The sequence below is a fragment of the Pseudomonas sp. J380 genome, assembly GCF_009827115.1.
In the GTDB taxonomy this organism is placed as follows: domain Bacteria; phylum Pseudomonadota; class Gammaproteobacteria; order Pseudomonadales; family Pseudomonadaceae; genus Aquipseudomonas; species Aquipseudomonas paracarnis.
Genome location: NZ_CP043060.1, coordinates 5,292,310 through 5,349,980 on the forward strand (window position 1 = coordinate 5,292,310; position 57,671 = coordinate 5,349,980).

The window sequence follows — 57,671 nt, forward strand, 5'->3', positions numbered from 1 at the left end:
CTTCGCTGCAGGTCAATCAGGCTGATCTGGACCGTGCGAGCAAAGCGCTCAACGACGCGGGCATCCAGGTTAAAGCGGCAACCTTGGCGGCTGGTTCCAAAGGCGGCTTGTTGCGCCTGACCAAGCAAGAAGACCAATTGCCGGCCAAGGATGTCGTACGCAAGGCCATGGGTGACGACTACGTTGTCGCGCTCAACCTGGCCCAGACCACGCCACAATGGCTGCGCAGCATTGGCGCGCACCCGATGAAGCTGGGTCTGGACTTGTCCGGTGGTGTGCACTTCCTGCTGGAAGTCGACATGGACAAGGCCCTGGACGCACGTCTGAAGGTCTACGAAGGCGACGTGAAGAGCCTGCTGCGCAAAGAGAAGCTGCGTTATCGCAGCCTGCCGCAGCTCAACGGCGCTATCCAGCTGGGCTTTGCTGACGAAGCATCCCGCGAACAGGCCCGTGCGCTGATCCGCAAGAACTTCAATGACTTCGACATCGTACCGGCCGACCTCAATGGTCAAGCGGTGCTGCGTCTGGCGATGAGCCCGGCCAAGATCGCTGAAATCCGCGAATACTCCATCAAGCAGAACCTGACCACGGTCCGTAACCGCGTCAACGAGCTGGGTGTCGCCGAGCCGATCGTGCAGCGCCAGGGCGCCAACCGCATCGTGGTTGAGCTGCCAGGCGTACAGGACACCGCTGAAGCCAAGCGTATCCTCGGCAAGACCGCCAACCTGGAGTTCCGTCTCGCGGCAGACCCAGGCGCTACGCGTGCCACTTCCGAAGAATTCGAATTCCGCGAAGGCAACCGCCCTCCAGCGCTGATCGAGCGTGGCTTGATCATCACCGGTGACCAGGTGACCGACGCCAAGGCCGGTTTCGGCGAGCACGGCACGCCTGAAGTGAACATCCGTCTGGATGGCCACGGTGGCGAACTGATGAGCCGCGCCACGCGCAGCAACGTCGGTCGCAGCATGGCGGTGATCTTCATCGAGCAACGCCCGGTGACCACCTACACCAAGCAGATGGTCAATGGCGTCGAGAAAGACGTGCCAGTGCAGACCTTCAAGGAAGAGAAGAAGATCATCAGCCTGGCGACCATCCAGTCGCCGCTGGGTGCTCAGTTCCGTATCACTGGCCTGAACGGCCAGGGCGAGTCTTCCGAGCTGGCGTTGCTGCTGCGTGCCGGTGGCCTGGCGGCACCGATGTACTTCGCTGAAGAACGTACCATCGGCCCGAGCCTGGGTGCCGACAACATCACCAAGGGTGTCGATGCGGCGCTGTGGGGTATGTTGTTCGTGTCGCTGTTCATCATCGCCATCTACCGCTTCTTTGGTGTGATCGCCACTGTCGCCCTCGCGGGCAACATGGTGATGCTGCTGGCCTTGATGTCGTTGCTGGGCGCCACACTGACCCTGCCAGGTATCGCCGGTATCGTACTCACCATGGGTATGGCGGTGGACGCCAACGTGCTGATCTTCTCGCGGATTCGTGAAGAGATCGCCGCCGGCATGACCGTACAGCGTGCAATCAACGAAGGCTTCGGCCGGGCATTTACCGCGATCCTCGACTCCAACCTGACCACCTTGTTGGTCGGCGGGATTCTCTTCGCCATGGGCACGGGCCCGGTGAAAGGCTTTGCGGTGACCATGTCCCTCGGGATCTTTACCTCGATGTTCACGGCCATCATGGTGACCCGCGCAATGGTCAACCTGATCTTTGGCGGGCGTGACTTCAAGAAGTTGTGGATTTAAGGGGCTGCCATGTTACGTACAATCAACTTCATGGGCGTTCGCAACGTTGCGTTCGGCGTCACCGTGCTCCTTACCGTTCTGGCGTTGTTCAGCTGGTTCCATAAGGGCCTGAACTACGGCCTGGACTTCACCGGCGGTACGCTCATCGAGCTGACCTACGAGAAGCCGGCCGACGTTACCCTGGTGCGCAGCGAGCTGGTCAAGGCCGGCTATCACGAAGCCGTTGTGCAGAGCTTCGGCGCCACCACAGACCTGCTGGTGCGCATGCCTGGCGAAGACCCGCAACTGGGTCACCAGGTAGCCGAGGCCTTGCAAAAGGTGGGTGGCGACAACCCGGCATCGGTCAAGCGCGTCGAGTTCGTCGGCCCGCAAGTGGGTGAAGAGCTGCGCGACCAGGGCGGCCTCGGCATGCTGATGGCGCTGGTCGGCATCATGATCTACCTGGCTTTCCGCTTTCAGTGGAAGTTCGGTGTCGGCGCCATTGTGTCGCTGATCCACGACGTGGTCGTGACCGTGGGTATCCTGGCCTACTTCCAGATCACCTTCGACCTGACCGTACTGGCGGCTGTGCTGGCGATCATTGGTTACTCGCTCAACGACACCATTGTGGTCTTCGACCGGGTTCGTGAGAACTTCCGCGTGCTGCGCAAGGCGACGTTGATCGAGAACATCAACATCTCCACCACGCAGACCCTGCTGCGGACCATGGCGACGTCGATCTCCACCTTGCTGGCGATTGCTGCGTTGATGATCTTCGGTGGCGACAACCTGTGGGGCTTCTCCCTGGCGCTGTTTATCGGCGTTCTGGCGGGTACCTACTCGTCGATCTACATCGCCAACGTGGTGCTGATCTGGCTGAACCTCAACAGCGAAGACTTGATCCCTCCTGCCGCTACCGACAAGGAGGTCGACGACCGTCCTTGATGGGCGTTTGTTGATCCGCTGTTACAAGAAAGGCGCGAGTATTGAACTCGCGCCTTTTTTTTTGCTCCAAGGCTGGGTATAGCGCGGATCTTTCGGTCCGCTTGTGATGGTCAGGAGGTTCATGTGAACAAGTCGTTGCTGGTTGGTGCGGTATTGGGTGCTGTCGGTGTGACTGCCGGAGGCGCTGTTGCCACCTACAGCCTGGTAAAAAGCGGCCCTGAGTATGCGCAAGTACTGGCGGTGCAGCCGGTTAAAACCCAGATCAAAACCCCGCGTGAGGTCTGCAAGGACGTCACCGTGACCCGGCAGCGTCCGGTGCAGGACCAACATCAAATCGCCGGTACCGTGGTGGGTGCCCTTGCGGGTGGCCTGCTGGGCAACCAGATTGGTGGCGGTAACGGTAAGAAGCTGGCCACCGTGGCCGGTGCGGTCGGTGGTGGCTACGCCGGTAACAAGGTTCAGGAAGGTATGCAGAACCGCGATACCTACACCACTACGCAAACTCGCTGTAACACCGTTAACGACATCAGTGACAAGGTGGTCGGTTATGACGTGCGTTACAACCTGGACGGCAAGGAAGGTACCGTGCGTATGGAGCGCGACCCTGGTAGCCAGATCCCGGTGGATAAGGAAGGTCGTCTGATCTTGGGTCAGAACCAGCAGTAATCCCCAGGTCTGGTTTCGATCCAAATGTGGGTGCTGGCTTGTCTGCGATAGCGGTGGGTCAGTAACTAATCAGTTGGCTGGCAGCCCGCCATCGCAGGCAAGCCAGCTCCCAGATTGGATTGTATTGAATCAGTTGGAATTGGTTTTTTGCTAAATCCCACGCATAAAAAAAGCACCCCGCGGGGTGCTTTTTTGTGCTCGCTCGCTTAGCGCTTCAGCGAAGCCGGCAGGTGCGGCTGGATCGCCGTCAGTACTGCCTTGAAGCATTTGGTGTTGCCAGCCACGACGTGGCCTTTCTCCAGGAAGTCATGACCACCGGTGAAGTCGCTCACCAGGCCGCCTGCTTCCTGAATCAGCAGGGCGCCTGCTGCCATGTCCCACTCGGACAGGCCCGACTCCCAGAACGCATCAAAGCGACCGGCGGCGACATACGCCAGGTCCAGGCTGGCTGCACCGGCACGGCGGATGCCGGCGGTCTGGCCAACCAGGGCGCGGAACATGCCCAGGTAATTCTCCAGGTTGTCCATCTGGTCGTCACGGAACGGGAAGCCGGTACCCAGCAGGGCGCCTTCCAGGCTGGTGCGGCCGCTGACACGCAGGCGGCGGCCGTTCAGTTGGGCGCCACGGCCACGGCTGGCGGTGAATTCTTCCTGGCGAACCGGGTCCAGCACAACGGCGTGTTCCAGGCGGCCACGGTATTTGCAGGCGATGCTCACGGCAAAGTGCGGGATGCCGCGCAGGAAGTTGGTGGTGCCATCCAGTGGGTCGATGATCCACAGGTAGTCTTCGCCTTCGCCACTGCCTTTGTGCAGGCCGGTTTCTTCACCGAGGATGCCGTGGGTAGGGTAGGCCTTGCGCAGGGCGTCGATGATTTTCTGTTCGGCGGCGCGATCCACCTCGGATACATAATCCTTGGCGTCTTTTTCGTCGACCTTGATGGTATCCAGGCGCTCGATGGAGCGGAAGATCAATTCACTGGCGCTGCGGGCGGCGCGCAGCGCGATATTCAGCATGGGCTGCATGGATAGGTCACCTAAGGTTGTTAAAGAAAGCCGAGCATTCTAGCAGAAACTTTCCTCAGGTGAAGGACGACGTTCGCTTTCATGGCATAACCTTAGGCGGTTCTGTAAGATTTGCTCCCCTTTCCTGTGTCCGCGAGCGCCTCCCTTGCTGCAAAACATTCGTGTCGTCTTGGTCAATACCAGTCATCCCGGCAACATCGGCGGGGTGGCGCGAGCCATGAAAAACATGGGGCTGACGCGCCTGGTGCTGGTCGAACCGCGGGTGTTCCCGCACCACGAGGCTGATGCCCGTGCGTCCGGCGCCAATGACTTGCTTGAAAATGCCCAAGTGGTCGCCACCTTGGAGGATGCCTTGGTCGGCTGCAATCTGGTGCTCGGCACCAGCGCCCGTGATCGTCGTATCCCTTGGCCGCTGCTGGATCCGCGTGAATGCGGCACCAAAGTGGTGGAAGAGGCTGCTGGCGGTGCTGAAATCGCCTTGGTATTCGGCCGTGAAGACTCCGGCCTTACCAACGAAGAGCTGCAGCGATGTCATTACCACGTGCATATTCCCTCAGACCCTGAGTTCAGCTCGCTGAACCTCGGGGCTGCGGTGCAGGTGCTGACTTATGAAGTGCGCATGGCCTGGCTGGCCGCTGCTGGCCAACCGAGCAAAATGGAAAAGGAAGAGGTTGCATCGACCAAAAGTGGCGAGTTGGCCACCATGGACGAGCTGGAACGGTTCTATGAGCACCTGGAGCAAACCCTGGTCGCCATCGAATTCCTCGACCCTGAAAAGCCACGGCACTTGATGGCGCGCCTGCGTCGCTTATACGGCCGCAGCTCGGTGAGCCGGGCTGAAATGAACATATTGCGTGGCATCCTCACGGAAACCCAGAAAGCGGCCCGTGGTGAGCTTCTTGAGCGGAAGGATTAAAAATGTTCGAGCGTTTGCGAGAAGATATCCAAAGTGTTTTCCACCGTGACCCGGCGGCGCGCAATGCCTTTGAAGTGCTGACCTGCTACCCGGGCATGCACGCGATCTGGATCCACCGCTTGTCCGGCGCCCTGTGGGGCATGGGCTGGAAGTGGCTGGCGCGGCTGGTATCGAACTTTGGGCGTTGGTTGACCGGTATCGAGATCCATCCGGGTGCCAAGGTAGGTCGTCGGTTCTTTATCGACCACGGCATGGGTATCGTGATTGGCGAGACGGCCGAGATCGGCGATGACGTCACCCTCTATCAAGGTGTGACGCTCGGCGGCACCACCTGGAATAAGGGTAAGCGCCACCCAACGCTGGGCGATGGCGTGGTAGTAGGGGCGGGCGCCAAGGTGCTCGGGCCGTTTACCGTGGGTGCCGGCGCCAAGGTTGGCTCCAACGCGGTAGTGACCAAGGCTGTGCCGCCGGGTGCTACGGTTGTGGGCATTCCAGGCCGCATCATCGTCAAGCCGCAAGTCGGTGATGAGCAAGAGGCCAAGCGCAAGGCGATGGCCGAGAAGATTGGTTTCGATGCCTATGGCGTCAGTGAAGATATGCCCGACCCGGTGGCTCGTGCGATTGGTCAATTGCTTGATCATTTGCAGGCGGTGGACGGCAAGCTGGAGGGTATGTGCGGGGCGCTGAAGGAGTTGGGCAGCCCGTACTGTGCCAAAGACTTGCCTGAACTGCGTGAGGAAGATTTTGCTGAAATCAAGGACGAAGCCGCTACCACCAAGGCAGGCTGAACGCGGCCTCTTGTGGGAGCTGGCTTGCCTGCGATTGCGGTGGGCCAGCAACCTATAAGCAAGCTGATAGACAGCTATCGCAAGTAAGCCAGCCCCCACATTTGATCTCCATTGGCTCGGTGGTCTTGCAGCAGGCCTGGTTGCGCTGTTCGATCCCACCCCATCCTGCTATGATTCGCGCGCCCTTTTTACGGGTAATCCTGACTAAAGTACTAGGTCTTATAGTTGACTTAAATACTCGGGAATCGCATACTTGCTCCCATTCTGAAACACCTTGGTACTTGTCCATGAGACTGACTACAAAAGGCCGATACGCGGTGACCGCCATGCTCGACTTGGCCTTGCACGCGCAAACTGGGCCGGTGTCCCTGGCCGATATCTCCGAGCGCCAAGGCATTTCCCTGTCCTATCTCGAGCAGTTGTTCGCCAAATTGCGCCGTAGCAATCTGGTTTCCAGCGTTCGCGGTCCGGGTGGCGGCTATCAACTGTCCCGCGACATGCAGGGTATTCAGGTGGCCCAGGTGATCGACGCGGTCAACGAATCCGTCGATGCCACCAAATGCCAGGGTTTGGGTGACTGCCATGCCGGCGACACCTGCCTGACACACCACTTGTGGTGTGACTTGAGCCTGCAGATCCATGAGTTTTTGAGTGGTATCAGCTTGGCTGATCTTGTGACTCGCCGTGAGGTGCAAGAAGTAGCCCAGCGTCAGGACCAGCGCCGTTGCAACACCAAGGCGCCGCGTCTGGACAAGATCGAAGCGTCCGCCGTCGAGTGACAGCCGAAGAGCTAACGGCACGCCAGCCAGCCTGATTTAGGAGAAAGTCCATGAAATTGCCGATTTACCTTGATTACTCAGCGACCACCCCGGTTGATCCGCGTGTCGCGCAAAAAATGAGCGAATGCCTGCTGGTCGACGGAAACTTCGGCAACCCGGCCTCCCGTTCCCACGTATTCGGCTGGAAAGCCGAGGAAGCGGTCGAGAACGCTCGTCGCCAGGTCGCTGACCTGGTCAATGCCGACCCGCGCGAAATCGTCTGGACCTCCGGTGCCACCGAGTCCGACAACCTGGCTATCAAGGGCGCGGCGCATTTCTACGCGACCAAAGGCAAACACCTGATCACCACCAAGATTGAGCATAAGGCTGTCCTGGACACCATGCGCCAACTGGAGCGTGAAGGTTTCGAGGTCACCTACCTTGAGCCAACCACCGACGGTATCGTCACCCCGGCCATGATCGAAGCTGCGATGCGTGAAGACACCATCCTGGTTTCGGTGATCCACGTGAACAACGAAATCGGCACGATCAACGACATCGCCGCCATCGGCGAGCTGACCCGCTCCAAGGGTGTGTTGCTGCACGTCGACGCTGCTCAGTCCACCGGCAAGGTCGATATCGACCTGTCCAAGCTGAAAGTCGACCTGATGTCGTTCTCGGCCCACAAGACTTACGGCCCCAAAGGCATCGGCGCGCTGTACGTGAGCCGCAAGCCTCGCGTGCGCATCGAAGCCACCATGCACGGCGGCGGTCACGAGCGCGGCATGCGTTCGGGCACCCTGGCGACCCACCAGATCGTCGGTATGGGCGAAGCTTTCCGTGTAGCCAAGGAAGACATGGCTGCCGAAAACGTGCGCATCAAGGCCCTGAGCGATCGCTTCTACAAGCAGGTCGAAAACCTTGAAGAGTTGTACATCAACGGCAGCATGACCGCCCGTGTACCGCACAACCTGAATTTGAGCTTCAACTACGTTGAAGGCGAGTCGCTGATCATGGCGCTCAAGGACCTGGCGGTATCGTCCGGTTCGGCCTGCACCTCGGCGTCCCTTGAGCCTTCGTACGTACTGCGCGCCCTGGGCCGCAACGACGAACTGGCTCACAGCTCTATCCGCTTTACGTTCGGCCGCTTCACCACTGAAGAGCAAGTCGACTACGCCGCGCAGAAGGTCTGCGAAGCCGTCAACAAGCTACGCGTTCTGTCGCCACTGTGGGACATGTACAAAGACGGTGTCGATATTTCCAAGATCGAGTGGGCGGCACACTAACTATAGAAGCCGCCACCCAAGCTCTGTAGGAACGTGGCGGAAAACGCAGGCGTTTCTACAGGGTTCCAGAGCGGCCCTGATGAGTGAGGATTCAGTACCATGGCTTACAGCGAAAAGGTCATCGACCACTACGAAAACCCGCGCAACGTCGGCAAGATGAACGCGGAAGATCCAGATGTCGGCACCGGCATGGTCGGCGCCCCGGCGTGCGGCGATGTGATGCGCCTGCAGATCAAGGTCAACGATGCTGGCGTTATTGAAGACGCCAAATTCAAGACTTACGGCTGCGGTTCGGCCATCGCATCCAGCTCCCTGGCGACCGAATGGATGAAAGGCAAGACCCTGGATGAGGCTGTCACTATCAGCAACACCCAGCTGGCCGAAGAACTGGCGTTGCCGCCGGTGAAAATCCACTGCTCCGTACTCGCTGAAGATGCCATCAAGGCAGCCGTTCGCGACTACAAGCAGAAGAAAGGCTTGATCTAAGCATTTGGCGACGAGTAAGGAGTCAACGATGGCTATCAGCATGACAGAAGCGGCTGCGCAGCACATTCGCCGCTCCCTGAATGGGCGCGGTAAAGGTGAGGGGATTCGTCTGGGTGTACGCACCACGGGCTGTTCCGGCCTTGCCTACGTGCTGGAGTTTGTCGACGAGGTGGTTGAAGAGGATCAGGTGTTCGAAAGTCACGGCGAGAAAGTGATCATCGACCCCAAGAGCCTGACCTACCTGGACGGCACCGAACTCGATTTCGTCAAGGAAGGGTTGAACGAAGGCTTCAAGTTCAACAACCCTAACGTGCGCGGTGAATGTGGCTGCGGCGAAAGCTTCAACATCTGAGGCTACTCGTGGGTACTCCTTGTCATTTCGCTTTATTCGAGCTGCAGCCGAGCTTTCGGCTGGACCTTGAGCAGCTCGCCACGCGCTACCGTGAATTGGCGCGTGGGGTGCATCCAGACCGCTTCGCTGACGCTTCCGAGCGTGAGCAGCGCTTGGCCCTTGAGCAATCGGCCAGCCTCAACGAAGCCTATCAGACGCTCAAAAGCCCCGCGAAACGCGCGCGTTACCTGCTCGCCCTGAACGGTGGCGAGTTGCCGTTGGAAGTTACGGTGCACGATCCGGACTTCCTCATGCAGCAGATGCAGTGGCGCGAAGAGCTCGAAGACTTGCAGGACGAAGCCGATATAGCCGGTGTTGCGGTCTTCAAGCGTCGTCTGAAAACCGCCCAGGATGAGCTCAACGAAAGCTTCGCAGCCTGTTGGGATGATGCGGCGCAACGCGAACAGGCCGAACGCCTGATGCGGCGCATGCAGTTTCTCGACAAGCTCACCTACGAAGTGCGCCAGCTAGAAGAGCGCCTCGACGATTAACCCAGTGCTGCCCGTGATGCACGCCTGATAGACAGATAAGACCTGATTACCATGGCTCTACTGCAAATCGCCGAACCCGGCCAAAGCCCTCAACCGCACCAGCGTCGCCTGGCGGTCGGGATTGACCTGGGCACCACCAATTCCCTGGTTGCTGCCTTGCGCAGCGGCCTGTCCGAACCGCTGCCCGACGCCGATGGGCAGGTGATCCTGCCGTCTGCCGTGCGTTATCACGCCGACCGCACTGAAGTGGGCGAATCGGCCAAGCTCGCCGCGTCCGCAGACCCCTTGAACACGGTGTTGTCGGTCAAGCGCTTGATGGGTCGTGGGTTGTCCGACGTCAAGCAATTGGGTGACCAATTGCCGTACCGCTTTGTCGGCGGCGAGTCCCATATGCCGTTCATCGACACTGTCCAAGGGCCCAAGAGCCCGGTGGAAGTGTCGGCCGATATCCTCAAGGTGCTGCGCCAGCGTGCGGAAAACACCTTGGGTGGTGAGCTGGTAGGGGCGGTTATCACCGTGCCGGCGTATTTCGATGACGCCCAGCGTCAAGCCACCAAGGACGCGGCGAAGCTGGCCGGCCTGAATGTGCTGCGCTTGCTCAACGAGCCGACTGCGGCGGCTGTGGCCTACGGCCTCGATCAGCACGCTGAAGGCCTGGTCGCTATTTATGATCTGGGCGGCGGCACCTTCGATATTTCGATCTTGCGCCTGACCGGCGGTGTGTTTGAAGTGCTCGCGACCGGCGGCGACAGCGCTCTGGGTGGCGATGATTTCGATCACGCCATCGCTGGCTGGATCATCAGCAGCGCCGGCTTGTCGGCCGACCTGGACCCAGGCGCGCAGCGCAACCTGCTACAAACTGCCTGCGCGGCCAAAGAGGCGCTGACTGACGCGGCTTCTGTTGACGTTTGCTACGGTAATTGGTCGGCGCCACTGACTCGCGAAGCCTTTGATGCGCTGATCGAGCCGATGGTTGCCCGCAGCCTCAAAGCCTGCCGTCGTGCTGTGCGTGATTCCGGTATCGAGTTGGAAGACGTTGGCGCAGTGGTCATGGTAGGTGGTTCCACCCGCGTGCCGCGCGTGCGTGAAGCGGTAGCCGAAGCCTTTGGGCGCCAACCATTGACCGAAATCGACCCGGATCAAGTCGTCGCCATCGGCGCTGCCATCCAGGCCGATACCCTGGCTGGTAACAAACGTGATGGCGGCGAATTGCTTTTGCTCGACGTGATCCCGTTGTCCCTGGGCCTGGAAACCATGGGCGGCCTGATGGAGAAGGTGATTCCGCGCAACACCACCATCCCCGTCGCACGTGCCCAAGATTTCACCACCTACAAAGACGGCCAGACAGCCATGATGATTCATGTGCTGCAAGGCGAGCGCGAGCTGATCAGCGACTGCCGTTCCCTGGCGCGTTTTGAGTTGCGTGGCATTCCGGCGATGGTGGCGGGCGCAGCGAAAATTCGCGTGACCTTCCAGGTCGATGCCGATGGCCTGCTCAGTGTCGCTGCGCGCGAACTGGCGTCTGGCGTTGAAGCCAGCATCCAGGTCAAGCCGTCCTACGGCCTCACCGATGGCGAAATCGCCAAGATGCTCAAGGACTCGTTCCAGTATGCCGGTGACGACAAGGTCGCCCGCGTATTGCGCGAGCAACAAGTGGATGCCCAGCGCCTGCTCGAAGCGGTGCAGGGCGCCCTTGAAGCCGACGGCGAGCGCCTGCTGGATGCCGAAGAACGCATGGTCATTGACCTGCAGATGCAGGAACTGGCCGAACTGATGAAAGGCAACGATGGTTACGCCATCGAGCAACAGACCAAGCGCCTGTCGCAAGTGACTGATGCCTTTGCCGCCCGCCGTATGGATCAGACGGTTAAAGCCGCGCTGGCGGGCCGCAACCTGAATGAAATTGAGGAATAACTGATGCCGCAGGTCACTTTTCTACCGCACGCCGAACATTGCCCTGAGGGCATGGTCGTGGAGGCTGAGACCGGCAAGTCCCTGCTCGACGTCGCCCATGACAACCACATCGAGATCGAAAGTGCCTGTGGCGGCGTCAATGCCTGCACCACCTGTCACTGCATCATTCGTAAAGGTTTCGACAGCCTAAATGAGGCTGACGACCTGGAAGAAGACTATCTTGATCGGGCGTGGGGCCTGGAGCCGACGTCGCGCCTGAGTTGTCAGGCGAAAGTGGGGACTGAAGACCTCACCGTCGAAATCCCGAAATATTCGCTCAACCATGCAGCCGAAGCGCCGCATTGATTCAAGGAAATGTCATGAGCCTGAAATGGGTTGATGTACAAGAAATCGCTATACAACTTGCTGAAGCTCATCCTGAGGTCAATCCTCTTACCGTGAACTTCGTCAAGCTGCGCGACCTCGTAATGGCACTGCCGGATTTTGACGACATCCCTGACCGGGGTGGCGAAAAGGTCCTTGAGGCGATTCAAGGCCTGTGGATCGAAGAAGCAGACTGAGCCGCCTTTTTACGCAGTTAGGCAATACCCAATAACCCGCGTATAATTCGCGGGTTTAATTTTTCGTAAATTACCGTTTCTGGAGTTACACCATGGCTGTTCAACGTACTTTCTCCATCATCAAGCCTGACGCTGTTGCAAAAAACGTCATCGGCGAGATCACCACTCGTTTCGAAAAAGCCGGCCTGAAGGTTGTAGCTTCGAAACTCAAGCAACTGTCCAAGGCTGAAGCTGAAGGCTTCTACGCTGAGCACAGCGCTCGTGGCTTCTTCGGCGACCTGGTTGCCTTCATGATCTCCGGTCCTGTTGTTGTCCAGGTTCTGGAAGGCGAAAACGCTATCGCTCTGAACCGTGAGCTGATGGGCGCTACCAACCCTAAAGAAGCTGCTGCTGGCACCATCCGTGCTGACTTCGCTGAATCCATCGACGCCAACGCTGTTCACGGCTCGGACTCCGAAGCTGCTGCTGCTCGCGAAATCTCGTACTTTTTCGCTGCTACTGAAGTAACCGCTCGCTAAGCATCGGCTTAAAGAGTGAGGGTGAATCCATGACTACATCGACTGTTAAAACCAACCTGCTGGGTCTGACTCAGCCGGAAATGGAGAAATTCTTCGACTCAATCGGGGAGAAGCGTTTCCGTGCCGGTCAGGTAATGAAGTGGATTCACCACTTTGGCGTCGACGATTTCGACGCCATGACGAACGTCAGCAAGGCCCTGCGCGACAAGCTCAAGGCCATTGCCGAGGTGCGGGGTCCCGAGGTTGTCAGCGAGGACATTTCCAGCGACGGCACCCGTAAATGGGTGGTGCGCGTGGCGTCCGGTAGCTGCGTCGAGACCGTGTACATTCCCCAGGGCAAACGTGGCACTTTGTGCGTTTCGTCCCAGGCAGGCTGTGCCCTGGACTGCAGTTTCTGCTCCACCGGCAAGCAAGGCTTCAATAGCAACCTCACCGCCGCCGAAGTCATCGGCCAGGTGTGGATTGCCAACAAATCCTTTGGCAGCGTCCCGGCGACCGTCGACCGTGCCATCACCAACGTGGTGATGATGGGCATGGGGGAGCCGCTGCTGAACTTCGACAACGTGATTGCGGCCATGCACCTTATGATGGACGACCTGGGCTACGGCATCTCCAAGCGCCGTGTGACCCTGTCGACCTCCGGCGTGGTACCGATGATCGATGAGCTGGCCAAGCACATCGACGTCTCCCTCGCGTTGTCGCTGCACGCACCTAATGACGCATTGCGTAACCAATTGGTGCCGATCAACAAGAAATATCCGCTTAAGATGCTGCTCGAATCGTGCCAGCGTTATATGGCGACCCTGGGTGAGAAGCGTGTGCTGACCATTGAGTACACCATGCTCAAGGACGTCAACGACAAGCTGGAGCACGCGGTCGAGATGATCGAATTGCTCAAGGACACCCCGTGCAAGATCAACTTGATCCCGTTCAACCCGTTTCCTCATTCTGGCTACGAGCGGCCGAGCAACAACGCCATCCGTCGTTTTCAGGATCAACTGCACCAGGCCGGCTATAACGTCACTGTGCGAACCACTCGTGGTGAAGACATCGATGCCGCGTGTGGCCAATTGGTAGGGCAGGTGATGGACCGCACCCGCCGCAGTGAACGTTATATCGCCGTGCGCGAACTTAACGCCGCTGAAGATTTGCCGCAAATCGCTGTGAATCGAATCTGAGAGAGGATCTCTATGCCCTTGCGCCTTGCGCTGCTTTTACTGTTTACCGGCCTCGTGGCCGGTTGCGTTTCATCGGGTCATGACAGCCCGTTGCGCACTGATAAAGGCCGTGATGAGGCGCGAGTTGCCTATGTGCAACTGGGTTTGGGGTATCTGCGCCAAGGCATGAGCGAGCAGGCCAAGGTGCCGTTGAAAAAGGCCCTTGAGCTGGACGCCGATGATGCCGATGCCAACGCCGCGCTGGCTTTGGTGTTTCAGGCTCAGGCCGAGCCCGAGCTGGCCGACCGCTATTTCCACAAGGCCCTGGCCTCCCGCCCTGCCGATCCGCGGCTGCTGAACAACTACGGCAGTTTCCTGTTCGAGCAGCAACGGTACGACCTGGCGTCACGTTATTTTCAGCAAGCCGCCGCCGATACCCTCTACCCGCAGCGTTCGCGGGTGTTCGAGAACCTCGGTGTGACCTCGATGCGCCTCGGTCAGCGCGACAGCGCTCGCCAGCAGTTGGAAAAAGCCCTGCACCTGAACAGTCGCCAGCCACGGGCATTGCTCGAAATGGCTGAGTTGTCTTACGAAGACAGGCATTATGTGCCAGCACGTGACTATTACGAGCGTTTTAGCCTGCTCAGCGGGCAAAATGCACGTAGTCTATTGCTCGGTGTGCGCCTGGCGACGGTTCATGAAGAACACGACACGGCCGCACGTTTTGGCCAGCAACTCGAACGACTCTATCCCGGTACGCCGGAATATCAGCAATACCTGTCGGAGCAATGATGAAAGCCGCGCACCCGGAAGATGTAGCAGCTAATCGCGTCAACCCAGGCGAAACCTTGCGCCAGGCCCGCGAAAGCAATGGTTGGTCGCTGGCTGAAGTGGCCCTCAAGCTCAATTTGACCAGTACCTCGTTGGCCAATCTGGAAGCCGGCGCGTTCGACAAGCTGCCTGGGCACACTTTTGCCCGCGGCTATATCCGCGCTTATGCAAAATTGCTGGGTATCGACCAGGCCGTGCTGGTCCAGGAGTTCGACCAGTTCACCGGCACCGATGCCCAGGGCAGTAATGTCCATGGGTTGGGGCGCATCGAAGAGCCTACGCGCGTTTCCCATACCATTTTGCGGATTGTCAGCCTGTTGTTGCTGATTGCCGTGGTCGGCGGCGGTTTTGTCTGGTGGCAAGACCAGACCTCCCAGCGCAACAAAGACCTGACCAGCAACGCCATGGAACATGTCGAAGTCGAAAGCGCCGACGGCACCACCCAGATTCACCCCCTGGACGAGCCGGAAGACCAGGCCGTGGTAGAGGGGCAAGCTGCGCCGCAAGCGCCGGCCACTGCCGAACAACCCGCGCCAGACGCCGGCACGGCCCCTGCTGCGGTACCGGCTCCGGCTGTTCCGACCGCTCCGGCCGCACCCGTGGCCCAGGCTCCGGCGGTTCCGACGCCTGCACCTGCGACCCCTGCGCCAGCCGCACCCGCAGCGCCGGCGATGTCGCCTCCCACCACCCCGGCATTGATCGCCGGTGATGGGCGCGTACAAATTACCTTCATCGCTGACTGCTGGACGCAGGTCACCGATGGCAACGGCAAAGTGCTGTTTAGCGGTTTGAAGCGTAAGGGAGATACGCTTGACCAGGGCGGCAAGCCTCCTTTGACGCTGCGTCTGGGCTTCGCCCGTGGCGCGCAAGTGGCCTACAACGGCCAGCCTGTAGACGTGGCGCCGTTCACCAGTGGCGAGACCGCTCGCCTCAAGTTGGGACAATAGTCATGCACGGCGAATCTCCAATCAAACGTCGCGTATCGCGCAAAATCTGGGTCGGCTCGGTGCCGGTGGGTGGCGATGCCCCTATCGCAGTGCAGAGCATGACCAACAGCGACACCAACGATGTGGCGGCCACCGTGGCTCAGATCAACCGTCTGGAAGCGGCCGGTGTGGACATCGTGCGGGTTTCCGTACCAGACATGGATGCAGCCGAGGCCTTTGGTCGTATCAAGCAGTTGGTCAAGGTCCCACTGGTTGCCGACATTCACTTCGACTACAAGATCGCATTGCGCGTGGCCGAACTGGGTGTGGACTGCCTGCGTATCAACCCCGGCAACATCGGGCGTGAAGACCGCGTGCGTGCCGTGGTGGACGCTGCCCGTGATCGCGGTATTCCGATCCGCATCGGCGTCAACGCCGGCTCCCTGGAAAAAGACCTGCAAAAGAAATACGGCGAGCCCACTCCGGCAGCGCTGGTTGAGTCGGCGCTGCGCCACGTTGAACACCTTGAACGCCTGAACTTCCAGGACTTCAAGGTCAGCGTAAAGGCCTCGGACGTGTTCATGGCCGTAGAAGCCTATCGCCTGCTGGCCAAGGAAATCGTGCAACCGCTGCACCTGGGTATCACTGAAGCGGGCGGTTTGCGCTCAGGCACAGTGAAATCTGCTGTGGGTCTCGGTATGCTGCTCGCCGAAGGGATTGGCGATACTATCCGCATCTCTCTGGCGGCAGACCCCGTAGAGGAAGTGAAGGTCGGCTACGACATTCTCAAGTCCCTGCGTTTGCGTTCCCGTGGTATCAACTTCATCGCCTGCCCGAGCTGCTCGCGGCAGAACTTCGACGTGGTGAAAACCATGAACGACCTGGAGTTGCGCCTGGAAGACCTGCTGGTGCCGCTGGATGTCGCAGTGATCGGTTGTGTGGTCAACGGGCCGGGTGAGGCCAAAGAGGCCCACGTGGGCCTGACGGGTGGCACACCGAACCTGATTTACATCGACGGCAAACCGTCGCAGAAGCTAACGAATGACAATCTGGTGGATGAGCTGGAAAAGCTGATCCGCGAGAAAGCGGCCGAGAAGGTCGCCGCTGACGCAGCGCTGATCGCTCGCGGCTGATTGAACGAATTTAAGGATCTGATGTGAGCAAGTCTCTGCAAGCCATTCGTGGCATGAACGACATCCTGCCGGAGCAGACGCCACTGTGGCGCTACTTCGAAAGCACTGTCGCGCGCCTGCTGGATAACTACGGTTACAAGCAGATCCGCATGCCGATCGTCGAGTTCACCGAGCTGTTCAAACGCTCCATCGGTGAAGTGACCGACATCGTCGAAAAAGAGATGTACACCTTTGAAGACCGTAACGGCGACTCCCTGACCCTGCGCCCGGAAGGCACTGCCGCGTGCGTTCGCGCCGTACTGGAACATGGCATCACCGGTGGTGGCCAGACCCAGAAGCTGTGGTACATCGGCCCGATGTTCCGCCACGAGCGCCCGCAGAAAGGCCGTTACCGCCAGTTCCACCAGATCGGTTGCGAAGTGTTCAACCTGGACGGCCCGGACATCGACGCCGAGCTGATCGTGCTGACCTGGCGCCTGTGGGGCCAACTGGGCATCCGCGATGCGGTCAAGCTTGAACTCAACAGCCTGGGCACCAGCGAGTCCCGGGGTCGCTATCGCGAAGCCCTGGTCGAGTACCTGTCGGCCCACCTGGACAAGCTGGACGAAGACAGCCAACGCCGTCTGAAAACCAACCCGTTGCGCGTCCTGGATACCAAGAACGCCGACACCCAGGCCGTGCTGGTCGATGCGCCGAAAATGGCTGATTACCTGGACGACGAGTCCCGGGTGCATTTCGAGGGCCTCAAGGCGCGTCTGGATGCAGCCGGTATTCCCTACGTGATCAACCCCAAGCTGGTGCGTGGCCTCGACTACTACAGCAAGACCGTGTTCGAGTGGGTCACCGACAAGCTCGGCGCCCAGGGCACCGTGTGTGCCGGTGGTCGCTACGACGGCCTGGTCGAGCAAATGGGCGGCAAGCCGACCACGGGCGTAGGCTTTGCCATGGGCATCGAGCGGCTGATCCTGCTGCTGGAAACCCTGGAGCAGGTCCCGGAAGAAATTTCCCGTCAGGTGGACGTGTACCTGTGCGCCTTCGGCGAGGCTGCCGAACTGGCGGCCCTGGCCTTGAGCGAAAAAGTACGTGACCAACTGCCCAACCTGCGCCTGCAGATCAATGCCGGCGCTGGTAGCTTCAAGAGCCAGTTCAAGAAGGCCGACAAGAGCGGTGCGCTTTACGCACTGATCCTCGGCGATGACGAGCTGGCCCAGCAAGTGGTAGGTTTCAAACCCCTGCGTGGCCAGGGTGAACAACAGAACATTGCCTTTGATGCGCTCGCTGCGCACTTGGCCACCTGCATCGTGCAGGGTTGAAGCTGTCGAACAGCCGAATTTAGCGATTAAGGAGTATTGGGGTGTCGAGTACTGATGATGAGCAACTGGCCGAGTTCAAGGACTGGTGGCAGCGTAACGGCAAGCCCCTGGTCACAGGCGGCCTGCTGGCGCTAGTGGTGGTGTTCGGCTGGCAAGCCTGGACCAAGTATCAGGCCAACCAGTCCCAAGGTGCCTCGATCGTTTATCAGCAACTGCTGGAAACTACCCTGACCCCGGACGGCAAGCCTGACCCTGCGCAGGTGGCGGACCTGGCCGGCAAGCTGAAGAACGAATTCGGCGGTAGCACCTACGCCCAGTACGGCAGCCTGTTCGTCGCGAAAGTCGCGGTCGATACCGGCAAGCTGGATGACGCCGTCACCGAGCTGAAGGCCATTGCCGACAAGCCGACCAACCCGACCCTGGGTGAAATCGCACGTCAGCGCCTGGCACAGGTATTGGCGGCACAGAACAAGGCTGACGAAGCACTCAAACTGCTCGACGGCGATGCTGACAAGGCATTCGTGGCCACTCGCGAAGAGCTCAAGGGCGACCTGTTGGTCCAATTGGGTCGTACCGACGAAGCCCATGCTGCGTACCAAAAAGCCAAGGCGGCGCTGTCTGATGAAGCGGCGGTCGGTGGCTTACAAATCAAGCTCGACGACTTGGCCAAAGGGGATGCGTGACGTGATCCGTTGGAAACATGCAGCATTGCTGGCTCTGGCCGTTTTGGCCGCGGGTTGCAGCAGCAACAGCAAAAAAGAACTGCCTCCTGCCGAGCTGACCAGCTTCAAGGAAGAAGTGGTCCTGCAAAAACAATGGAGCCAATCCATTGGTGATGGGCAGGGCGACCTCTACAACCTGTTGCAGCCGGCGATTGACGGCGACAGCATCGTGGCTACTGATTCCACTGGTGTCGTGGTTGCCATGGATCGCATGAACGGCGACGTCAAGTGGAAGAAAGACCTCGAACTGCCGGTTTCCGGCGGTGTGGGCGTCGGCTACGGCATGGTGCTGATCGGTACCCTCAAGGGTGACGTGGTCGCGCTGGACTCCAGCACCGGTGAAGAGAAGTGGCGCGCTCGCGTGACCAGTGAAGTGCTCTCGGCGCCGGCGACCAACGGCGATATCGTCGTGGTGCAAACCCAGGACGACCGCGTGATCGGCCTGGATGCCTCCACCGGCGACCAACGCTGGTTGTACGACAGCACCCCTGCGGTGTTGACCCTGCGCGGTACCAGTGGTCCGATTGTGACCAACAACCTGGCCGTTGCTGGCCTGTCGACCGGTAAAGTGGTTGCCCTGAATACCCAGAACGGCGTGCCGGCCTGGGAAACTCGTGTGGCCATCCCGCAAGGTCGTTCCGAACTGGATCGCGTTGTAGACATCGACGGCGGCTTGCTGCTGTCGGGTGAAACCCTCTACGTCGCCACCTACCAGGGGCGTGTTGCCGCGCTGGACCTGCAAAGCGGTCGCATCAACTGGCAGCGTGATGCCTCCAGCTATGCGGGTGTCGCCCAAGGGTTTGGCAGCGTCTATGTGAGCCTGGCATCCGGCACCGTTGAAAGTGTGGATGAGCGTTCCACCACTGCACTGTGGAGCAATGACTCCCTGGCTCGCCGTCAACTGTCGGCACCGGAAGTCTTCTCCAGCTACGTCGCGGTCGGTGACTTTGAAGGCTACCTGCACCTGCTGAGCCAGGTGGATGGTCGTTTTGTCGGTCGCCAGCGTATCGACAGCGACGGCCTGCGTGCGCGTCCGCTGGTGGTGGGTAACATGCTTTATGTGTATGGCAACGGCGGCAAGCTGGAAGCCCTGACCATCAAGTAAAGGTTTGACTATGCTTGGGGTAACCCCCAGGCGGCCCTGCTTCGGCGGGGCATGCGGCATCTGACGATGCTGCCCCGAGCACCAGCCGCTGCCCTGCAGCGGCTTTTGTATTTTCTGAAATAACGAAGTGGAGAGCCGCATGGTTCCCGTAATCGCCCTGGTGGGCCGACCTAACGTCGGCAAGTCCACCTTGTTCAACCGCCTGACCAGGACTCGCGACGCCATTGTCGGCGACTTGTCCGGTCTGACCCGTGATCGCCAATACGGTGAGGCAAAGTGGCAAGGGCGCTCCTACATTATTGTCGACACCGGTGGTATCTCCGGTGACGAGCATGGCATGGACGAAAAGATGGCCGAGCAGTCGTTGCTCGCTATCGAAGAAGCCGATGTGGTGCTGTTCCTGGTGGACGCCCGCGCGGGCTATACCGCCGCTGACCAGATGATTGGCGAGCACCTGCGCAAGCGCAACAAGCGTTCCTATCTGGTCGCCAACAAGATCGACAACATCGATCCTGAGGCCGCCCGTGCCGAATTCAGCCCGATGGGCCTGGGCGATGCGATTCCGGTCGCCGGTGCTCACGGCCGCGGCATCACCCAGATGCTGGAAATCGCCCTGCGCGACTTCCCAAAGGATGATGTCGAGGAAGAAGAGGGCGAGGAAGAGATCGTCGCTGAAGGCGAGGAAGCCAAGCGCATTCCTGGCCCGAGCGAAAAAGACGGTATCAAGATCGCTATCATCGGCCGCCCGAACGTCGGCAAGTCGACCCTGGTCAACCGTATGCTCGGTGAAGACCGCGTTATCGTCTACGACCAACCCGGTACCACTCGCGACAGCATCTACATCCCGTTCGAACGCAACGAGGAAAAGTACACGCTGATCGACACCGCCGGTGTGCGCAAGCGCGGCAAGATCCACGAAGAAGTTGAAAAGTTCTCGGTGGTCAAAACCCTGCAGGCGATCAAAGACGCCAACGTGGTGATCTTCGTGATGGACGCCCGCGAAGGCGTGGTGGACCACGACCTCAACTTGCTGGGCTTTGCCCTGGAAGCCGGTCGTGCCCTGGTCATCGCGATCAACAAGTGGGACGGCATGACGCCGAGCGAGCGCGATTTCGTCAAGATTGAGCTGCAACGTCGGCTGTTCTTCGTCGAGTTCGCCGATATCCACTTTATCTCGGCATTGCACGGCACTGGCGTGGGCAACCTATACGCGTCCGTACAGAACTCGTTCAAGTCCGCGGTTACCCGCTGGCCGACCAACCGTCTCACCCAGATCCTTGAAGACGCGGTGGGCGAGCACGCACCACCGATGGTCAACAACCGCCGGATCAAACTGCGTTACGCCCACTTGGGTGGTGCCAACCCGCCGATTATCGTGATCCACGGTAACCAGATCGAGAAGGTGCCCAAGTCCTATGTGCGTTACCTGGAAAACACCTACCGCCGTGTCTTGAAACTGGTCGGTACGCCGATCCGTATCGAGTTCAAGGGTGGCGAGAACCCATACGAAGGCAACAAGAACACACTGACTGACCGTCAGGTGAACAAGAAGCGTCGTTTGATGACTCACCACAAGAAGGCCGACAAGAAGCGCCGTGATAAAAAATAACGGCAGTTTCGAGTTGTAAGCTACAAGCTGCAAGAGAGGGCTCCTTTGGAGCCCTTTTTTGTGCCTGACGGTTTGCCCCTTGACCTGCTCGCAGCTTGCAGCTTAAAACTTGCAGCTCACCCGAAGGGGGCTCCCATGATCACCAGTAAGCTGCCAAACGTCGGCACGACCATTTTCACCACCATGTCGCAACTCGCCGCCGAAACCGGCGCGCTCAATCTGTCCCAGGGTTTTCCCGATTTCAATGGTCCGCAGGGTTTGCTCGATGCAGTGGGTAAGCACATCGCCCTCGGTCATAACCAGTACGCCCCCATGACAGGCCTGCCGGTGCTGCGTCAGCAAGTGGCGGCCAAGATCGCCCGCAGCTATGGCGTCACGGTGAATGCCGACACTGAAGTGACCATCACGCCAGGCGCCACCGAGGCGATTTTTTGCGCCATTCAGGCGGTGATTCGCAGCGGTGATGAAGTCATCGTGTTCGACCCCAGCTATGACAGCTACGAGCCTTCGGTTGAACTGGCCGGTGGCCGCTGCGTGCATGTGCAACTGAGCCTGCAAGGCTTCGCCCTGGACTTCGAGAAACTCAAGGCTGCGCTTTCACCGCGTACGCGCATGATCATCCTCAATAGCCCGCACAACCCCACCGGTGCATTGATCAGCCGTGTCGAGCTGGACCAGTTGGCCGAACTGATCCGCGACCGCGATATCTACCTGGTCAGCGATGAGGTCTACGAGCACCTGGTATTCGACGGTGTGCCCCACGTCAGCGTATTGGCCCATCAGGAACTGTATCAGCGCGCATTCGTGGTCAGCTCATTCGGCAAGACCTATCACGTCACAGGCTGGAAGACCGGCTACGTGGTCGCGCCACCGGCCCTCAGCGCCGAACTGCGCAAGGTGCATCAATATGTCAACTTCTGCGGCGTCACCCCTTTGCAGTACGCTTTGGCGGACTTCATGGCCGAACACCCGGAACATGTCGAAGAACTGCCGGCCTTCTATCAGGCCAAGCGGGACATTTTCTGCGACCTGTTGGCGCCATCGCGCTTGAGCTTTACCCGGGTGACCGGCACTTACTTCCAACTGGTGGATTACTCGCAGATACGCCCAGACCTGGATGACGTCGCCATGTCCCTGTGGATGACCCGCGAACATGGCGTGGCGACCATTCCGGTTTCGGTGTTCTACCAGCACCCACCCCAAGGCCAGCGCCTGGTGCGCCTGTGCTTTGCCAAACGCGAGGAGACGTTGCGACAAGCGGCGGAAAAACTATGCGTGATCTGAGTGTACTGCCCAATCTGAACATTGCCCTGGTGCAGACGAGCCTGGCCTGGCATGACCGGCATGCCAATTTCGAACACTTCGAGTTGCTGCTGGAGCAGGCCAAAGGCGCCGACTTGATCGTGCTGCCAGAGATGTTCACCACCGGTTTTTCGATGGAATCAGAAGCTCTCGCCGAGCCGGAAAACGGCCCCACCCATCATTGGCTCCAGGCCCAGGCGGCAAAGTATCAGGCCGTGATTACCGGCAGTGTGATCATCCAGGCCGCCGATGGCAGCCACCGCAACCGTCTGCTGTGGGCGCGGCCGGATGGTGAGGTGTTGCATTACGACAAGCGCCACCTGTTCCGCATGGCCGGTGAACATGACCATTACACCCCAGGTGAACGTCAGGTGCAGTTCGAGTTGAAGGGTTGGCGCATTCGCCCGCTGATCTGCTATGACCTGCGCTTCCCGGTGTGGAGCCGCGACGCCCAGGATACGGACCTGCTGCTGTACACCGCCAACTGGCCGGGCGCTCGGCGTCAGCATTGGAATCGGCTGTTGCCGGCGCGGGCCATTGAGAACCTGTGTTACGTGGCGGCGGTGAACCGGGTGGGCACCGACGGCAAGGGGTTTGCCTACACCGGCGATAGCCAGGTGTTGGATTTCCAGGGTGAAACCTTGCTGAGTGCAGGGGACGCGGACGGGGTGTTCCAGGTGATCCTGGATGCGGCGGAGCTGGCGGCTTACCGTACACGGTTCCCGGCGAATCTGGATGCCGATAGCTTTCAGTTTGTCTAAGGCTTATCTGTCTTAGATTGTTCCCACGCTCTGCGTGGGAACGCCTCTTGGGACGCTCTGCGTACCGCTTCTAAGGGCGGACGCAGAGCGTCCAGGGCTGCATTCCCACGCAGAGCGTGGGAACGATCAGGCCCCTGGATTCTCACCCAGGGGCCTTTTGCATTACGGCAATGCTTACGCCGCTTTGGCTTCCAACTGGCTCAACGAACGGTTCAGCGCACTGAACAGCGCCTTGAAGCTGGCGGTAGTGATGTTTTCATCGATCCCTACACCATGCACCGGGCGTTCGCCGTTCACGCGCAGTTCAATATAGGCCGCCGCCTTGGCATTGGTACCCGCACCAATCGCGTGCTCGTTGTAGTCCATGATCTCCACGCCAATCGGCAGGCCCGCTACCAGCGCTTCCAACGCACCGTTGCCTTTGCCCTTCCAATGCAGGTTGGTTTCGCCCTGGCCTTTGCCGGAGACTTCCACCTCGACAAAGCTGTTGCCGTTCTCTTCCTGCAGGCGGTGGCTGACCAACGCATACGGCGTGTTGGCTTGCAGGTATTCACGCTGCAGCAAGGCGTAGATCTGTGGCGCGGTCATCTCCAGGCCCACGCGGTCGGTTTCGGCCTGCACCACCTGGCTGAACTCGATCTGCATGCGACGCGGCAAGCTGATGTCGTATTCCTGCTCCAGCAGGTAGGCGATACCGCCTTTGCCCGACTGGCTGTTCACGCGGATCACCGCCTCGTAGCTGCGGCCAATATCGGCCGGGTCGATCGGCAAGTACGGCACTTCCCACAGCGCATCGTCTTTCTGCTGCGAGAAGCCTTTGCGGATCGCGTCCTGGTGTGAACCGGAGAACGCGGTGTGTACCAGGTCGCCCACATAGGGGTGGCGTGGGTGCACCTGGATCTGGTTGCATTCCTCGACCACTTTGCGCACGCCGTCAATGTCCGAGAAGTCCAACTGCGGGTCCAGGCCCTGGGTGTACATGTTCAGCGCCACGGTGACCAAATCGACGTTACCGGTGCGCTCGCCGTTGCCAAACAGGCAGCCTTCCACACGGTCGGCGCCGGCCATCAGGCCCAACTCGGTGGCCGCCACGCCAGTGCCACGGTCGTTGTGGGTGTGCAGGCTGATAATCACGCTGTCGCGACGGTTGATATGGCGACCGAACCACTCGATCTGGTCGGCATAGATATTCGGCGTGGCGCACTCGACGGTGGCTGGCAGGTTGAGGATCATCTTGTGCTCAGGCGTCGGGTTCCACACCTCGATCACCGCATCGCAGACTTCCTTGGCGAACTCCAGCTCAGTGGCGCTGAAGGTCTCTGGGGAATATTCGAAGGTCCACTGGGTTTCCGGCTGCTGGGCGGCGTATTTGACGAACAGCTTGGCGGCGTTGACCGCGATGGCCTTGATGCCGTCCTTGTCCTGGTTGAACACGATGCGGCGGAACGACGGCGAGGTGGCATTGTACAAGTGCACAATGGCTTTCTTCGCGCCGCGCAGGGATTCGAAGGTGCGTGCGATCAAGTCTTCACGGCCCTGGGTCAGCACCTGGATGGTGGTGTCCTCGGGGATGTGGTTGTCTTCGATCAGGGTGCGCACGAAGTCGAAGTCGGTTTGCGACGCGGCCGGAAACGAGGCTTCGATTTCCTTCACGCCAACGGCCACCAGGGTCTTCCAGAAGCGAAGCTTTTTCACCGCGTCCATCGGCTCGATCAGCGACTGGTTGCCATCACGCAGGTCGGAGCTGCACCAGATAGGCGCTTGGGTGATGGTTTTCGACGGCCAGGTACGGTCGGGAATGTCGATGGTGGGGAACGCGCGGTACTTCGAAGACGGGTCTTTGAGCATGCTCATCGGAAAATCCTTGGTTGTAGGGGCCGAGAAAAGGCGGCCTGCCGTGGAACTGTTATTGGGGATAAAACTGAGGGCGAGGCAGATCGATTCAGCCTGGCAGTCGTGCGCTGACAAGGCACAGGCTGCGGTGCTGGCGGAGCTGAATGAGGGTGTGAGAGGTTTTCATAAGCCCAACCCTAACCGTGGCCAAGTGAGATGGCAAGGTGGTCAGGAAAAATTGATAGATTTTCTGTGTAAAACAAACTTTATGAATATTTATTGCTAATACTATCTTGTTTTCTTCACATTGTTGCGCTTCTGTAGGTGGTGGCGCAATTTTGGTGATGAGGTTTTCCCGTGGCGCCGCATGCGGCAGTGAAGGGCTCACCATCGCGCAAACAACGCACGACGGTGATTACTCAAATGACTTTATGGAAGATCTGATAATCCCCTGCCGTAAAGCTATCCGTGACGTTGGCCCCGGGATCCCTTGGGATTGACGGGCCGCTGATGGCAACACTCTTGTTGAATGCTTTGTCCGGGTAAACGCCTATGCCCACCCCTCCAGTGAGCTCCGCCAGACCTGGAACGTTTCGGGCTGTGTTCATATGGGCCCGGCCTACCAAGGCGAGTACTTTTTCGCCCGGCTTGCGTGTTTCCAAGATACGGGTCGCGAAGTAATTGAATTCTTGCAGGCGCGTAATGCCGTTGTCGTTGTCCCCAACGTACTTGTAGAAATCGGGCATATCCGATCGGCGGGTCAAGTAGTGGTGCTCGAGGGATTTGACGGTGATTCCATTGTCACTGGCAAGTTGAACCAGTTCCGAGAGCGTGGGAGACGCGCCTTGAGGACGGTGGCCACCCATGCCCACATCCATGAGCTGGCCCGCGGCATTGGTTTCGACACCTTCAATATAAAACGTGGTAACCCCCGACTCTTTGAGGGCCTGCATATTCTCTTTGAGCATCTGGAAACTGGCGATTTCGTTATGGCGCTCGCCCAGTACCACCACATCAGTGATTTCGTAGGCCTTACGCAACAGGTCGGCCGGCGAGGTGCCGGGTGCGAGCTCCAGCCGGGGCGGGCGCGGCGGCATCTGGCCTTGAGTGAGCATGTTCTTGTAGAAGTTATACAAATCCCGCCTGAACCAATACCTGGCCACAGGCAAGGTTTTAGCGGTGAAGTCGGCTTCGACCAGCCGCCCTCTGTTGAGGCTGAAATACTCGGCGTCTGGTAACGCTGGTCGGGCAGGGGCCTCGGCGCCTCTCGTCGAAGCTCCCGGTGTCGGCGTGGGGGCTCCACCGGGCAGTTGATTCAGGCGCCATTCACCGTTGCCCGCATGTTGTACAGAGGCGACGATTCTGCTGCTTTTGGGCGCAGTTGCTGGGACGTTCGGGTCGATGATATTGACCCAGCCACTGCGAGCGTGAAAGGCTGAATCGATCTGATAAACCCTGCTCACGCGGGTACTGTCGGTAAATCGGATGAACCACTCGTCGCCAACGTTATAGGTACCGTCACTCCTTAGCGTCCGGCCGTTGATCATATCGCCAGGCCTGGCGTACGCACTCAAGTCGCGCTCGGGAATGACGGCGTCGTTGGGCGTGCGTGAGCCAGCGATAGTGTTGCCGGTGCTGGCTAAGGGTCGTGCCGGCACTGGGCTGACGGGCGCAGGCAGTGCTCTTGGCCCTGGGCGCGGGGTAATCGCGCCTGTCGCCGTCGACGACTTGAATACCGGGCGTAGGGGGGCCGCGCGAACATTAGAGATACCCGCCGCAGACAGGGTGAAATCACTGTAGATCGCCCGTCCCAGGCCGGGTCTTTTGATCAGGTGCGGCAACACTCTGCTGTTGGCGCGCAGTGCGCTGATGCCGGCTTTGCCCAGACGAAAACCCGCAGACACGCCTTTGCCAGCCACTGGTATCAGGTCGGTAAAGATCAATGCCACTTCAATGCCGAACTCGATTTTGTTCTTGAGCGATTGCCGTGCGACCTCCGCACTGCTTACGGACTGGTGATCCGCTCGGTCGATCGCCATCTGTACGTGTTGCTTGTACAGATGGTCTTGGAAATCACCTTTTATGGGCTCAAGGCGAGTGGCGCCTCCCAGCAGCTTGATCGACGAGACCGCCAGCTCGGGGGACATCAATTTCGTTGGGCTGTACGCAGCTTCTTTAAGCGCTCCCCTGAACTGATCGACCTCATCTTTACTGACGGGTGATTTTCTTTGCGCGATATAGGTTGCCCACTCTTTTTTCTCCAGGAGGGTGTCGAGGGCCTTGTGGTCCGCGACTTCGCGATAAGTAATGCCGTCGGGAGCCTTGGGGGTGTACAGCACCAGCGATGGATCTGTCTGGTTGCCGATCACCATCACGCCCTGCACCGCTAGCCCCCTGTGGAGCAGGCTGTTGGCGACGATGGTTTTCCCATCGACTTGAGGGCGGGTGGCCGGGTCTGGGTGAGTCAGTACCGCATCCGCCCACTGCGCCGCGCGTTTATGGATGTTGTCGCTGGCCAGTTCCGTATAGGCGTCGGGGCTGAGTTCTGCCAGAAACGCCTCTTTGTCCATCGCGTCTGCCAGATGAGCTTTCCACGCTGTGCGCAAGTGCACAGCACTCCCCGATTGGGCATCTGGGGCCATTTCCTGTTTGAGTAGTTTGGTGTATTCGCCCCCGACATCGGCGGTATTGACTAGTGCCTTGAGATCGTCGGTATCCAGGGTAACCGGCTTGCCGCTCAGGTCTCGCACAGGCTTGCCGTGCTTGTCGCGCAGAGGCAAGGTCATTTTCTCATCGGTGTATACACCTCTTTCGACGGCAGGGAAGCCACTGGGATTCTTCAGCGCCAAGTCGGTCAGGGACACCGCGTCTTGTTTCGAATAGAGGGGTTGGCCAGTCCCTCTCCCGCCGTGGATGGCGGTGCGGGTGTGGACCTGCACCATGAGTTGATCCGCATCGATTTCTGCTGCCGGGTATCGCTGTTTTATGGCTGCATTCAGGCGGTCACGGGCGAAGGTGTTCAGCGCCGGGATTTTTTCAAGCAGGGGCGTCAGCGCATCCAGGCTCCGTTCCTGCGCCTTGTCCAAGTGCAAAAACAAGGCTTCTTGAAAGGGGCTTAGATTCTTCAACCATTCGGGTTGGAGTTTGTCGGTCAGTTTGGCGTCCCGGGCCAGCATGGCGTTGGTGCCATCGGTGAGGTACGACCAGTCGGCCGCATTATCGATACCTTCCAATGTGGCACTGTCAAGAAGGGGGTTGACGGTTTTGCCTGGCGCCAATGCTGTGCTCAGGTGGGTATTAATGTCTGCCCGCTGGCGTTTGAGCATCCAGGGAATGGATTGCGCCAACACATCCCCGGCCGATGGCTCGACACTGGACATCAGATCTTTTCCGGTAATAGGGTCGGGCCTGTTTTGCAGAGCCGGGGGCAGGCCTTGCAGGAGCAACTTGGCCTCGACACCGCCCTGGTCCAGGCGGTTGGCCAAAGCCTGGCGTGCCTGGGCCGGGGTTGCGAATTCCTCGAAACCTTCGCTGGGCGTGTACATCACGACGGGGCCATTGTCATCGTTGAGCGCAAGTGCGCGCCCATTCGGCCAGGTGGGCGGCGTAGCATAGGAGCCGTCTTTTCGGGTGATGAGAAAGGCCCCTGGCAGCATCGCGCCATGTTCCGTTTGGTCATCCACAGTAACGGGGTACACCCCTAAGCGATCACCGTCGGTGAAGCGTTTTTCCCGGTCTTGCAGGGTGGGGTAGCGCAACGCGGAGTCGATCAGGCCTTTGCCGGTCGCGCTCAGGGTGCCATCGCTCAGGCGCAGTGAGGCGAGGATCGACAGCTGTTTTTTGTGCAGGAACAACAGTTGCTCTTGCGGCGGCATCTGGAGCGTCGGCTGATTTTCCACCGGCCGCGGTGTGCTCCAGTATTCTTCAAGCGCCTGCGGGTATTGCGTGGCAATGCTGCGAGCAATGGATTGCAGCGTGCCTTCGGTAAAGGCCGGTACCGCCATGTCGGCAATGGTTCGTCGATAAGTGAATTCAGTGCTTATGCCTCGCTCCGGGCGCATCAACGCATTCGGGTTGGCCTGGATGTCGCGGATCATCCTGGCCAGTGCAGCCATCAGGGGCTCTGAAGAGGCCAGTGATTCGCGTCCATCGCCCACTCTGTAGCGATTGAAACTGAACATGTCCGGATTCAGCGGCCTGATCGCGGGGAAGGCCTCCTCAAGTTGCGACTGTACAAAGGCCTTGAAGCCGGGTTGCTGGCTATGCAGGCGTTGCTTGTCTTCGGTCAGCAACGCGTGTTCAGCGGTGAACTGTGTTTCATTGCTGGGTTTGAAATGCTTCACCAACTGCGGGTATCGCATTTTCGCCGGGGTTATACCTGACGAGGCGGGAGTAGGCGGGTCATCGGGGGCGTAATTGGCGGCGGCGGGCAAGGGGGCTGATGCAGGTTGTTGCAGAGTTGCGGGTGGTGTAGGCGGGCTGGTCGGGGGGGTACCGGGTGAGGCGTGAGATGAGGTCAGGAGGTTTTGCGAATGTCGCTCTGACAGTGCTGGGGTAAGTGACATGGAAAGAGTCTCATGGGAATTGGATCTCCAATGCTCAGGTCCTGCTCATTACGTCCGTGTAAATCGCTGGTTGAGTGAGTCTCGGGTGTCGGATGGTTCATCGCAAAAATGTAAGAAGATCACAATGCATTGCAGCGAACGTCCGGCAGATCAGGCGCCAGCGCAGGAAATCACTGACGCCCCTCACGGCCACGGTATTCAGGGTTGAAACGCGCCGATAAAAATCGCCGGATCTACCCGTGCATCGTTCAGGCTGACGTTCCAGTGCATATGCGGCCCGGTGGCCCGGCCTGTCGAGCCGACTTTGCCGACTACCGCACCGCGTACCAGTGGCTGACCCACCTTCACATCGATCTTCGACATATGGCAGAACATGCTGATAAAGCCCTGGCCATGATCGACAAACACGGTATTGCCGTTGAAGAAGTAATTGCCGACCAGAATCACCTTGCCATTGGCGGGTGTCTTGATCGGTGTGCCGGCCGGTACGGCGAAATCCAGGCCCGAATGCGGGTTGCGTTCTTCACCGTTGAAGAAGCGGCGCACCCCGAATTTGCTCGAAAGCGGCCCGTTCACCGGTTTATCCAGCACCAGGTTGCTAGGCAGGTTCGGGCTGAAGCTGCGGTAAGCCTTGAGCTGCACTGCCAGTTCGCCTTCGATGCGCTTGAGCTGGGCCGGGTCAGGGTTGACCTGGCTCTTGTTCTTCAAAGTGATGCGCTGTTCCGGATACTTCTTGTAACCGACGATAAACGGCAGGTTGCGCCCACCGCTGCTGATGCGCTCGTTGCCAGGCTTGACCGTTAACGGGATACCGACAATCGCCAGCCAGTTGTCCTGCTCCTTGACCACCAGCACCGGCTTGCCCTGGTAGGTGGCTTTCGGCGCCGTGGCCGAAGGGCCTAGTTCGACGACGGCCACGCCGCCTGGCACCGGTTTGTTCAGGGTTCGCGTGATGTAACTGTCGGCGTGGGCGTTAAATGTGAGGCACAACAGCATCAACAGGCTCAGTAGGCGTGGCATCGATCAATCCAATAATGAAAGGGTGACGGGTGTCAGGTGGTTGTCTTCCACCCGCACTTGCAATTGGCCTTCACCCAGGCGCGCGGTGAGGCGCTGGCCGGTGTGGGTTTGTGCGGCATTGCGAATCGCCTGGCCGCGCTCGTCCAACAGGATGCTGTAGCCGCGGCCCAGGGTCGCCAGCGGGCTGACCACCTGCAATGTCTGCACTTGGCTCTGCAGTTGCAGACGCCGAGCCTTGAGACCTTCACGCATGGCGCGGGGCAGGCGTTCGGCGAGGCTGTCCAGGCGCTGGCGCAAGAGTGCCAGTTGACGGCCGGGGTGCTGGCCGGCGAGGCGGGTTTCCAGGCGGATCAAGCGCTCGCGACGGGTATTGAGGCTACGCTCAAAGGCGCGGCGCAAGCGCATGTCCAGGTCATCCAGGCGCTGGGCCTGCTGGCGCAAGCGCTCGCCCGGGTGACGCAGGCGCCGGGCCATGCCTTCCAGGCGCAGGCGGCTGTGGCTCAGGCGGTTGCGCATCAGCATCACCAGGCGGCGCTGCAGGTTTTCCACTTGACGCACCAGATGGCTGGCGTCGGGAGCCAGCAACTCGGCGGCGGCGGAGGGAGTAGGGGCGCGGACGTCCGCCACGAAGTCGCTGATGGACACATCGGTTTCATGACCAACGGCACTGACGATAGGGGTAACGCAGGCATCAATTGCGCGGGCCACCACCTCTTCGTTGAAGCACCACAAGTCTTCAAGGGAGCCACCGCCACGGGCCAGGATCAGCGCGTCGAAACCCCGGGCGTCGGCGAGTTTCAGCGCCCGCACGATCTGCGGGATTGCTTCGCGGCCTTGCACGGCGGTAGGGATCAGGGTCAGTTCAACATTCGGCGCGCGGCGGCGGAACACGCTGATGATGTCGCGAATCACCGCGCCGGTGGGCGAGCTGATAATGCCGATGCGCCGAGGATGCACCGGCAGCGCCACTTTGCGTTCGGCACTGAACAGGCCTTCGGCGCTCAGCTTTTCCTTCAGTGCATCGAAGGCAAGGCGTAGCGCACCATCACCGGCCGGCTCCACGGTATCGAGGATCAGTTGGTAATCGCCGCGGCCCTCGAACAACGAGACCTTACCGCGCACCTTCACCGCCAGGCCATCCTTCAACGCCTGACGTACCCGCGCCGCGTTATTGCGAAACAGCGCGCAACGCACCTGGGCGCCACTGTCCTTGAGCGTGAAATACACATGGCCGGAGGCCGGGCGGGCGAGGTTGGAGATCTCGCCTTCCACCCAGATATTGGTGAACACGTCTTCCAGCAACACCCGCGCGCGGCCGTTGAGTTGGCTGACAGTCAGGACTTCGCGGTCCAGGCCCAAGCGGGCAAAAGGATCTTTAATCATGGGCGGCAGTTTATAGGCATTCGTGCAGGGTTTGACAGAATTGCTCCACCAGCGCGTTCGGCGCTTGCGCGCAGGCCAGGGCTACCGTGCTGTGGCAGTCCGGATCGGCCAGGGGCAAAAATTGCACGTTGGGCGGGGCGATGTCCCGCATGGATTTTGGTAACAGGGCAATCCCGAAACCGGCCTGGATCAATTGCAACTGCGTGGTCTTGCGCGACATTACCCGCGCCGCCTTGGGGAAAAAACCTGCACGCATGCACAATTCAGCCGACAGATAGCTCAGCCCGCCGCGCTGAGGGTGGGGGATTGAAATAAACGCCTCATCCTTGAGTTGCATTAACTCGACCGCTGCGTTGCCGCGTGCCAAGGGATGACCCGCAGGCACTGCCAGCGCCAACGGCTCGGTGTACCAAGGCACCACGCGCACGCCTTCGCGCTGGCGCAACACCGGCAACCGCAGCAGGCCGACGTCCAGGCGGCCCTCGACGATTTCCTCCAGTTGGGCTTCGGAGGAGAGTTTGACGATATCCATCGACACACCCGGGCAGCGCTCCAGCCACGTGCTGATGCCTTGCAGTAACGCGCCGCTCATCGGCACGGTGCTCGAATGGCTCAGGCGCAAGGTGCCGAGTTGGCCCTGGCCCACTTGTGTCGCCAGGTCGCTGGCCTTGAGCAACTCACTCAGCAGGTTGCGCGCCCGTGGGTAGAAGGCTTCGCCGGCGGCCGTCAGCCTTGGCTGGCGTGCAGTGCGTTCGAACAGTGGGGTTTGCAGTTGAGATTCAAGCTCCTTGATCTGCCGGCTCAAGGCTGATTGCGCCACGAACAGGCGCTCGGCGGCAGCACTGAAGCTACCGCTGTCGGCGATTTCGACGAAATAACGCAGTTGCCGGGTGGAGATCAAAGAGTCATGCCTTTTTGAGATGAGTAGTGAGCCTGGAAGATATTAGTCGCAACCCTTGCCGATGGCTAAAGTGAACGGCATCTCAATAGAAGGAATAAGTCATGAGCCCGGTTGAGCTGATGAGCCAGTGGACTTTCGGCGGTATTGATTGGCTGGTGATCGGCCTGGGCGTGACGGTGGCTTATATCGTGTTCGGCATTGCCGGGTTCGGCACGGCGCTGGTGGCGGGGCCGATCCTGATTTTATTCATGCCGCTGTCGAAGATCATCCCGTTGCTGGTGCTTCTGGACTTTGTCGCTGCGTTTGGCGGCCTGCTGCGAACACGGCGCGATGTGAACAAGCCGGAACTGTTGCGGTTGCTGCCCTGCATGGCCATCGGCTGCACCCTGGGCGTGGTGTTTTTGCTCAACCTGCATTCGGACCTGTTGCTGTTATTGATGGGGCTGTTTATCAGCGCCTACGCGATTTACAGCCTGGCGGTGAAAGCAAGGCCGACTCAGCTGGCGGCGGGCTGGTCGATTCCCATGGGCACCGTTGGCGGCCTGTTTGGGGCGCTATTCGGCAGTGGCGGCTTCTTATATGCGATTTACCTGAACAGCCGTTTGCCCAAGGACGCTGCGCGGGCTACGCAAAGCGCGCTGATCAGTTGCAGCACGGTCGTGCGTTTGAGTCTGTTCCTGATTGCCGGGGTGTATGCAGATTTGCCGTTATTGATGTTGGCGGTTTGCCTGTTGCCGGCGATGGCCCTGGGGTTGTGGTGTGGGCGCAGGCTGACGATGCGGCTGTCCCGTGAGGCGTTCGTGCGGTTGGTGACCTGGCTGGTATTGGCCAGCGGTATTGCGTTGATCGGACGGTATTTGAGTACTTGACCTGATTTTTTCAGGGATTAAGCTGCCGTCCTCCCGGGCGTCATCGCGGGCAAGCCCGGCTCCCACATTGGAATGCGATCACCTGTGGGAGCCGGGCTTGCCCGCGATGGCGCCAATAGCCACACCGCAGGACTCCCATGAACTCCCAAAGCATCCTTGTCCCGAAAATCTCCACCTTGCCGGTCCACGAACCCCGCGCCCGGGCGATTGTGCGCTGGCTGGTGCGCAAGAACATCATCAAGGAAGAGCTCACCACTTGCGGGCGTACCGGCAACCGCATGGGCTACGCCCTGGCCGATGGTGCCCGCGCGGTGGTGCTGCACCCCGAAGCGCTGCCGTTCAACGAGCCGGTCAATGGCCTGGAGATCATCTACAAGCGTTGCATCTATACCCCGGCCAAGGGGTTCCTCGAAGAAGCGGGCTGCCCGGAGTGCCTCAAGGAAGTCGGCGAGGCGCTGTTTGAAAGCCTGGAAGACTGGATGCCTGGCCACACCGATAACTTCACCTGCCCGCTATGTGGGCATGAAGACGACATCAATGGCTTTCTGTTCCTGCAGGAATGCGGGTTTTCCAACCTGGGATTCATTTTCAACAACTGGGCGGAGGCGGGCTTTAAACAGAGCTTTATCGACAAGTTTGCCGATTGGCTCGATCAAAAAATGAGCTGGGTCAAAGTCGAACTGTAACTTTTTGCCGAACACGATCGTTCCCACGCTCCCGCGTGGGCAACGCCGCATGGGACGCTCCGCGTCCCGTTGTTGTCGGAGATTTTGAATCCTGCCCCAAGGCGACGCGGAGCGTCACCAGAGGCATTCCCACGCCGAGCATGGGAATGATCGGGGCGATGAAATTACCCATCTATCAGTATTACCAAGTTTGTCAGAGTTTTACATTGAGCCCGGCAGGGTGCATGTATATAATGGCGCGCTTCCATTTTCCCGCTCGGGAGCCCCCGCGATGCTGCGTATCAGCCAAGAAGCTCTGACATTCGACGACATTCTCCTAGTGCCCGGTTATTCCGAGGTGCTTCCTAACGAAGTCAGTCTCAAGACCCGCCTAACCCGTGGCATCGAGCTGAATATTCCCCTGGTTTCCGCTGCCATGGACACCGTCACCGAAGCCCGTCTGGCCATTGCCATGGCTCAGGAAGGCGGCATCGGCATCATCCACAAGAACATGACCATCGAGCAGCAAGCTGCCGAAGTGCGCAAGGTCAAGCGTTACGAAGCCGGCGTGGTGAAAGATCCGATCACCATCGAAGCTGACGCCACCGTGCGTGACCTGTTCGAACTCACGCGTATGCACAACATCTCCGGCGTCCCGGTGCTGCACGATGGCGACCTGGTCGGCATCGTCACTTCCCGTGACGTGCGTTTCGAGAACCGCCTTGAAGTCACCGTCCGCGAAGTGATGACGCCTAAAGAGCGCCTCGTCACCGTCAAGGAAGGCGCCGACAAGAACGATGTGCGCGAACTGCTGCACAAGCACCGCATCGAGCGCGTGCTGATCGTCGACGACAAATTCGCCCTCAAAGGCATGATGACCGTCAACGACATCGAAAAAGCCAAGGCTTACCCGCTGGCCAGCAAGGATGACCAAGGTCGTCTGCGCGTTGGCGCTGCGGTCGGTACCGGTAAAGACACCGGTGATCGCGTCTCGGCGCTGGTCGCTGCCGGTGTTGACGTGGTAGTGGTCGACACCGCCCACGGCCACTCCAAAGGCGTGATCGACCGCGTGCGTTGGGTCAAGCAGAACTTCCCTGAAGTGCAGGTGATCGGCGGCAACATCGCTACCGGCGCTGCCGCCAAGGCCCTGGCCGAAGCTGGCGCCGACGCAGTCAAGGTCGGTATCGGCCCAGGCTCCATCTGCACCACGCGTATCGTCGCCGGTGTGGGCGTGCCGCAAATCAGCGCCATCGCCAACGTCGCCGCTGCCCTTGAAGGCACTGGCGTACCCTTGATCGCCGACGGTGGCATCCGTTTCTCCGGTGACCTGTCCAAGGCCATCGTAGCCGGTGCCTCCTGCGTGATGATGGGCTCGATGTTCGCCGGTACCGAAGAAGCACCGGGCGAGATCGAACTGTTCCAGGGCCGTTCGTACAAGGCTTACCGTGGCATGGGTTCGCTGGGCGCCATGTCCCAGGCGCAAGGCTCTTCCGACCGTTACTTCCAGGACTCTTCGGCAGGCGCCGAGAAGCTCGTACCGGAAGGCATCGAAGGCCGTGTGCCGTACAAAGGAACCCTGAGCGCGATCATCCACCAACTGATGGGCGGCCTGCGTTCCTCGATGGGCTACACCGGCAGTGCCAACATCGAAGAAATGCGCACCAAGCCAGAGTTCGTACGGATCACCGGCGCCGGCATGGCTGAATCCCATGTCCACGACGTGCAGATCACCAAGGAAGCGCCAAACTACCGTGTAGGTTGAGGCTTCCAGCAAAACGTTAAGTAACCGGGGCTGTTCTTCAGCCCCGAGTTGTTTCTGATTCATTAGACGAGACTGACTTCATGGCCCTCGACATTCACGCCCACCGCATCCTGATCCTCGACTTCGGTTCCCAGTACACCCAGCTGATCGCCCGCCGCGTGCGTGAAATCGGCGTGTACTGCGAACTGCATCCGTTCGACATGGACGATGAAGCGATCCGCGAATTCGCACCCAAAGGCGTCATTCTCGCCGGTGGCCCCGAGTCCGTTCACGAAGCCAATAGTCCGCGCTGCCCGCAAGCGGTATTCGACCTGGGTGTGCCGGTATTCGGCATCTGCTACGGCATGCAGACCATGGCCGAGCAACTGGGCGGCAAGGTAGAAGGCTCCGAGCTGCGTGAATTCGGTTATGCCCGTGTGGACGTGGTCGGCAAGAGCCGCCTGCTGGACGGCATCGAAGACCACATCGACGCCGACGGCCTGTTCGGCCTCGACGTCTGGATGAGCCACGGTGACAAGGTCACCAAAATGCCGGAAGACTTCCACATCCTGGCCAGCACCCCGAGCTGCCCGATTGCCGGCATGTTCAGCGATGAGCGTCGCTACTACGGGGTGCAGTTCCACCCGGAAGTGACCCACACCAAGCAAGGCGGGCGCATCCTGTCGCGTTTCATCCTCGACATCTGCGAGTGTGAAGCCCTGTGGACCCCGTCGAAAATTGCTGAAGACGCCATCGCCCAAGTGCGCGCCCAGGTCGGCACTGACAACGTATTGCTTGGCCTGTCCGGCGGCGTTGACTCCTCGGTTGTGGCCGCCTTGCTGCACAAGGCCATTGGCGACCAGCTGACCTGCGTATTCGTCGACAACGGCCTGCTGCGCCTGCACGAAGGTGAGCAAGTGATGGCCATGTTCGCCGAGAACATGGGCGTCAAGGTGATCCGCGCCAACGCTGAGGACCAGTTCCTCAACAACCTGGCCGGCGAGTCCGACCCGGAGAAGAAGCGCAAGATCATCGGCCGCACCTTCATCGACGTGTTCGATGCCGAGTCCAACAAACTGGACAACATCAAGTACCTCGCCCAGGGCACCATCTACCCCGACGTGATCGAGTCGGCCGGCGCCAAGAGCGGCAAGGCCCACGTGATCAAGTCCCACCACAACGTGGGTGGCCTGCCTGAGGAGATGAACCTCAAGCTGGTAGAACCGCTGCGCGAACTGTTCAAGGACGAAGTCCGCCGTCTGGGCCTGGAACTGGGCCTGCCGTACGACATGGTCTACCGCCACCCATTCCCAGGCCCGGGCCTGGGCGTGCGTATCCTGGGTGAAGTGAAGAAGGAATACGCCGACCTGCTGCGTCGCGCCGACCACATCTTCATCGAAGAACTGCGCAAGGCCGACTGGTACCACAAGGTCAGCCAGGCGTTCGTGGTATTCCAGCCGGTGAAATCGGTTGGCGTTGTAGGCGATGGTCGTCGTTACGCATGGGTTGTTGCACTGCGTGCCGTAGAGACGATCGACTTCATGACAGCGCGTTGGGCACACCTGCCCTACGAACTGCTGGAGACGGTCAGCGGCCGGATTATCAATGAGATCGAAGGTATTTCCCGCGTGACTTATGACGTGTCGAGCAAGCCGCCGGCGACGATTGAGTGGGAATGATGGGACGTCCGGCATTGTCCGGCACGATCTAGCAAGAAATGCCCTGGAGCCCGCGTAATTGCGGGCTTTTGGCTTTTTGGGTCTGGCAAATTCTGGCAGCTTTGTGCATCGCCAAGCACCTTGTGTCTTTTCGCTGACGGATTACCGGCGGCCTTCGCAAACGGGTGATTCGCCGATGCGGCCTTCCTTGCAAAGGTCAATGTTATCTGTGCGCTTGAAACCTGCGTCTTTCATGCAATAAAACCGCGTGAGCACCTGGTCAATCGGGGTTCTGTCGCCCGTCCCTATCAGGTTGGTATAGCCGCATGCGGTCATGGCGTGTTTGACGCCCTCTTCAGACACCCCGATCTTCTTCCAATTGGTAAATTCCGGCGGCGGTGGTTGAAAGCCTCTGCCGGTGCAGCCGATCAATAGCAACGCGTACATACTCGACACCAGGCTCTTCCTGAACATCGTATTCTCTCCCTTGGTTTGACTCGGATAATGTGTACGGCGTCTGCGCAACAGTTAATGCAGTCACTACGAAGAAGGTTTTTCGTGAAGGGTATTTTTCGTGGTGTCAGTGGGTTTCACGGCTTACGCTTACCGCCGCGCTATATCCGAAAAGTAAAACTTATCCAACGTATGCCGCGACTCGGTGTACTCGAACTGCCTTCCATCCTGCAAAAACGTCTGGTTACTCACCACAATCACATGGCTTTGCCCCTCCAGATCCAGATGCGCCTGGTCGTCCTTGCTGCGTGGCAGGGCTTCGATGGTGCGTTGCGCGTAGCTGATCTGCAACTGCAGCGTTTGCTCGATAAACGCGTAGATCGACTGCTCGGCGATGTCGCGGTCCAGGCCGGGAATCAGGTCGCTGATGAAGTGGTTGATGTCCAGAATCACGCGTTTGCCGCCGATGCGGCGCACCCGTTTGATGCGCGTGATCAGGGTGCCGGGTTCGGCCTCGATGTGCTGCAGCAGTGAGCCTTCCAACGGGATCTGGGTGAACTCGACCACGTCGGTACGTACGTCATCGCCCAGGTCTGCGTGGGTCTCGTGGAAGCTGACGATGCCGCCCAGTTGGAACTCGATCGGGTTGGGCGACAACACAAAGGTGCCCTTGCCGTGGATCTTTTGCGCAAAGCCACGTTCCTGCAACTGCTCGATGGCGCGCCGCACGGTGCCACGGCTGGCCTGGTAGGCGTCCATCAGTTCGGTTTCGGAGGGAAGGCGCGTACCGCGTTGCAGGCGCTCGGTGGTGATGCTGGCAAGCAGATCCGTATAGATCTGGTTGTATTTGCTCATGGGATGGCTCTTGCCCGGCGTTATGAAGGTGGACTGCGCGTTCAAGGCAGGAACCTTAGTGGCAGAGGTTGGGTTTGTCCATTGGACACCCGTGCCCGTAGGTGAAAAACCTGACGGAAAGATCGTATGAATAAACAAAAGTGTAACTCGTACAGACGAGTTGTTGATTTAACTCGTACAGACGAGTACTTTTCCCTCCTCGGCGTGCTGCCAACGACTGCCACCCATAAAAACAATCACAGTGGAAAACGAGCATGAGCCACGACTATTCAACGATTGCCCGCGAGATCCTCGACAACCTCGGAGGCCGCGAAAACCTTGAGCAGGCTGCCCATTGCGTGACCCGCCTGCGCCTGGCGCTCAAGGACCCCAGCCTGGTCAACAGCAGTGCCCTGAACCAGGTCGATCTGGTCAAGGGTTCGTTCTTTACCGGCGGCCTGTTCCAGGTGGTGATCGGTCCCGGCGAAGTGGAGAAGGTCTACGCCGCCCTGCGCGAACTGACCGGCCTTGCCGCTTCGACCATTGCCGACGTCAAGAAAGCCGGCGGCGACAAGGCCAACCCCATGCAGCGCCTGGTGCGGGTGTTCTCCGATGTGTTCATGCCGATCCTGCCCGCGCTGATCATTGCCGGCCTGTTGATGGGCGTGAACAACCTGATGGGCGCCAAGGGCATGTTCATCGAAGGCCAGACGCTGCTGGAGGCCTACCCGAATCTGGATGGCCTGTGGAGCCTGATCAACCTGATGGCCAACACCTCCTTCGTGTTCCTGCCGGCACTGGTGGGCTGGTCGGCGGCCAAGCGGTTCGGCGGCAGTGAAATCCTCGGCATCGTGCTGGGCCTGATGCTGGTGCACCCGGACCTGCTCAACGCCTGGAACTACGGCAAGGCGGTCGCCGGCCTCGACGGCCAGAGCCTTCCGTACTTCGATATCTTCGGCTGGTTCCAGATCGAGAAGGTGGGTTACCAGGGGCAGATCCTGCCGATCCTGATGGCGGCCTTTGTCATGAGCGTGATCGAGAAGTGGCTGAGGGCGCGGGTGCCGAATGCCATTCAACTGCTGGTGGTGCCGATCACCACCATCGTGGTCACTGGTGTGCTGGCCCTGGCAATCATCGGCCCGGTGACGCGTCACCTCGGCATCCTGATTACCGAAGGCCTGGTCACGCTGTTTGAAATCGCACCTATGGTCGGCGGCGCGATTTTCGGCCTGCTCTATGCGCCGCTGGTGATCACCGGTATGCACCACATGTTCCTGGCCGTCGACCTGCAGCTTATTTCCACCCAGGGCGGCACCTTTATCTGGCCGATGATCGTCATGTCCAACCTGGCCCAGGGCAGCGCCGCGCTCGGGGTGTTCTACATGACTCGCAATGCGCGGGACAAAAGCATGGCCTCGACCTCGGCCATTTCAGCTTACTTCGGCATCACTGAGCCGGCGATGTTCGGGGTGAACCTGCGTTTCAAATTCCCGTTCTATGCCGCTCTGCTGGGCTCGGCGCTGGGCAGCATTTTCCTGTCGTTGAACAAGGTGCAGGCCTCGGCCATCGGCGTCGGTGGGCTACCCGGGTTTATCTCGATCGTACCGAGCGCCATTCCGATGTTCGTGATTGGCATGGTCGTGGCGATGGTCGTGCCGTTTGCGCTGACGTGCATGTTGAGCATGAAGATCGTTCGGCCTGGTTACCGGGTCGCCTGAAGATCGCTATCGCAGGCAAGCCAGCTCCCACAGTGATGTGTGAACACATTCAAATGTGGGAGCTGGCTTGCCTGCGATGAGGCCGGAAGGGCCAACACCCAACTCTACTGAAGGAATCCACCATGCAAACCTGGCAACACTCGGTGATCTACCAGATCTACCCCAAAAGCTTCCACAGCCACGCGGGTAACGCCACCGGTGACCTGCTGGGCATCGTGGACAAACTCGACTACCTCAAGTGGCTGGGCGTGGACTGCCTGTGGGTTACTCCGTTCCTGCGCTCGCCCCAGCGCGACAACGGCTACGACATCAGCGACTACTACGCCATCGACCCCAGCTACGGCACCATGGCCGACTGCGACCTGCTGATCAGCGAAGCCGCCAAGCATGGTATCAAGCTGATGCTCGACATCGTGGTCAACCACACCTCCATCGAACACGAATGGTTCCAGCAGGCGCGCAGCAGCCTCGACAATCCCTATCGTGACTTCTACATCTGGCGCGACCAGCCGAACAACTGGGAATCCAAGTTCGGCGGCTCGGCCTGGGAATACGAAGCGCAGACTGGCCAGTACTACCTGCATCTGTTCGACCATACCCAGGCCGACCTCAATTGGGACAACCCCAAGGTGCGCGCCGAAGTCTTCAAGATGATGCGCTTCTGGCGCGACAAAGGCGTGGGCGGCTTCCGCCTGGATGTGATCAACCTGATCTCCAAGCCCGCCGATTTCCCCGAAGACAACAGCGACGGTCGCCGTTTCTACACCGACGGCCCGAACGTGCACCAATACCTGCAGCAAATGCACCGCGAGGTCTTTGAAGGCCATGACCTGATCAACGTGGGCGAGATGTCATCCACCCGCCTGGAACACTGCATTCGCTACTCGAATCCAGCGTCGAAAGAGCTGTCGATGACCTTCAATTTCCATCACCTGAAAGTCGATTACCCCAACCTGCAGAAGTGGGTGAAGGCCGATTTCGATTTCCTGCAACTCAAGCAGATTTTCTCCGACTGGCAGGTGGGCATGCAGGCCGGTGGCGGCTGGAACGCGTTGTTCTGGTGTAACCACGACCAGCCACGGGTGGTCTCGCGCTTTGGTGACGACGGCGAATACCGCGTGGTCTCGGCCAAGATGCTCGCCACGGCGCTGCACTTTCTGCAGGGCACGCCATATGTGTATCAGGGCGAAGAGCTGGGCATGACCAACCCCGGCTTCGACAGCATTTCGCAATACCGCGATGTGGAAACCCTGAACATCTTCCGCCTCAAGCGCGACGCGGGAGAGTCCGAAGCTTCGAGCATGGCGGCGATCATGCAGAAGTCCCGCGATAACGGGCGTACGCCCATGCAGTGGAGCACCGAAGCGAACGCCGGGTTCAGCCGCGGTGAACCCTGGATCGGCATTCCCGCGAATGCTGCGCAGATCAATGTCAACAGCCAGATGGATGACCCGGATTCGGTGCTGCATCACTACCGCAGGCTGATCGACTTGCGCCGTCGCGAACCGCTGATACAGCAAGGCGTTTACCGCCCGATGCTGCAAGACCATCGCCAGGTCTGGGCGTACCTGCGTGAAGGCCACGGCGAGCGCCTGTTGGTACTCAACAACTTCTATGGATCGTCGTGCGAGATCCAACTGCCCGAAGGCGTGATCAACGCCGCAAACGAGCAACGCCTTCTGATCAGCAACTACCCCGATTGCCCGCTGCGCACGAGCACGATGGTGCTACGCCCTTATGAATCCTTCGTGCTGCACCTGACTGGTTGAAATGCCCCCTGTAGGAGCGAGCTTGCTCGCGAAGATCGCCAACGCTAACGCGCCCCTCCAGGTGTTGCGTGGAGGTTGCAAATTCTTCGCGAGCAAGCTCGCTCCTACAGGTGATCGCGTCACGCAAGACAGCAAGAAAAAACAATAAAAATAAAAGGAGCACTTCATGAAAACAACAATAAAACTGGGCCTTATTGCTTCCTGCCTCACGGTGCCTTTCGGCGCCCAAGCCCTGGAATTTGCCGGGTATTTGCGCAGCGGCGCGGGCACGTCAACGGGCAGCGGCAAGCAGCAATGTTTCCAACTGCCGGGTGCGCAAACCAAGTACCGCTTGGGCAACGAATGCGAGCAGTACGCCGAGCTGGAACTGCGTCAGGATTTGCTGACCCTCGATGACGGTTCGGTGTTCAGCGTCGATGCCATGGCTTCCCTCTATAACAAGTACGACCGTGCCCTGAAGTTCCAGGGTGAAAACAATGGCTCGGCGCGCATGCCGCAGATGTATGCGCAATGGTCCAACCTGCCCAGTCTCAATGGCGGTTCGCTGTGGGCCGGGCGGCGTTACTACAAACGTAACGACATCCATATTTCCGACTTCTACTACTGGAACCAGAGCGCCACCGGTGGCGGGATCGAGGACGTGTTGATCGGCGGCTTGAAATACAGCTACGCCCTGTCGCGCAAGGACAACCTGTACCAGAAGGAGTACGCCACCCGTCACGACTTCAACGTCGCAGGTTTCAAGACCAACCCCGGTGGCGAACTGGAACTTGGCTTGAGCTACATCGCCAAGGCCGGTGGGCGTGACACCAACAGTGGCTGGGCGCTGACGGCGCAGCATGTACAAGCGGCCTTCCTGGGTGGCAAGAACAAGTTTGCCCTGCAGTACGGCGAAGGCCCCGGCACCGGTCTGGGTTACACCGGCAATACCACGTTGGACAAAAGCAGCAAAAGTTACCGCGCCGTGGAGTTCTTTGATTGGCAAGTGACCCCGCGTTTCGGCGGGCAAGTCGAGGCGGTGTACCAGAAAGATGTGCGCCCAGGGCGTCAGGACCAGAACTGGATGTCGCTCGGTGTGCGTCCTGCGTATGCGCTCAGCGAGCAATTCAAACTGGTCACTGAGCTGGGGCACGATCAGGTCGAGGCCACCGGCGGTACGCGCAAATTGAGCAAATTTACCTTCGCCCCGACCTGGTCGCCCAAAGGTCCTGAGTTCTGGGCGCGGCCGGAAGTGCGGTTGTATTACACCTATGCGTCCTGGAACAAAGCGGCCAAGCGTGCGGCCAATGAGCTGGCGGCGGGCTCGGCGTTGTCCGACACCGGCGCCTATGGCACGGCGCGGCATGGGTCAAACGTCGGTGTGCAGGTCGAATATTGGTGGAAGTAAGCCGGGCTTGTGTGGGAGCGGGCTTGCTGTGGCGAGGGAGCTTGCTCCCGCTCGACTGCGCAGCAGTCGCAGGCTTTTGGGGGCGCTTCGCACCCCAGCGCAAGCAAGCTTGCTCGCCACAGCAAGCCCGCTCCCACCTTTGATCTTCGTCATCCTCAACCTTGCATCGGCTCAATGATTTTTAAAGAACAACACAAACAGGTGAAGTCATGACCACATCTCAACCCCTGGAACTGCTGGCACCCTTGTCCGGGGTTTTGCTGGCGCTGGATCAGGTCCCCGACCCGGTATTTTCCGGCCGCGTGATTGGCGATGGCCTGTGCATCGACCCTACCTCGCAGACACTCTGCGCGCCGTTGACCGGGGTGATCAGCAATATTCAGGACAGCGGCCACGCCGTCAGTGTCACCGCCGAAAACGGAGTGCAGGTGCTGCTGCATATTGGCCTGGACACCGTGAACCTGGCGGGCCATGGCTTCACCCGGCTGGTCGAGGAGGGCCAGCGGGTGGAGGCCGGGCAGCCGCTGATCGAGTTCGATGCCGATTATGTGGCGCTCAATGCACGCAGCCTGCTGACCTTGATGCTCATTGTGAGCGGCGAGCCGTTTGTGCCATTGGTGGCCGGTCAAGCGCTGGTCGAGTCCGGCCAGCCTCTGGTGCAGGTCTCACCGGGGCCGATGCCCGCTGAGGTGGACGAGGAAGAGGGCAATGCGCTGTTTTCCAAGCCAGTGACATTGCCCAATGCCAGCGGCCTGCACGCCCGCCCTGCGGCGGTGTTTGCCCAGGCGGCGAAGGGGTTCAGTTCCAGCATTTTCCTGCACAAGCAAACCCTGAGCGCCAATGCCAAGTCGCTTGTGGCGATCATGGCGCTGCAGACCTCCCAGGGCGACAGCGTGCAAGTGAGCGCGGCGGGGGAAGATGCCGAGGCGGCGATCCAGGCGCTGGTGGCGTTGTTGCTCGACGGCTGTGGCGAGACGCTGCCGGTAACGGTCGAGGCGATCAACGAGCCCGCTACGCCTGCGTCTTCGGCGTCCGTGTTGCGAGGCGTCTGTGCGTCGCCGGGCTCGGCGTTCGGCCAGGTTGTCCAAGTGGCTGAACCGGCGCTTGAGATTCCCGAAGCCGGTGCCGGAGAAACCTTCGAACGTACCGCATTGGCCCGTGGCCTGCGGGCGGCAAACGAGGCGCTGCAAGCGTTGCAGGCCAAGGCGGCCGGCAGTGCCCAGGCCGAGATCTTCCGCGCCCACCAGGAACTGCTCGAAGACCCGACCCTGCTTGAACAAGCCCATAGCCTGCTGGCCGAAGGCAAGAGCGCGGCCTTTGCCTGGAATACGGCCACGGTGGCGACCGCCAGGCTCTTCGAAGGCTTGGGTAAAACGCTGCTGGCTGAGCGTGCGGCGGATTTGGCCGACGTCGGCCAGCGCGTGCTCAAGTTGATCCTGGGGGTGCCGGAGCGTTCCATGGAGCTGCCGGAGTGCGCCATTCTGGTCGCCGAACAATTGACCCCCTCACAAACCGCCGGCCTGGATACCAGCAAAGTGCTGGGCTTCGTCACGGTCGCCGGTGGCGCTACCAGCCACGTGGCCATCCTCGCCCGGGCCCTCGGCCTGCCATCCCTTTGCGGCGTACCCAGTCAAGTATTGGCCTTGGCCAACGGCAAGCGGGTACTGCTCAACGCCGACAAAGGCGAGCTGCAGCTGGAGCCGAACCTGGCTGAAATCGAGCAACTGCAGGCGGTTCGTCAACAGCAAAAGCTACGGCTGCAGCGTGAAGTGGCACAGGCCTCACAGGCGGCGGTCACCCGCGACGGTCACCACGTCGAGGTCACAGCCAACGTCGCCTCATTGCAGGAAGTGGAACAGTCACTGACCCTGGGCGCTGAAGGCGTGGGTCTGCTGCGTTCGGAGTTCCTCTACCTGGAACGCAACCGTGCCCCGAGCGCAGAGGAGCAGGCCGACACCTACAGCGCCATCGCCCGCGCCCTCGGCCCCGAGCGTAATCTGGTGGTACGTACCCTGGATGTGGGCGGCGATAAACCCTTGGCCTATGTGCCGATGGAAAGCGAGACCAACCCATTCCTTGGCCTGCGCGGTATCCGCCTGTGCCTGGAACGCCCCGAACTGCTGCGTGAACAGTTGCGTGCGATTCTTGCCAGTGCAGGCTTGGCGCGGCTGCATATCATGTTGCCGATGGTCAGCCTGCTGTCGGAGCTGCATCTGGCGCGCAAGATGCTCGAAGAAGAGGCGCTGGCCCTCGGGCTGGCCGAGTTACCAAAGCTGGGCATCATGATCGAAGTCCCCAGCGCAGCGCTGATGGCGGATGTGTTTGCGCCCCATGTGGATTTCTTCTCCATCGGCACCAACGACCTGACCCAGTACACCCTGGCCATGGACCGCGACCATCCGCGCCTGGCCAGCCAGGCCGACAGTTTTCACCCGGCCGTCCTGCGCCTGATCGACATCACCGTCAAGGCGGCCCATGCCCATGGCAAGTGGGTGGGCGTATGTGGTGCGCTGGCGTCCGAAACCCTTGCTGTGCCGGCGTTGATCGGCCTGGGTGTGGATGAGCTGTCGGTCAGCGTGCCGCTGATCCCCACCATCAAGGCCACCGTGCGCGAACTGGACCTGCACGACTGCCAGATCATTGCCCGCCAAGTGCTGGGCCTGGAAGAAGCCGACCAAGTGCGCGAGGCCCTGCGCCTGTACCACGCGGCCACCGTTGAAACCTCACCTGTCGTGGAGCACTGAGCATGTTCGAGAAATTGCAGCGGGCGTTCTGGAAAGCCCTGACGCCTGATTTGGTGGCCGAGACGGTCGCACCGACGACGCCGAGCCTGTTGTCGGCCGATGTACTGGGTGCATTGGGCGGGGAGGGGAACGTCACGTCACAGCAGCGCGTGGCACTCACGCGGGTGCGGGTGCAGTTGCGGGAGGCGGGGCGTTTGGATGAGTCGGCGTTAAAGGCAGCGGGTATACCGGCAGTGATGGTGTTGACGGGTGGGGTAGTCCATCTGCTCACCGGCCTATAAGGCGACGATGATCACATGTGGGAGCCGGGCTTGCCCGCGATAGCGGTGTGTCAGGCGCCGACTACCTTGACTGTCAGGCCGCTATCGCGGGCAAGCCCGGCTCCCACAGGGATTTGCAGTGTGCGGGCTGCCGTGATCAGAGTTGTGGGGTGTCTTGTGGCGGCTTGGTCTTGTCCACGCCCGGCACATGCAGGTTGCCTTCCACCACCTGGTTGCCCTCCAGCTGCGGCTGGGTCACCCAGGTAAGAATGTCGTAGTAACGTCGAATGTTCGCCACAAAATGCACCGGCTCGCCGCCGCGGGCGTAGCCGTAGCGGGTCTTGCTGTACCACTGCTTCTGCGACAGGCGTGGCAGCATCTTCTTCACGTCCAGCCACTTGTTCGGGTTCAGGCCTTCTTTCTTCGCCAGGAGGCGCGCGTCGTCCAGGTGGCCGGTGCCTACGTTGTAGGCGGCGAGGGCGAACCAGGTGCGGTCGGGTTCGGCGATCTTGTCGTCCAGCTCATCCTTGATCCGGGCCAGGTACTTGGCGCCGCCCATGATGCTCTGCTTGGGGTCAAGGCGGTTGGACACGCCCATGGCTTGCGCGGTGTTCTGGGTCAGCATCATCAGGCCGCGCACGCCGGTCTTGGACGTGACCGTGGGTTGCCACAGCGATTCCTGATAACCAATGGCTGCCAGTAAACGCCAATCGACTTTCTCGGCCTTGGCATAGGCGCGAAAGTGTTTCTCGTACTTGGGCAGGCGTTGTTGCAAGTGCTGGGCAAAGGTGTAGGCGCCGACATAGCCGAGGACATCGACGTGCCCGTAGTAGCGGTCCTTCAGGCGTTGCAAGGTGCCATTCTTCTCGACCTTGTCCAGGTAACTGTTGATCTCGTTTAGCAGGCTGTTGTCGTCGCCTGCTGCCACGGCCCAGCTTTGATTGCTGGCATTGCCGAGGTCGAAGGCCACGCGCACGTTCGGGAAGTACACCTGGTTCATGGCCACTTCGTTGGAGTCCACCAGGGTCAGGTCGATTTGCCCTTCGTCGACCATGCGCAGCAAATCCACCACTTCAACGGCGTCGGATTCTTCGTACTCGATGGCCGGGTTCTGTTTTTTCAGCGCCGCCAGTTGCTCGGCGTGGGTGCTGCCCTTGAGCACCATGATCTTCTTGCCCACCAGGTCGGCGGCGTTGGTGGGGCGCGATTGGCCGTTGCGGTAGATAATCTGTGGGGTGACTTCAAGGTACGGGTGGGAGAAGCGCACCTGCTGCTGGCGCTGGTCGCTGCTCACCAGACCGGCGGCGGCGAGTACCGGGCCATTGGGTTTGCCCAGCCGGCTGAACAGGTCGTCGAGGTTGTCGGCCGTCTCGATTTCCAGCTTCACCCCCAGGTCGTCGGCAAAGCGCTTGACCAGTTCGTATTCGAAGCCGGTTTCACCGTTGCGATCCTGGAAATACGTAGCGGGACTGTTGCGAGTGACCACCCGCAATACGCCATCCTCCTTGATTCGCTCCAGTGTGCTGGGTTTATCAACACAGGCACTGAGCATCAGGAAGAGCAAGGTGGCGATGAGCCATTTGACGCATCGCAGGCGCGAAACAGTTGGGAAGAACATCTGCGCAGTATACGCAAACGGCTCACGGCGCCATATCTCGACAGCGGCGCGCTTGTCTGCTAGCCAGCGTAAAACTGTGCTGCAGCCCGCAGAAACGGGGCTTGGCGAGCGATTGTGACGGTTAAAATAACTGCGCCCAATACCCTGGATAACGCCGTGATCGCAGGCAAAGCGTGCCAACTGACGTTCGGCGGCGGCCACCGGTAGCGTTTCGGGTGCCGTTGGCGAAGGTTTACGCTAGAATGCACGGCCTCAAAGCACACCCCTTCCCGAGGCTGTCCCGAAGATGTTGATCCTGCGCGGCGCTCCTGCCCTTTCTGCCTTTCGCCACAGCAAACTCCTTGAGCAACTGAGCCAGAAGGTTCCAGCTGTTACAGGCCTGTACGCTGAATTTGCTCACTTCGCCGACGTAACCGGCGTCTTGACCGCCGACGAACAGCAAGTGCTGGCACGCCTTCTGAAGTACGGCCCAAGCGTTCCCGTTCAAGAGCCGACTGGCCGCTTGTTCCTGGTTCTGCCACGGTTCGGCACCATCTCGCCCTGGTCGAGCAAGGCCAGCGACATCGCCCGCAACTGCGGCCTGGATAAAATCCAGCGCCTGGAGCGTGGGATCGCCTTCTACGTCGCCGGGCAGTTCAGCGACGCCGAGGCCGAGCTGATCGCCAGCAGCCTGCACGACCGCATGACCCAGATCATCGTCAGCCAGCTGGAACAGGCTGCCGGCCTGTTCAGCCACGCCGAACCCAAGCCGCTCACCGCGATTGACGTGCTGGGCGGTGGCCGCGCCGCCCTCGAGAAGGCCAACACCGAGCTGGGTCTAGCCCTGGCCGAAGACGAGATCGACTATCTGGTCAACGCCTTCACCGGCTTGAAGCGCAACCCCCACGACATCGAACTGATGATGTTCGCCCAGGCCAACTCCGAGCACTGCCGTCACAAGATCTTCAACGCCAGTTGGGACATCGACGGCCAAAGCCAGGAAAAAAGCCTGTTCGGCATGATCAAGAACACCTACGTGATGCACAGCGAAGGCGTTTTGTCGGCTTATAAGGACAACGCCTCGGTGATCGTCGGCTCCGTCGCCGGTCGCTTCTTCCCGGACCCGGAAACCCGCCAGTACGGCGCGGTGCAGGAGCCGGTGCACATCCTGATGAAGGTTGAAACCCACAACCACCCGACCGCGATTGCCCCGTTCCCGGGCGCAGCCACCGGTTCGGGCGGCGAAATCCGTGACGAAGGCGCCACCGGCCGTGGCGCCAAGCCCAAGGCGGGCCTCACCGGTTTCACCGTGTCCAATCTGCAGATCCCGGGCTTCGAACAGCCGTGGGAAGTGCCGTACGGCAAGCCTGAGCGCATCGTCACCGCGCTGGACATCATGATCGAAGGCCCGCTGGGCGGCGCCGCGTTCAACAACGAATTCGGGCGCCCGGCGCTCACCGGTTACTTCCGGACCTTCGAGCAGTCCATCACCACCCCGCGTGGCGATGAAGTGCGCGGCTACCACAAGCCGATCATGTTGGCCGGCGGCATGGGCAACATCCGTGAAGAACACGTCAAGAAAGGCGAGATTCTGGTCGGCTCCAAGCTGATCGTGCTCGGCGGCCCGGCGATGCTGATCGGCCTGGGCGGCGGTGCGGCCTCTTCCATGGCCACCGGCACCAGCTCGGCAGATCTGGACTTTGCTTCCGTACAGCGCGAAAACCCTGAGATGGAACGCCGTTGCCAGGAAGTCATCGACCGTTGCTGGCAGTTGGGTGACAAGAACCCGATCAGCTTCATCCACGACGTCGGCGCTGGCGGTTTGTCCAACGCCTTCCCGGAACTGGTCAACGACGGCGACCGTGGTGGCCGTTTCGAGCTGCGCAACATTCCAAACGACGAGCCGGGCATGGCCCCGCACGAAATCTGGAGCAACGAATCCCAGGAACGCTACGTACTGGCCGTCGGTCCTGAAGACTTCGCACGCTTCCAGGCCATCTGCGAACGCGAGCGTTGCCCGTTTGCCGTGGTCGGCGAAGCCACTGCCGAGCCGCAACTGACCGTCACCGACAGCCACTTCGGCAACAGCCCCGTGGACATGCCGTTGGAAGTGCTGCTGGGCAAGGCCCCGCGCATGCACCGTTCGGCCAACCGTGAAGCTGAACTGGGCGATGATTTCGACCCAAGCACGCTGGACCTGGCCAACAGCATCGAACGCGTGCTGCACCATCCGGCCGTGGCGAGCAAAAGCTTCCTGATCACCATCGGCGACCGCACCATCACCGGCCTCGTTGCCCGTGACCAAATGGTTGGCCCATGGCAAGTGCCGGTGGCTGACGTTGCCGTCACCGCCACCAGCTTCGACGTGTACACCGGTGAAGCCATGGCCATGGGCGAGCGCACGCCGCTGGCCCTGCTGGACGCACCGGCGTCGGGCCGCATGGCCATTGGTGAAACCCTCACCAACATCGCCGCCTCGCGTATCGGCAAGCTGTCCGACATCAAGCTGTCGGCCAACTGGATGTCCGCTGCCGGTCACCCGGGTGAAGATGCACGCCTGTACGACACGGTTAAAGCCGTCGGCATGGAGCTGTGCCCGGAACTGGGTATCACCATTCCGGTGGGCAAGGACTCCATGTCCATGGCCACCCGTTGGAACGAAGACGGCACCGACAAGAGCGTCACGTCGCCGCTGTCGCTGATCGTCACCGGTTTTGCGCCGGTCACTGACATCCGCCAGACCCTGACCCCGCAACTGCGCATGGACAAGGGCACCACCGACCTGATCCTGATCGACCTGGGCCGTGGCCAGAACCGCATGGGCGCTTCGATCCTGGCGCAAACCCACGGCAAGCTGGGCAAGCAGGCCCCGGACGTCGATGACGCCGAAGACCTCAAAGCCTTCTTCGCCGTGATCCAGGGCCTGAACGCCGACGGCCACCTGTTGGCTTACCACGACCGTTCCGACGGTGGTTTGCTGACCAGCGTTGTCGAAATGGCCTTCGCCGGTCACTGCGGCCTGAACATCGTGCTCGACAGCGTTGCCGAGGATGCTGCCGAAATCAACGGCATCCTGTTCAACGAAGAGTTGGGTGCAGTGATTCAGGTGCGTCAGGACGCCACCCCAGACGTGCTCGCGCAGTTCAGCGCCGCTGGCCTGGCCGAGTGCGTGGCGGTGATTGGCCAGCCGATCAACAACGGCGAAGTTAATATCTCCTTCAACGGCGACACAGTCTTTACCGGTCAGCGCCGCTTGCTGCAACGCCAGTGGGCCGAGACCAGCTACCAGATCCAGCGTCTGCGCGACAACGCCGACTGCGCCGAGCAGGAGTTCGACGTGATCCTGGAAGAAGACAACCCGGGCCTGAGCACCATGCTCAGCTTCGACGTCAACCAGGACATCGCCGCGCCTTACATCAAGAAGGGCATTCGCCCACAGGTTGCCGTACTGCGTGAGCAGGGCGTCAACGGCCAGGTGGAAATGGCAGCAGCGTTCGACCGCGCCGGCTTCAATGCGATCGACGTGCACATGAGCGACATCCTCGCCGGTCGCGTTGACCTCAACGAGTTCAAAGGCCTGGTTGCCTGCGGTGGTTTCTCCTACGGCGACGTGCTGGGTGCCGGTGAAGGCTGGGCCAAGTCGGCCCTGTTCAACAGCCGTGCCCGCGATGCGTTCCAGGGCTTCTTCGAACGCAACGACAGCTTCACCCTGGGTGTGTGCAACGGTTGCCAGATGATGTCCAACCTCAGCGAACTGATCCCGGGCAGCGAGTTCTGGCCGCACTTTGTGCGTAACCGTTCCGAGCAGTTCGAAGCCCGTGTTGCCATGGTGCAGGTGCAGGAGTCCAACTCGATCTTCCTGCAGGGCATGGCCGGTTCGCGCATGCCAATCGCCATCGCCCACGGTGAAGGCCACGCCGAATTCAGCAGCGAAGAAGCGCTGCTTGAAGCCGACCTGTCCGGCACTGTAGCCCTGCGTTTCGTCGACAACCACGGCAAGGTCACCGAAAGCTACCCGGCCAACCCGAACGGCTCGCCACGCGGGATCACCGGCCTTACCAGCCGCGACGGTCGCGTGACCATCATGATGCCGCACCCGGAACGCGTATTCCGCGCCGTGCAAAACTCGTGGCGCCCGGAAGAGTGGAGCGAAGACGGCGCCTGGATGCGCATGTTCCGCAACGCTCGCGTGTGGGTGAACTAAGGCCGTGTACAAGCTCGCCTTCTTCGTGCCCGACAGCCATGTGGAGACGGTAAAAACCGCCGTCTTCGCAGCCGGCGGCGGGCGCATCGGCGACTACGACAGCTGCGCCTGGCAAGTGCTGGGCCAGGGCCAATTCCGCGCGTTGGACGGCAGTCAGCCGTTTATCGGGCAGGTGGGCCAGGTTGAAGTGGTTGAAGAGTGGAAGGTTGAGTTGGTGGTGGCAGATGAATTGATCGTGGCCGCTGTGGCTGCTTTGAAACTCAGTCACCCGTATGAGACTCCGGCGTATGAGGTGTGGCAGTTGGCGGATTTTTGATTCGTGGGCTGTATAAACAAGAAACCCGCTGGGCCCGTTTGGTCAGCGGGTTTTTTGTTGGTTTTAAGTGCCAATCGCAGGCAAGCCAGCTCCCACATTTGACCCCGTTGTCAGACCGTACATCAATCCCATGTGGGAGCTGGCTTGCCTGCGATGGCGTCGGCGCAAGCGCCTCAGAACTTTCCGACAAGCCTTTCAGGTTGTCCGTCGGAACTCGCACAACTAACCTTCTCGAGTCGCTGCCAATTCAGTGACCGGGACTGCAAGCCTGAAAAGTCACTAGGAGCCTATTCCATATGGAGTTTAATGATGATCAGCGACAACTTGCTAACTGGTTCAATCTCATCTCAAGCCGAGTCCCGCCAAGCTGGTGATTCACCGTCCGACCAGATCTTCACCGTACTACCCAGTCTGAACACCGAAACCCTGCTCGCCAATGCCTCCCAAGACCTGGCATCCGTACAGGCACTGGCGGGTAATCTGGCTTTTGAAATCGACGGCCCGCACCGTGATGCGGTGCTGGGGATTCATCGGATGGTAGAGGGTATTCAGTTGATGGTGGATCGAGTACTGGATCTACACGAAGTACCCACCAGTAACTGAATACACCACACTCTGTGGCGAGGGAGCTTGCTCCCGCTGGAGTGCGAAGCGCTCCCAGGATTTTTGGGGCCGCTGCGCAGCCCAGCGGGAGCAAGCTCCCTCGCCACAGGGGAAATCAGGCGTTGATCCGGCGAGTCACCAACCGCTCCAACGCTTCACCCAACCCGGACGCCTTGTCACCCATCAACAAGTGCCAAACACCGCTTTCAAGTTGACTCACACCCTGGCAACCCAGCGCAGTGAGCTGAGCTTCTGACAATCTCGAGTCATCCCCCAACTCCACCCGCAGCCGGGTCATTGCCACCGCTTCCAGATGCCGTACATTCCCCCGGCCACCCAGCGCATTCAGCCATTGCTCGGCCTCCTGCACATTCACCACCACCGGCTTATCCACAGGTGCCACCGCTACAGGCACTGCTGCAACAAATCCCGGCATCGCCAAGCGAATCTCATCGGCAATGCTATCGGCCATCGGCCCAACCACCACCTGCAAACTGCCGCCGTTACCCGGGCGCACTACAGCCATGGCACCCAGCGCTTTCAGTTCAGCATCCACCGCCTTGTTGCGATCCACCATGTCCAAGCGCAGGCGCGTAGTGCAAGCGCCGACACTGAGCAGGTTCTGCGCACCACCCAACGCCTGGATATAAGCCGTCGCACGCTGGTTATCGCTCATCGCTTCAGCCTGCACCACCTGGATGTCTTCACGGCCCGGCGTCTTCAGGTTGAAGCGGCGGATGCAGTAGCTGAACACCGTGTAGTAGATCACCGAGTAGGCCAGGCCTACCGGTACCACCAACCAGCCATTGGTGGACTTGCCCCAGCCCAGCACCATGTCGATAAACCCACCGGAGAAGGTAAAGCCCAGGTGGATATTCAGCAGGTCGGTGACCGCCATCGACAGGCCGGTGAGCAGCGCGTGAATCAGGTACAGGAAGGGCGCCAGGAACATGAAGGCAAATTCAATCGGCTCGGTCACCCCGGTGAGGAACGAGGTCAGCGCCATCGACAGGAAGATCCCGCCCATCACTTTGCGCCGCTCAGGCAACGCATTGCGGTACATCGCCAGACACGCCGCGGGCAGGCCGAACAGCATCACCGGGAACATGCCGGTCATGAACTGGCCGCCTTTGGGGTCGCCGGCAAAGTAGCGGGTCAGGTCGCCCGTGACCACCGCGCCGGTTACCGGGTCGGTGAAGCTGCCGAACACGAACCACGCCATATTGTTGAGGATGTGATGCAAGCCAGTGACGATCAGCAGGCGGTTGAACACGCCAAACACGAACGCACCGAGGCTGCCGCTTTCCATCAACAGCACGCCGAAGCTGTTGATGCCGTGCTGGATCGGGGGCCAGATCAGGCCGAAAATCACGCCCAGGCCCACCGCGCTGAACCCGGTGACAATCGGCACAAACCGCCGCCCACCGAAGAACGCCAGGTATTCCGGCAACTTGATGTCCTTGAAGCGGTTGTACAGCCCACCGGCCATCAAGCCGCTGGCGATACCGGCGAGCATGCCCATGTTGATGGTGGTGTCCATCACCTTGAGCGTGGAGATCATCACCAGGTAACCAATCGCCCCGGCCAGGCCCGCAGTGCCGTTGTTGTCACGGGCAAAACCCACGGCGATGCCGATGGCGAAGATCAGCGCCAGGTTGGCGAAGATCGCCTGGCCGGCGTCGTGCATCACCGCGATGTTGAGCAAGTCGGTGTCGCCCAGGCGCAGCAGCAAGCCGGCGATTGGCAGGATCGCAATCGGCAGCATTAGGGCGCGGCCCAGGCGTTGCAGGCCTTCGATAAAGTGTTGGTACATGGCGTGTCTCCCTATTCTTGTTGTTTTCAGCTCAGCGGCCAGTGGTGTTGACAGGCTTGGCGAACGGCCTGGGCGCTGCTCAGGTTGAGCAGTTCCTGGCTCAGCTGCCGGCATTGCGCCGCGTCCAGATGGCGAACGCGGTCCTTGATCTCTCCGACCTGCGGCGGGCTCACCGACAGCTCGGTGACGCCCAGGCCGACCAGTACCGGCGTGGCCAGCGGGTCAGAAGCCAACGCACCGCACACGCCGACCCAACGCCCGTGCTTCGCCGCACCGGCGCAGGTGTGCGCGATCAGTCGCAGCAAGGCCGGGTGCAGCGCATCGACGCGCGCGGCCAAGCCTGCGTGGTCGCGGTCCATGGCCAGGGTGTACTGGGACAGGTCATTGGTGCCGATGGACAAAAAGTCCGCATGTTCGGCCAGCTGTTCAGCCATCAGCGCAGCGGCGGGCACTTCGATCATCACCCCCAGTTCGGGGCGCTGGCTCAAACCCAACTCGGCGCACAGTTCATCCAGGCGCTGGCGAATCTGCAGCAGTTCATCCACCTCGCTGACCATCGGCAACAGGATGCGACAACGCGCCAGCGGCGAGACTTGCAGCAGGGCACGCAGTTGCTGGTCGAGCAATTCCGGACGCACTTGGGCCATGCGAATGCCGCGCAGGCCCAACACCGGGTTGGCCTCGATCGGCAGCGGCAAATAGTCGAGCTGCTTGTCGCCGCCCACGTCGATGGTGCGGATGATCACCGACTTGTCGCCCATGGCATCCAATACGGCCTGATAAGCCTGACGCTGTTCCTGCTCATCCGGCGCGGTACGGCGGTCGACGAAGAGGAATTCGGTGCGTAGAAGGCCGACGCCATCGGCACCGTTTTCAAACGCCACTTGGGCCTCGCTGCTGGAGGCAACATTGGCGGCGATTTCAATGTTCACACCGTCGCGGGTGCGTGCCGGTTGTTGCGCCTGGGCCTGTTGCTGCTGGCGACGCAGTTTTTGCGCGTCGCGTATCTGGTGCACTTCAGCATGGCGCGCATCGGTAGGGGCCAGTTCCAGGCGGCCATTGATGGCGTCCAGCACCACGCGCTGGCCCTGAGGCACATCCAATACCTCGGCACCGAGGGCGACCACGCAGGGTAAGCCTTTCCCCCGAGCAAGTATCGCGACGTGGGAGGTGGCGCCGCCTTCGGCCATGCAGATACCGGCGGCCTGCTGTTCACTCAGTTGCAGCAAGTCTGACGGGGTCAGTTCATGGGCGCTGACAATCGATCCGGCGGGTAACTCAAAGTGCCAGGCCTCACCCAGCAAGGCCCGCAATACGCGTTGTTGCAGGTCGCGAAGATCGTTGGCGCGCTCGGCAAACAACGGCTTGCCCAACGCCAACAGCACGGCGCACTGGGCCTGGATCGCATCACGCCAGGCGTGGGTGGCAGCGCTGCCGTGGGCGATGGCGTCGGTGGCCGCTTCCAGCAGCGCCGGGTCTTCGAGCAGTGCAAGGTGAGCGGCGAAGATGTCTTCTTCCTCGACATTCTTGCGTTGGCGGGCATGCTCGAGGGTGCTGCGGATTTCGTCACGCACCTGCTCCAGTGCCGTGTCGAGGCGCTGCTGTTGTTCGTCGGCGCTATGGTTACCGGTGTCTTCGGGCAGCTCGATGCCGGACAGGCGGAACAGTGGCCCGCACACCAGGCCGGGTGCTGCACACACGCCTTGCAGCACATCGGCTTCCACACTGGCGCGACGTGGCGCAGCAGTGGCTACCGGGGCGTGATGGGCTTCGCTGACCGCCACGGATAGCGCCGCGACCAGCCCTTGCAACGCCGCCTCTGCGTCTTGGCCACGGCAACTCACCCGCACTTCGTCGCCTTCGCCGATGCCCAGTCCCATCAAGCCAATCAGGCTGTCGCACGACGCCGATTTATCAGCGAAGTGCAGGTGCGACTGGCTGCTGAAACCCTGGGCGGTCTTGCGGATCAGGGCGGCAGGGCGTGCATGCAAACCGCCTCGATGGGTAATGCGTA

The 57,671-nt window shown here is 60.3% G+C and carries 48 protein-coding genes (2 of these 48 only partly in view); 37 read left to right on the forward strand and 11 right to left on the reverse strand.

From position 1 onward, the window contains the following. From secD to FXO12_RS24230, 3 genes are all read left to right on the forward strand, one after another. Positions 1-1,745: the 3' portion of a protein translocase subunit SecD gene (secD, locus tag FXO12_RS24220; protein WP_003194025.1), read on the forward strand. It extends 124 nt beyond the left edge of the window; only the last 1,745 of its 1,869 coding nucleotides appear in the window; the start codon falls outside the window, past its left edge; its stop codon occupies positions 1,743-1,745. Between the two features lie 9 nt (positions 1,746-1,754). After that, a complete protein-coding gene (gene secF, locus FXO12_RS24225; protein ID WP_003194024.1) occupies positions 1,755-2,669 on the forward strand; it encodes a protein translocase subunit SecF in 915 nt (304 codons plus the stop codon). Positions 2,670-2,792: 123 nt separating this feature from the next. Next, complete coding sequence (locus tag FXO12_RS24230) at positions 2,793-3,335, forward strand: glycine zipper 2TM domain-containing protein (RefSeq protein WP_003194023.1); 543 nt, start codon at positions 2,793-2,795, stop codon at positions 3,333-3,335. A 206-nt stretch (positions 3,336-3,541) separates the two neighbouring features. Here the strand turns inward: FXO12_RS24230 and suhB are convergent, their stop codons facing one another. Beyond that, entirely contained in the window at positions 3,542-4,357 is an 816-nt protein-coding gene (gene suhB / locus FXO12_RS24235; RefSeq protein WP_005791195.1) for an inositol-phosphate phosphatase, read from the reverse strand. 145 nt (positions 4,358-4,502) lie between these two features. Here suhB and trmJ point away from each other — a divergent pair, with 145 nt between their 5' ends. From trmJ to FXO12_RS24340, 21 genes are all read left to right on the forward strand, one after another. After that, positions 4,503-5,273, forward strand: a complete 771-nt coding sequence (trmJ, locus tag FXO12_RS24240) for a tRNA (cytosine(32)/uridine(32)-2'-O)-methyltransferase TrmJ (protein WP_034128029.1) — start codon at positions 4,503-4,505, stop codon at positions 5,271-5,273. Between the two features lie 2 nt (positions 5,274-5,275). Further along, entirely contained in the window at positions 5,276-6,061 is a 786-nt protein-coding gene (cysE, locus tag FXO12_RS24245) for a serine O-acetyltransferase (protein WP_034128028.1), read from the forward strand. A 287-nt stretch (positions 6,062-6,348) separates the two neighbouring features. Beyond that, on the forward strand, positions 6,349-6,840 hold the full coding sequence (gene iscR, locus FXO12_RS24250; RefSeq protein ID WP_003194020.1) for a Fe-S cluster assembly transcriptional regulator IscR: 492 nt from the start codon (positions 6,349-6,351) through the stop codon (positions 6,838-6,840). 50 nt (positions 6,841-6,890) lie between these two features. Continuing rightward, on the forward strand, positions 6,891-8,105 hold the full coding sequence (locus FXO12_RS24255) for an IscS subfamily cysteine desulfurase (protein WP_003194019.1): 1,215 nt from the start codon (positions 6,891-6,893) through the stop codon (positions 8,103-8,105). 99 nt (positions 8,106-8,204) lie between these two features. Next, positions 8,205-8,591, forward strand: coding sequence for a Fe-S cluster assembly scaffold IscU (iscU, locus tag FXO12_RS24260; RefSeq protein ID WP_003175965.1), 387 nt, complete (start codon positions 8,205-8,207; stop codon positions 8,589-8,591). 28 nt (positions 8,592-8,619) lie between these two features. Continuing rightward, a complete protein-coding gene (iscA, locus tag FXO12_RS24265) occupies positions 8,620-8,943 on the forward strand; it encodes an iron-sulfur cluster assembly protein IscA (protein WP_003209680.1) in 324 nt (107 codons plus the stop codon). 8 nt (positions 8,944-8,951) lie between these two features. Further along, a complete protein-coding gene (hscB, locus tag FXO12_RS24270) occupies positions 8,952-9,473 on the forward strand; it encodes a co-chaperone HscB (RefSeq protein WP_034128027.1) in 522 nt (173 codons plus the stop codon). A 51-nt stretch (positions 9,474-9,524) separates the two neighbouring features. Next, entirely contained in the window at positions 9,525-11,387 is a 1,863-nt protein-coding gene (hscA, locus tag FXO12_RS24275) for a Fe-S protein assembly chaperone HscA (protein ID WP_014719821.1), read from the forward strand. A 3-nt stretch (positions 11,388-11,390) separates the two neighbouring features. Continuing rightward, positions 11,391-11,732 carry an ISC system 2Fe-2S type ferredoxin gene (gene fdx, locus FXO12_RS24280; protein WP_032895388.1) on the forward strand — a complete coding sequence of 114 codons (342 nt, stop codon included), beginning with the start codon at positions 11,391-11,393 and terminating at the stop codon, positions 11,730-11,732. Between the two features lie 14 nt (positions 11,733-11,746). Beyond that, positions 11,747-11,947 (forward strand): Fe-S cluster assembly protein IscX, encoded by a 201-nt coding sequence (gene iscX, locus FXO12_RS24285; RefSeq protein WP_034128025.1) that lies wholly within the window; start codon positions 11,747-11,749, stop codon positions 11,945-11,947. A gap of 92 nt (positions 11,948-12,039) precedes the next feature. Then, entirely contained in the window at positions 12,040-12,465 is a 426-nt protein-coding gene (gene ndk, locus FXO12_RS24290) for a nucleoside-diphosphate kinase (RefSeq protein WP_003175956.1), read from the forward strand. Between the two features lie 29 nt (positions 12,466-12,494). After that, positions 12,495-13,643 (forward strand): 23S rRNA (adenine(2503)-C(2))-methyltransferase RlmN, encoded by a 1,149-nt coding sequence (rlmN, locus tag FXO12_RS24295; protein ID WP_003194014.1) that lies wholly within the window; start codon positions 12,495-12,497, stop codon positions 13,641-13,643. Positions 13,644-13,655: 12 nt separating this feature from the next. Continuing rightward, positions 13,656-14,414 (forward strand): type IV pilus biogenesis/stability protein PilW, encoded by a 759-nt coding sequence (pilW, locus tag FXO12_RS24300; protein WP_034128024.1) that lies wholly within the window; start codon positions 13,656-13,658, stop codon positions 14,412-14,414. Beyond that, a complete protein-coding gene (locus FXO12_RS24305) occupies positions 14,414-15,400 on the forward strand; it encodes a RodZ family helix-turn-helix domain-containing protein (RefSeq protein WP_034128023.1) in 987 nt (328 codons plus the stop codon). The genes pilW and FXO12_RS24305 overlap by 1 nt, the downstream gene beginning before the upstream one ends. Before the next feature lie 2 nt (positions 15,401-15,402). Continuing rightward, entirely contained in the window at positions 15,403-16,512 is a 1,110-nt protein-coding gene (ispG, locus tag FXO12_RS24310; protein WP_003175952.1) for a flavodoxin-dependent (E)-4-hydroxy-3-methylbut-2-enyl-diphosphate synthase, read from the forward strand. Positions 16,513-16,535: 23 nt separating this feature from the next. Then, a complete protein-coding gene (hisS, locus tag FXO12_RS24315; protein WP_057975059.1) occupies positions 16,536-17,825 on the forward strand; it encodes a histidine--tRNA ligase in 1,290 nt (429 codons plus the stop codon). A gap of 41 nt (positions 17,826-17,866) precedes the next feature. Next, positions 17,867-18,508 carry a YfgM family protein gene (locus FXO12_RS24320; protein WP_014719816.1) on the forward strand — a complete coding sequence of 214 codons (642 nt, stop codon included), beginning with the start codon at positions 17,867-17,869 and terminating at the stop codon, positions 18,506-18,508. Further along, on the forward strand, positions 18,501-19,652 hold the full coding sequence (gene bamB / locus FXO12_RS24325; RefSeq protein ID WP_057975060.1) for an outer membrane protein assembly factor BamB: 1,152 nt from the start codon (positions 18,501-18,503) through the stop codon (positions 19,650-19,652). Before FXO12_RS24320 ends, bamB begins: the two co-directional genes overlap by 8 nt. Positions 19,653-19,791: 139 nt before the next feature. Continuing rightward, entirely contained in the window at positions 19,792-21,261 is a 1,470-nt protein-coding gene (gene der, locus FXO12_RS24330) for a ribosome biogenesis GTPase Der (protein WP_016977675.1), read from the forward strand. A gap of 135 nt (positions 21,262-21,396) precedes the next feature. Then, positions 21,397-22,545, forward strand: coding sequence for a pyridoxal phosphate-dependent aminotransferase (locus FXO12_RS24335; protein WP_057975061.1), 1,149 nt, complete (start codon positions 21,397-21,399; stop codon positions 22,543-22,545). Beyond that, positions 22,533-23,324, forward strand: coding sequence for an amidohydrolase (locus FXO12_RS24340; RefSeq protein WP_057975164.1), 792 nt, complete (start codon positions 22,533-22,535; stop codon positions 23,322-23,324). Before FXO12_RS24335 ends, FXO12_RS24340 begins: the two co-directional genes overlap by 13 nt. Before the next feature lie 174 nt (positions 23,325-23,498). Here the strand turns inward: FXO12_RS24340 and leuA are convergent, their stop codons facing one another. Then, a complete protein-coding gene (gene leuA, locus FXO12_RS24345; RefSeq protein ID WP_014719812.1) occupies positions 23,499-25,178 on the reverse strand; it encodes a 2-isopropylmalate synthase in 1,680 nt (559 codons plus the stop codon). A 43-nt stretch (positions 25,179-25,221) separates the two neighbouring features. Between leuA and FXO12_RS29175 the strand changes: the two genes are divergently transcribed. Further along, positions 25,222-25,443: a hypothetical protein gene (locus FXO12_RS29175; protein ID WP_232458719.1), complete on the forward strand. Its 222-nt coding sequence runs from the start codon at positions 25,222-25,224 to the stop codon at positions 25,441-25,443. Between the two features lie 133 nt (positions 25,444-25,576). On the opposite strand, the gene FXO12_RS24355 is transcribed toward FXO12_RS29175, so the two are convergent. From FXO12_RS24355 to FXO12_RS24370, 4 genes are all read right to left on the reverse strand, one after another. Then, positions 25,577-29,590, reverse strand: coding sequence for a membrane-targeted effector domain-containing toxin (locus FXO12_RS24355; RefSeq protein WP_178119864.1), 4,014 nt, complete (start codon positions 29,588-29,590; stop codon positions 25,577-25,579). 330 nt (positions 29,591-29,920) lie between these two features. Further along, a complete protein-coding gene (locus FXO12_RS24360) occupies positions 29,921-30,742 on the reverse strand; it encodes a M23 family metallopeptidase (RefSeq protein ID WP_057975063.1) in 822 nt (273 codons plus the stop codon). A 3-nt stretch (positions 30,743-30,745) separates the two neighbouring features. Beyond that, positions 30,746-32,125 carry an exodeoxyribonuclease VII large subunit gene (xseA, locus tag FXO12_RS24365; RefSeq protein ID WP_057975064.1) on the reverse strand — a complete coding sequence of 460 codons (1,380 nt, stop codon included), beginning with the start codon at positions 32,123-32,125 and terminating at the stop codon, positions 30,746-30,748. A 10-nt stretch (positions 32,126-32,135) separates the two neighbouring features. After that, complete coding sequence (locus FXO12_RS24370) at positions 32,136-33,026, reverse strand: LysR family transcriptional regulator (RefSeq protein ID WP_057975065.1); 891 nt, start codon at positions 33,024-33,026, stop codon at positions 32,136-32,138. Between the two features lie 101 nt (positions 33,027-33,127). Here FXO12_RS24370 and FXO12_RS24375 point away from each other — a divergent pair, with 101 nt between their 5' ends. From FXO12_RS24375 to guaA, 4 genes are all read left to right on the forward strand, one after another. After that, positions 33,128-33,895, forward strand: a complete 768-nt coding sequence (locus FXO12_RS24375; protein WP_057975066.1) for a sulfite exporter TauE/SafE family protein — start codon at positions 33,128-33,130, stop codon at positions 33,893-33,895. A 137-nt stretch (positions 33,896-34,032) separates the two neighbouring features. Next, positions 34,033-34,581, forward strand: a complete 549-nt coding sequence (locus FXO12_RS24380) for a hypothetical protein (protein WP_057975067.1) — start codon at positions 34,033-34,035, stop codon at positions 34,579-34,581. 271 nt (positions 34,582-34,852) lie between these two features. Beyond that, positions 34,853-36,322: an IMP dehydrogenase gene (guaB, locus tag FXO12_RS24385; protein WP_034128014.1), complete on the forward strand. Its 1,470-nt coding sequence runs from the start codon at positions 34,853-34,855 to the stop codon at positions 36,320-36,322. 80 nt (positions 36,323-36,402) lie between these two features. Then, on the forward strand, positions 36,403-37,980 hold the full coding sequence (gene guaA / locus FXO12_RS24390) for a glutamine-hydrolyzing GMP synthase (protein WP_014719806.1): 1,578 nt from the start codon (positions 36,403-36,405) through the stop codon (positions 37,978-37,980). A 141-nt stretch (positions 37,981-38,121) separates the two neighbouring features. On the opposite strand, the gene FXO12_RS24395 is transcribed toward guaA, so the two are convergent. Both FXO12_RS24395 and treR read right to left on the reverse strand, forming a co-directional pair. Beyond that, positions 38,122-38,433 carry a hypothetical protein gene (locus tag FXO12_RS24395; protein WP_054897803.1) on the reverse strand — a complete coding sequence of 104 codons (312 nt, stop codon included), beginning with the start codon at positions 38,431-38,433 and terminating at the stop codon, positions 38,122-38,124. 129 nt (positions 38,434-38,562) lie between these two features. Further along, on the reverse strand, positions 38,563-39,267 hold the full coding sequence (treR, locus tag FXO12_RS24400) for a trehalose operon repressor (RefSeq protein WP_054918297.1): 705 nt from the start codon (positions 39,265-39,267) through the stop codon (positions 38,563-38,565). Positions 39,268-39,521: 254 nt separating this feature from the next. On the opposite strand from treR, the gene treP reads away from it, so the two are divergent. The 5 genes from treP (at position 39,522) to FXO12_RS24425 (ending at position 47,145) form a co-directional block, all read left to right on the forward strand. Then, positions 39,522-40,964: a PTS system trehalose-specific EIIBC component gene (treP, locus tag FXO12_RS24405; RefSeq protein ID WP_054918298.1), complete on the forward strand. Its 1,443-nt coding sequence runs from the start codon at positions 39,522-39,524 to the stop codon at positions 40,962-40,964. Positions 40,965-41,086: 122 nt separating this feature from the next. Continuing rightward, positions 41,087-42,733 carry an alpha,alpha-phosphotrehalase gene (gene treC, locus FXO12_RS24410; RefSeq protein WP_060772711.1) on the forward strand — a complete coding sequence of 549 codons (1,647 nt, stop codon included), beginning with the start codon at positions 41,087-41,089 and terminating at the stop codon, positions 42,731-42,733. Positions 42,734-42,899: 166 nt separating this feature from the next. Continuing rightward, a complete protein-coding gene (locus FXO12_RS24415) occupies positions 42,900-44,120 on the forward strand; it encodes a carbohydrate porin (protein ID WP_054897800.1) in 1,221 nt (406 codons plus the stop codon). A 209-nt stretch (positions 44,121-44,329) separates the two neighbouring features. Beyond that, entirely contained in the window at positions 44,330-46,864 is a 2,535-nt protein-coding gene (gene ptsP, locus FXO12_RS24420; protein ID WP_057975069.1) for a phosphoenolpyruvate--protein phosphotransferase, read from the forward strand. Positions 46,865-46,866: 2 nt separating this feature from the next. Further along, positions 46,867-47,145: a PTS transporter subunit EIIB gene (locus FXO12_RS24425; RefSeq protein WP_057975070.1), complete on the forward strand. Its 279-nt coding sequence runs from the start codon at positions 46,867-46,869 to the stop codon at positions 47,143-47,145. A gap of 136 nt (positions 47,146-47,281) precedes the next feature. On the opposite strand, the gene mltF is transcribed toward FXO12_RS24425, so the two are convergent. Beyond that, complete coding sequence (gene mltF, locus FXO12_RS24430; protein ID WP_014719798.1) at positions 47,282-48,742, reverse strand: membrane-bound lytic murein transglycosylase MltF; 1,461 nt, start codon at positions 48,740-48,742, stop codon at positions 47,282-47,284. A 286-nt stretch (positions 48,743-49,028) separates the two neighbouring features. Between mltF and purL the strand changes: the two genes are divergently transcribed. From purL to FXO12_RS24445, 3 genes are all read left to right on the forward strand, one after another. After that, positions 49,029-52,925 (forward strand): phosphoribosylformylglycinamidine synthase, encoded by a 3,897-nt coding sequence (gene purL, locus FXO12_RS24435; protein WP_034128004.1) that lies wholly within the window; start codon positions 49,029-49,031, stop codon positions 52,923-52,925. A 4-nt stretch (positions 52,926-52,929) separates the two neighbouring features. Then, the gene (locus tag FXO12_RS24440) at positions 52,930-53,241 is read left to right on the forward strand and encodes a hypothetical protein (RefSeq protein ID WP_054897795.1); all 312 of its coding nucleotides are present in this window, start codon (positions 52,930-52,932) and stop codon (positions 53,239-53,241) included. A gap of 309 nt (positions 53,242-53,550) precedes the next feature. Beyond that, on the forward strand, positions 53,551-53,844 hold the full coding sequence (locus tag FXO12_RS24445; RefSeq protein WP_229999976.1) for a DUF6124 family protein: 294 nt from the start codon (positions 53,551-53,553) through the stop codon (positions 53,842-53,844). A 115-nt stretch (positions 53,845-53,959) separates the two neighbouring features. Here the strand turns inward: FXO12_RS24445 and nagE are convergent, their stop codons facing one another. Next, positions 53,960-55,657 carry an N-acetylglucosamine-specific PTS transporter subunit IIBC gene (nagE, locus tag FXO12_RS24450; RefSeq protein ID WP_057975071.1) on the reverse strand — a complete coding sequence of 566 codons (1,698 nt, stop codon included), beginning with the start codon at positions 55,655-55,657 and terminating at the stop codon, positions 53,960-53,962. Positions 55,658-55,683: 26 nt separating this feature from the next. Beyond that, positions 55,684-57,671: the 3' portion of a phosphoenolpyruvate--protein phosphotransferase gene (gene ptsP, locus FXO12_RS24455; protein WP_057975072.1), read on the reverse strand. It continues 526 nt past the right edge of the window; the window shows 1,988 of its 2,514 coding nt (coding positions 527-2,514); its start codon lies beyond the right edge, outside the window; the stop codon is at positions 55,684-55,686.

Excerpts from the sequence above, each read along its gene's own strand:
- FXO12_RS24255 (WP_003194019.1), top strand. The coding sequence starts at position 6,891 with ATGAAATTGCCGATTTACCTTGATTACTCAGCGACCACCCCGGTTGAT.
- nagE (WP_057975071.1), bottom strand. The coding sequence starts at position 55,657 with ATGTACCAACACTTTATCGAAGGCCTGCAACGCCTGGGCCGCGCCCTA.
- FXO12_RS24395 (WP_054897803.1), bottom strand. The coding sequence starts at position 38,433 with ATGTTCAGGAAGAGCCTGGTGTCGAGTATGTACGCGTTGCTATTGATC.
- cysE (WP_034128028.1), top strand. The coding sequence starts at position 5,276 with ATGTTCGAGCGTTTGCGAGAAGATATCCAAAGTGTTTTCCACCGTGAC.
- mltF (WP_014719798.1), bottom strand. The coding sequence starts at position 48,742 with ATGTTCTTCCCAACTGTTTCGCGCCTGCGATGCGTCAAATGGCTCATC.
- xseA (WP_057975064.1), bottom strand. The coding sequence starts at position 32,125 with ATGATTAAAGATCCTTTTGCCCGCTTGGGCCTGGACCGCGAAGTCCTG.
- bamB (WP_057975060.1), top strand. The coding sequence starts at position 18,501 with ATGCGTGACGTGATCCGTTGGAAACATGCAGCATTGCTGGCTCTGGCC.
- FXO12_RS24375 (WP_057975066.1), top strand. The coding sequence starts at position 33,128 with ATGAGCCCGGTTGAGCTGATGAGCCAGTGGACTTTCGGCGGTATTGAT.
- FXO12_RS24415 (WP_054897800.1), top strand. The coding sequence starts at position 42,900 with ATGAAAACAACAATAAAACTGGGCCTTATTGCTTCCTGCCTCACGGTG.
- FXO12_RS24305 (WP_034128023.1), top strand. The coding sequence starts at position 14,414 with ATGAAAGCCGCGCACCCGGAAGATGTAGCAGCTAATCGCGTCAACCCA.
- FXO12_RS24340 (WP_057975164.1), top strand. The coding sequence starts at position 22,533 with ATGCGTGATCTGAGTGTACTGCCCAATCTGAACATTGCCCTGGTGCAG.
- iscR (WP_003194020.1), top strand. The coding sequence starts at position 6,349 with ATGAGACTGACTACAAAAGGCCGATACGCGGTGACCGCCATGCTCGAC.
- guaA (WP_014719806.1), top strand. The coding sequence starts at position 36,403 with ATGGCCCTCGACATTCACGCCCACCGCATCCTGATCCTCGACTTCGGT.
- der (WP_016977675.1), top strand. The coding sequence starts at position 19,792 with ATGGTTCCCGTAATCGCCCTGGTGGGCCGACCTAACGTCGGCAAGTCC.
- ptsP (WP_057975069.1), top strand. The coding sequence starts at position 44,330 with ATGACCACATCTCAACCCCTGGAACTGCTGGCACCCTTGTCCGGGGTT.
- fdx (WP_032895388.1), top strand. The coding sequence starts at position 11,391 with ATGCCGCAGGTCACTTTTCTACCGCACGCCGAACATTGCCCTGAGGGC.
- purL (WP_034128004.1), top strand. The coding sequence starts at position 49,029 with ATGTTGATCCTGCGCGGCGCTCCTGCCCTTTCTGCCTTTCGCCACAGC.
- suhB (WP_005791195.1), bottom strand. The coding sequence starts at position 4,357 with ATGCAGCCCATGCTGAATATCGCGCTGCGCGCCGCCCGCAGCGCCAGT.
- FXO12_RS24445 (WP_229999976.1), top strand. The coding sequence starts at position 53,551 with ATGATCAGCGACAACTTGCTAACTGGTTCAATCTCATCTCAAGCCGAG.
- treP (WP_054918298.1), top strand. The coding sequence starts at position 39,522 with ATGAGCCACGACTATTCAACGATTGCCCGCGAGATCCTCGACAACCTC.
- pilW (WP_034128024.1), top strand. The coding sequence starts at position 13,656 with ATGCCCTTGCGCCTTGCGCTGCTTTTACTGTTTACCGGCCTCGTGGCC.
- hscA (WP_014719821.1), top strand. The coding sequence starts at position 9,525 with ATGGCTCTACTGCAAATCGCCGAACCCGGCCAAAGCCCTCAACCGCAC.
- iscA (WP_003209680.1), top strand. The coding sequence starts at position 8,620 with ATGGCTATCAGCATGACAGAAGCGGCTGCGCAGCACATTCGCCGCTCC.
- treC (WP_060772711.1), top strand. The coding sequence starts at position 41,087 with ATGCAAACCTGGCAACACTCGGTGATCTACCAGATCTACCCCAAAAGC.
- FXO12_RS24335 (WP_057975061.1), top strand. The coding sequence starts at position 21,397 with ATGATCACCAGTAAGCTGCCAAACGTCGGCACGACCATTTTCACCACC.
- treR (WP_054918297.1), bottom strand. The coding sequence starts at position 39,267 with ATGAGCAAATACAACCAGATCTATACGGATCTGCTTGCCAGCATCACC.
- FXO12_RS24360 (WP_057975063.1), bottom strand. The coding sequence starts at position 30,742 with ATGCCACGCCTACTGAGCCTGTTGATGCTGTTGTGCCTCACATTTAAC.
- secF (WP_003194024.1), top strand. The coding sequence starts at position 1,755 with ATGTTACGTACAATCAACTTCATGGGCGTTCGCAACGTTGCGTTCGGC.
- FXO12_RS24380 (WP_057975067.1), top strand. The coding sequence starts at position 34,033 with ATGAACTCCCAAAGCATCCTTGTCCCGAAAATCTCCACCTTGCCGGTC.
- iscX (WP_034128025.1), top strand. The coding sequence starts at position 11,747 with ATGAGCCTGAAATGGGTTGATGTACAAGAAATCGCTATACAACTTGCT.
- rlmN (WP_003194014.1), top strand. The coding sequence starts at position 12,495 with ATGACTACATCGACTGTTAAAACCAACCTGCTGGGTCTGACTCAGCCG.
- iscU (WP_003175965.1), top strand. The coding sequence starts at position 8,205 with ATGGCTTACAGCGAAAAGGTCATCGACCACTACGAAAACCCGCGCAAC.
- ispG (WP_003175952.1), top strand. The coding sequence starts at position 15,403 with ATGCACGGCGAATCTCCAATCAAACGTCGCGTATCGCGCAAAATCTGG.
- FXO12_RS24425 (WP_057975070.1), top strand. The coding sequence starts at position 46,867 with ATGTTCGAGAAATTGCAGCGGGCGTTCTGGAAAGCCCTGACGCCTGAT.
- ndk (WP_003175956.1), top strand. The coding sequence starts at position 12,040 with ATGGCTGTTCAACGTACTTTCTCCATCATCAAGCCTGACGCTGTTGCA.
- leuA (WP_014719812.1), bottom strand. The coding sequence starts at position 25,178 with ATGAGCATGCTCAAAGACCCGTCTTCGAAGTACCGCGCGTTCCCCACC.
- guaB (WP_034128014.1), top strand. The coding sequence starts at position 34,853 with ATGCTGCGTATCAGCCAAGAAGCTCTGACATTCGACGACATTCTCCTA.